The organism is Chondromyces crocatus, assembly GCF_001189295.1.
Lineage (GTDB): Bacteria > Myxococcota_A > Polyangia > Polyangiales > Polyangiaceae > Chondromyces > Chondromyces crocatus.
Map to the genome: position 1 here is coordinate 1,038,088 of NZ_CP012159.1, position 57,671 is coordinate 1,095,758.

The 57,671-nt window shown below is 68.3% G+C and carries 44 protein-coding genes (2 of these 44 only partly in view); 10 read left to right on the forward strand and 34 right to left on the reverse strand.

What is annotated here, in order from left to right; all coding sequences use genetic code 11:
* A protein-coding gene (locus tag CMC5_RS03950) for a protein kinase domain-containing protein (RefSeq protein WP_050429168.1) crosses the window boundary here: on the reverse strand, positions 1 to 415 show its beginning. The gene continues 3,839 nt to the left of window position 1, outside the view; the window shows 415 of its 4,254 coding nt (coding positions 1-415); the start codon lies at positions 413 to 415; its stop codon lies beyond the left edge, outside the window.
* Positions 416 to 800: 385 nt separating this feature from the next.
* Here CMC5_RS03950 and CMC5_RS03955 point away from each other — a divergent pair, with 385 nt between their 5' ends.
* The 5 genes from CMC5_RS03955 (at position 801) to CMC5_RS03975 (ending at position 6,875) form a co-directional block, all read left to right on the forward strand.
* On the forward strand, positions 801 to 2,249 hold the full coding sequence (locus tag CMC5_RS03955; RefSeq protein WP_082362228.1) for a serine/threonine-protein kinase: 1,449 nt from the start codon (positions 801 to 803) through the stop codon (positions 2,247 to 2,249).
* A 54-nt stretch (positions 2,250 to 2,303) separates the two neighbouring features.
* Positions 2,304 to 2,912: a DedA family protein gene (locus CMC5_RS03960; protein WP_050429169.1), complete on the forward strand. Its 609-nt coding sequence runs from the start codon at positions 2,304 to 2,306 to the stop codon at positions 2,910 to 2,912.
* Positions 2,913 to 3,070: 158 nt separating this feature from the next.
* Positions 3,071 to 4,216, forward strand: a complete 1,146-nt coding sequence (locus tag CMC5_RS03965; protein ID WP_245678278.1) for an ABC transporter permease — start codon at positions 3,071 to 3,073, stop codon at positions 4,214 to 4,216.
* A 9-nt stretch (positions 4,217 to 4,225) separates the two neighbouring features.
* On the forward strand, positions 4,226 to 5,293 hold the full coding sequence (locus tag CMC5_RS03970; RefSeq protein ID WP_050429170.1) for an ABC transporter permease: 1,068 nt from the start codon (positions 4,226 to 4,228) through the stop codon (positions 5,291 to 5,293).
* Positions 5,283 to 6,875 (forward strand): ABC transporter ATP-binding protein, encoded by a 1,593-nt coding sequence (locus CMC5_RS03975; RefSeq protein WP_082362229.1) that lies wholly within the window; start codon positions 5,283 to 5,285, stop codon positions 6,873 to 6,875. Before CMC5_RS03970 ends, CMC5_RS03975 begins: the two co-directional genes overlap by 11 nt.
* Here the strand turns inward: CMC5_RS03975 and CMC5_RS03980 are convergent.
* The 4 genes from CMC5_RS03980 to CMC5_RS03995 all read right to left on the reverse strand — a co-directional run bounded on the left by CMC5_RS03980 (position 6,847) and on the right by CMC5_RS03995 (position 10,719).
* Positions 6,847 to 7,251 carry a hypothetical protein gene (locus tag CMC5_RS03980; RefSeq protein ID WP_050429171.1) on the reverse strand — a complete coding sequence of 135 codons (405 nt, stop codon included), beginning with the start codon at positions 7,249 to 7,251 and terminating at the stop codon, positions 6,847 to 6,849. The two genes, CMC5_RS03975 and CMC5_RS03980, sit on opposite strands and share 29 nt — an antisense overlap.
* Complete coding sequence (locus CMC5_RS03985) at positions 7,248 to 8,138, reverse strand: MbnB/TglH/ChrH family RiPP precursor modification enzyme (protein ID WP_050429172.1); 891 nt, start codon at positions 8,136 to 8,138, stop codon at positions 7,248 to 7,250. Before CMC5_RS03985 ends, CMC5_RS03980 begins: the two co-directional genes overlap by 4 nt.
* A 5-nt stretch (positions 8,139 to 8,143) precedes the next feature.
* The gene (locus CMC5_RS03990) at positions 8,144 to 8,896 is read right to left on the reverse strand and encodes a hypothetical protein (RefSeq protein ID WP_050429173.1); all 753 of its coding nucleotides are present in this window, start codon (positions 8,894 to 8,896) and stop codon (positions 8,144 to 8,146) included.
* A gap of 101 nt (positions 8,897 to 8,997) precedes the next feature.
* Positions 8,998 to 10,719, reverse strand: a complete 1,722-nt coding sequence (locus CMC5_RS03995) for a serine/threonine protein kinase (protein ID WP_082362230.1) — start codon at positions 10,717 to 10,719, stop codon at positions 8,998 to 9,000.
* 376 nt (positions 10,720 to 11,095) lie between these two features.
* Between CMC5_RS03995 and CMC5_RS04000 the strand changes: the two genes are divergently transcribed.
* A complete protein-coding gene (locus CMC5_RS04000) occupies positions 11,096 to 12,064 on the forward strand; it encodes a tetratricopeptide repeat protein (protein WP_245678279.1) in 969 nt (322 codons plus the stop codon).
* A gap of 22 nt (positions 12,065 to 12,086) precedes the next feature.
* Here the strand turns inward: CMC5_RS04000 and CMC5_RS04005 are convergent, their stop codons facing one another.
* The 3 genes from CMC5_RS04005 to CMC5_RS04015 form a co-directional block, all read right to left on the reverse strand.
* Positions 12,087 to 12,602: a hypothetical protein gene (locus CMC5_RS04005; RefSeq protein WP_050429174.1), complete on the reverse strand. Its 516-nt coding sequence runs from the start codon at positions 12,600 to 12,602 to the stop codon at positions 12,087 to 12,089.
* 106 nt (positions 12,603 to 12,708) lie between these two features.
* A complete protein-coding gene (locus tag CMC5_RS04010; protein ID WP_156338168.1) occupies positions 12,709 to 13,254 on the reverse strand; it encodes a hypothetical protein in 546 nt (181 codons plus the stop codon).
* 157 nt (positions 13,255 to 13,411) lie between these two features.
* A complete protein-coding gene (locus CMC5_RS04015) occupies positions 13,412 to 14,047 on the reverse strand; it encodes a 5-formyltetrahydrofolate cyclo-ligase (RefSeq protein WP_245678280.1) in 636 nt (211 codons plus the stop codon).
* A 160-nt stretch (positions 14,048 to 14,207) separates the two neighbouring features.
* Here CMC5_RS04015 and CMC5_RS04020 point away from each other — a divergent pair, with 160 nt between their 5' ends.
* The 3 genes from CMC5_RS04020 (at position 14,208) to CMC5_RS04030 (ending at position 16,860) form a co-directional block, all read left to right on the forward strand.
* The gene (locus CMC5_RS04020) at positions 14,208 to 15,584 is read left to right on the forward strand and encodes a cytochrome P450 (RefSeq protein ID WP_050429175.1); all 1,377 of its coding nucleotides are present in this window, start codon (positions 14,208 to 14,210) and stop codon (positions 15,582 to 15,584) included.
* Complete coding sequence (locus tag CMC5_RS04025) at positions 15,581 to 16,198, forward strand: TetR/AcrR family transcriptional regulator (protein ID WP_050429176.1); 618 nt, start codon at positions 15,581 to 15,583, stop codon at positions 16,196 to 16,198. Before CMC5_RS04020 ends, CMC5_RS04025 begins: the two co-directional genes overlap by 4 nt.
* A gap of 212 nt (positions 16,199 to 16,410) precedes the next feature.
* Positions 16,411 to 16,860 carry a hypothetical protein gene (locus CMC5_RS04030; RefSeq protein WP_050429177.1) on the forward strand — a complete coding sequence of 150 codons (450 nt, stop codon included), beginning with the start codon at positions 16,411 to 16,413 and terminating at the stop codon, positions 16,858 to 16,860.
* 165 nt (positions 16,861 to 17,025) lie between these two features.
* On the opposite strand, the gene CMC5_RS04035 is transcribed toward CMC5_RS04030, so the two are convergent.
* Together CMC5_RS04035 and CMC5_RS04040 are read right to left on the reverse strand one after the other, a co-directional pair.
* A complete protein-coding gene (locus tag CMC5_RS04035; protein WP_082362231.1) occupies positions 17,026 to 28,656 on the reverse strand; it encodes a hybrid non-ribosomal peptide synthetase/type I polyketide synthase in 11,631 nt (3,876 codons plus the stop codon).
* Positions 28,657 to 29,829: 1,173 nt separating this feature from the next.
* Positions 29,830 to 30,861, reverse strand: coding sequence for a 3-oxoacyl-ACP synthase III family protein (locus tag CMC5_RS04040; protein ID WP_050429179.1), 1,032 nt, complete (start codon positions 30,859 to 30,861; stop codon positions 29,830 to 29,832).
* Positions 30,862 to 31,054: 193 nt separating this feature from the next.
* Here CMC5_RS04040 and CMC5_RS04045 point away from each other — a divergent pair, with 193 nt between their 5' ends.
* Positions 31,055 to 31,915 (forward strand): radical SAM protein, encoded by an 861-nt coding sequence (locus CMC5_RS04045; RefSeq protein ID WP_218920227.1) that lies wholly within the window; start codon positions 31,055 to 31,057, stop codon positions 31,913 to 31,915.
* Positions 31,916 to 32,119: 204 nt separating this feature from the next.
* On the opposite strand, the gene gspN is transcribed toward CMC5_RS04045, so the two are convergent.
* The 24 genes from gspN to CMC5_RS04165 form a co-directional block, all read right to left on the reverse strand.
* On the reverse strand, positions 32,120 to 33,451 hold the full coding sequence (gene gspN / locus CMC5_RS04050) for a type II secretion system protein GspN (RefSeq protein WP_050429181.1): 1,332 nt from the start codon (positions 33,449 to 33,451) through the stop codon (positions 32,120 to 32,122).
* Positions 33,448 to 34,062 (reverse strand): hypothetical protein, encoded by a 615-nt coding sequence (locus tag CMC5_RS04055; RefSeq protein ID WP_050429182.1) that lies wholly within the window; start codon positions 34,060 to 34,062, stop codon positions 33,448 to 33,450. Before CMC5_RS04055 ends, gspN begins: the two co-directional genes overlap by 4 nt.
* Positions 34,062 to 35,570: a type IV pilus biogenesis protein PilM gene (gene pilM / locus CMC5_RS04060; protein ID WP_050429183.1), complete on the reverse strand. Its 1,509-nt coding sequence runs from the start codon at positions 35,568 to 35,570 to the stop codon at positions 34,062 to 34,064. Before pilM ends, CMC5_RS04055 begins: the two co-directional genes overlap by 1 nt.
* 26 nt (positions 35,571 to 35,596) lie before the next feature.
* Positions 35,597 to 36,973, reverse strand: a complete 1,377-nt coding sequence (locus CMC5_RS04065; protein ID WP_169796451.1) for a type II secretion system minor pseudopilin — start codon at positions 36,971 to 36,973, stop codon at positions 35,597 to 35,599.
* Between the two features lie 59 nt (positions 36,974 to 37,032).
* Positions 37,033 to 37,956: a type II secretion system protein GspJ gene (locus CMC5_RS04070; RefSeq protein WP_063796204.1), complete on the reverse strand. Its 924-nt coding sequence runs from the start codon at positions 37,954 to 37,956 to the stop codon at positions 37,033 to 37,035.
* Entirely contained in the window at positions 37,953 to 38,678 is a 726-nt protein-coding gene (locus CMC5_RS04075) for a type IV pilus modification PilV family protein (protein WP_063796205.1), read from the reverse strand. The genes CMC5_RS04070 and CMC5_RS04075 overlap by 4 nt, the downstream gene beginning before the upstream one ends.
* 68 nt (positions 38,679 to 38,746) lie before the next feature.
* Positions 38,747 to 39,457, reverse strand: coding sequence for a pilus assembly FimT family protein (locus CMC5_RS04080; protein ID WP_050429185.1), 711 nt, complete (start codon positions 39,455 to 39,457; stop codon positions 38,747 to 38,749).
* Positions 39,458 to 39,492: 35 nt separating this feature from the next.
* Complete coding sequence (locus CMC5_RS04085; protein ID WP_050435703.1) at positions 39,493 to 39,933, reverse strand: type II secretion system protein; 441 nt, start codon at positions 39,931 to 39,933, stop codon at positions 39,493 to 39,495.
* Between the two features lie 5 nt (positions 39,934 to 39,938).
* On the reverse strand, positions 39,939 to 40,352 hold the full coding sequence (locus CMC5_RS04090) for a type II secretion system protein GspG (protein WP_050429186.1): 414 nt from the start codon (positions 40,350 to 40,352) through the stop codon (positions 39,939 to 39,941).
* Between the two features lie 9 nt (positions 40,353 to 40,361).
* Positions 40,362 to 41,588 (reverse strand): type II secretion system inner membrane protein GspF, encoded by a 1,227-nt coding sequence (gspF, locus tag CMC5_RS04095; RefSeq protein ID WP_050429187.1) that lies wholly within the window; start codon positions 41,586 to 41,588, stop codon positions 40,362 to 40,364.
* 10 nt (positions 41,589 to 41,598) lie between these two features.
* The gene (gspE, locus tag CMC5_RS04100) at positions 41,599 to 43,374 is read right to left on the reverse strand and encodes a type II secretion system ATPase GspE (RefSeq protein WP_050429188.1); all 1,776 of its coding nucleotides are present in this window, start codon (positions 43,372 to 43,374) and stop codon (positions 41,599 to 41,601) included.
* A 70-nt stretch (positions 43,375 to 43,444) separates the two neighbouring features.
* Positions 43,445 to 46,018, reverse strand: a complete 2,574-nt coding sequence (gspD, locus tag CMC5_RS04105) for a type II secretion system secretin GspD (RefSeq protein WP_050429189.1) — start codon at positions 46,016 to 46,018, stop codon at positions 43,445 to 43,447.
* A 75-nt stretch (positions 46,019 to 46,093) separates the two neighbouring features.
* Positions 46,094 to 46,393, reverse strand: a complete 300-nt coding sequence (locus CMC5_RS04110) for a hypothetical protein (RefSeq protein ID WP_050429190.1) — start codon at positions 46,391 to 46,393, stop codon at positions 46,094 to 46,096.
* A gap of 91 nt (positions 46,394 to 46,484) precedes the next feature.
* Positions 46,485 to 47,447, reverse strand: coding sequence for a type II secretion system protein GspC (gene gspC / locus CMC5_RS04115; protein ID WP_050429191.1), 963 nt, complete (start codon positions 47,445 to 47,447; stop codon positions 46,485 to 46,487).
* A 228-nt stretch (positions 47,448 to 47,675) separates the two neighbouring features.
* Positions 47,676 to 49,106, reverse strand: a complete 1,431-nt coding sequence (locus tag CMC5_RS04120) for a sigma-54-dependent transcriptional regulator (RefSeq protein WP_050429192.1) — start codon at positions 49,104 to 49,106, stop codon at positions 47,676 to 47,678.
* A gap of 211 nt (positions 49,107 to 49,317) precedes the next feature.
* Positions 49,318 to 49,875 (reverse strand): isochorismatase family protein, encoded by a 558-nt coding sequence (locus CMC5_RS04125; protein WP_050429193.1) that lies wholly within the window; start codon positions 49,873 to 49,875, stop codon positions 49,318 to 49,320.
* A 2-nt stretch (positions 49,876 to 49,877) separates the two neighbouring features.
* Positions 49,878 to 50,330 carry a hypothetical protein gene (locus tag CMC5_RS04130; RefSeq protein WP_050429194.1) on the reverse strand — a complete coding sequence of 151 codons (453 nt, stop codon included), beginning with the start codon at positions 50,328 to 50,330 and terminating at the stop codon, positions 49,878 to 49,880.
* Positions 50,327 to 50,758 carry a (2Fe-2S) ferredoxin domain-containing protein gene (locus CMC5_RS04135; protein ID WP_245678281.1) on the reverse strand — a complete coding sequence of 144 codons (432 nt, stop codon included), beginning with the start codon at positions 50,756 to 50,758 and terminating at the stop codon, positions 50,327 to 50,329. The genes CMC5_RS04130 and CMC5_RS04135 overlap by 4 nt, the downstream gene beginning before the upstream one ends.
* Before the next feature lie 254 nt (positions 50,759 to 51,012).
* Entirely contained in the window at positions 51,013 to 51,933 is a 921-nt protein-coding gene (locus CMC5_RS04140) for a polyadenylate binding domain-containing protein (RefSeq protein ID WP_050429195.1), read from the reverse strand.
* 323 nt (positions 51,934 to 52,256) lie between these two features.
* The gene (locus CMC5_RS04145; RefSeq protein WP_050429196.1) at positions 52,257 to 53,567 is read right to left on the reverse strand and encodes a hypothetical protein; all 1,311 of its coding nucleotides are present in this window, start codon (positions 53,565 to 53,567) and stop codon (positions 52,257 to 52,259) included.
* A 276-nt stretch (positions 53,568 to 53,843) separates the two neighbouring features.
* On the reverse strand, positions 53,844 to 54,683 hold the full coding sequence (locus CMC5_RS04150; protein ID WP_050429197.1) for a class I SAM-dependent methyltransferase: 840 nt from the start codon (positions 54,681 to 54,683) through the stop codon (positions 53,844 to 53,846).
* Positions 54,683 to 55,414, reverse strand: coding sequence for a siderophore-interacting protein (locus tag CMC5_RS04155; RefSeq protein WP_050429198.1), 732 nt, complete (start codon positions 55,412 to 55,414; stop codon positions 54,683 to 54,685). The genes CMC5_RS04150 and CMC5_RS04155 overlap by 1 nt, the downstream gene beginning before the upstream one ends.
* Complete coding sequence (locus tag CMC5_RS04160; RefSeq protein WP_050435704.1) at positions 55,407 to 57,197, reverse strand: ABC transporter ATP-binding protein; 1,791 nt, start codon at positions 57,195 to 57,197, stop codon at positions 55,407 to 55,409. Before CMC5_RS04160 ends, CMC5_RS04155 begins: the two co-directional genes overlap by 8 nt.
* Positions 57,194 to 57,671: the final stretch of an ABC transporter ATP-binding protein gene (locus CMC5_RS04165; protein WP_245678282.1), read on the reverse strand. The gene runs 1,367 nt beyond the window's last position; only the last 478 of its 1,845 coding nucleotides appear in the window; its start codon lies beyond the right edge, outside the window — the gene reads right to left on this strand; it ends in the stop codon at positions 57,194 to 57,196. The genes CMC5_RS04160 and CMC5_RS04165 overlap by 4 nt, the downstream gene beginning before the upstream one ends.

The window sequence follows — 57,671 nt, forward strand, 5'->3', positions numbered from 1 at the left end:
AGGGCATTCCCTCGGGGAGTCTTCCCCGTGCGTGAACCTGGGGGGCATACGGAGGACCGATGTCTGCGAGGATGGCAGCCTCTTTGACGAGCCGTCGACTTGCCTCGGGCCGATCTTTCCGAGCGATCTTGATGGCGACTTCAGCACCGCCGTCCACGGGGGTCGCTGCGAACACGACACCAAAGCCGCCACCCCCCAAGCGTTGCTGAAGGCGATAGCCACCGAAAGACGGCAGCTCTCCCTCGCACCTCGACGCGGCCGAATACAAGGGGTCGGGGGCTGCCGCAACGAGCTCTTTCTCACGGTGCCCGTGTTCAACGCATCCTCGCTTGGCCATTGTGCGACGACCACAAGCGCGACAGCGGACGCTCTCGATGCCGTTGTCGCCAGATGGGCTGCGAGCCTTCTCTTGCATCTGGGGCACCTCGTTTTCCTGATGCAGATTGACACACCGGGGTCGTACGAGCCCGCTTTGCGGGTACAGACGCAGCCATCGACGAGCGCCCGAGCTGAATTCATCGATCCTGTCACGAGCCGATACGGAGCTTTCGAGCAACGCGCCGATTTCCGGATGGCCTCGACATAACGAGCAGGTTTGTCGTCGAGCGCCGCCGAAAGGAGGAAGCACCAGATGAAGCCATCAGGAGCTTCCTGCAATCGCTCGCGAGGACAGGTACCCTCGCACGTCTTGCTGTCAAAGAGACTACGCTGGATGTCATGCTCCGGCAGAAACCGAAGGTTTTGCGCTGAAGAACTGACTTTGATGTCCGCACCATAGCGATGGGCAGGAGGGGTGGGGGATGGGCTGCGATTTGACGAAGGAGCTGACGGAAGTTCTCGGGTTTCCGCTTGTAGAAGACCTGCCTCCGGGGGGCCGAGCAGGGGACTACGTCATTGACTCACGCATTGCCAGAGGCGGCTGTGGCGCTGTTTATGCCGCGCACCATCATGACGGAAGCGTGGTGCGTGAGCGAGAGGGGGTCGCCCTCAAGGTGTTGCACGCTCGTCTCGCGCTCATCCCGAAGATGGTCGAGCGCTTCGTTCGTGAGATCCACGTCATCCGCCGGCTGAACCACCCGAACGTCGTCGATGTCCTCGATGTCGGTGCACTGGAGGACGGGCGCCCTTTTTATGTCATGGAGCGGCTCGAGGGCATGACCCTCGAGGCGTTGCTTCGATCGGGCGGCAGGATGTCCCCAGATCAGGCGCTGGAGATGCTCGAGCCCGTCTGTGAAGCGCTCCAGGCTGCCCACGAGGCAGGGATCGTTCATCGCGATGTGAAGGCCAACAACATCTTCGTCTGCAACGGTCCCTCTCGCTCGATAAAGCTGCTCGATTTCGGAATCGCCAAGCTCATGGACCCTGGGGAGGGAACAGGTCTCACGACGGCAGGGCGGGCACCGGGGACCCTGAGCATCATGGCGCCCGAGCAGATTCTGGGGGGCGCGATCGACGAGCGCGTCGACGTCTATGCGCTCGGCGTGCTGTTGCACCGCCTGCTCACGGGACGACTTCCCTTCGATGCGACCAGCGCCATGGAGCTGGCCCGGCAGCACCTCGAGGAGCCTCCACCGCGTCCCAGCCAGCGAGCCCCGCTGGCACCAGCGCTCGACGCGCTCGTGCTGCGGTGCCTGGAGAAGCTGCCCGAACGGCGCTTCCCTTCCGTGCGCGCCATGCTTTGCGAGTTGCGGGAGGCGGTGTGTCGTCCCGGAATGACGAGCAAAAGCGTTCCCGAGCTCTCCGTCGATGCGATGGGCGTGCACGTGGTGGTGCGCCTCAACGCGCCCATCGAAGAGATCGACGACGCCCTCGCTGACGACCTGGGGCGGGCCATGGATCTTGCGGAAAGCACGCTCCGGCAAGCGGGGCTCTCCGTGCTCGCCACGGCCGGTGACGAGGTCCTCGGCGTCCGGCTCCTGCCGGGAGGCCGTGGTGAAGAGCGGCGGGCGCGCGCCGAGGCGCTCGCGCTCGCCTCCGAGCTGCACGATCAGCTCGCGGGCCGATCGGGGGCCGATGAGCGGGTTCACGTCAACGTCTGCCTTCATGCAGACCGCGTCGTCGTCCGGAGCCCGCTGGCTCCCGAGATCGTGGGCGGGCCTCTCGCCTGCCCAGGTGCATGGACGCCACAGGAAGATGTCGTCGGGCTCTGCGCGACGCCAGAGGCACTCAATGGTCTGAGTGGCCTCATGCTCGAAGACGGCCCAGGTCGGTTGCTCATCGTTCGTGGACCTGCGGCTCCTCGCGCCTGAGCTTCATCAACGGCTGCGTTCCTGGACTTCACGACGTCACGCCATCAGGCGCTCATGAACCTCGAACACCTGCTTGGGCTCTACGGCTACTGGGCGATCCTCCTCGGCACCCTGCTCGAAGGAGAGACGGTCCTGGTGCTCGCCGGGCTCGCTGCCCATCGTGGATACCTCTCGCTCCCCCTGGTGATGCTCGTCGCGTTCGCAGGGAGCGTGACCGGCGACCAGATCTACTACTGGCTCGGACGACGGCGTGGCATCACATGGCTCCGTCGTCGGCCGACGTGGCAGGTCCACGCCGACCGCGTGCGAGAGACGCTGGAGCGACATCCTGTCGCCATGATCGTGGGCTTTCGCTTCGTGTACGGGATTCGCACGGTGAGCCCCTTCGTGATCGGTGCGAGCGGTGTTCCCGTGGTTCGGTTCATGTCACTGAACGCGCTCGGCGGGGCGCTCTGGGCGACGCTGCTGGGAGGGATGGGCTATCTGTTCGGTGAAGTGGCAGAGCAGGCTCTCGGAACGCTGCGCCATGATGAGGGCTGGCTGTTCGCTGGCGTGTTCTTCGCGGGCGTCGTCGTATGGCTCGTCCGACGTCGGAGGGCCAAAGGCAGGGCCAGCCATCGACTGGACCGGCCCGAGGAAGACCCGCGTCCCACGGATCCATGAGTCCCTCCTTCGACGCCGACGCGTGCTCCCGGAAAGCCTGCGATGCTCCCGGGATGTCGCTTCGGTTGCTGAGCACCCCGGCAGACGCTGAGGAGTGGCTAGATGCCAGCGCGCTCAAGTAGGCTGCGGACCTCGGAGGTGAGGATGTCCGTGGTGGTGTGCTCGATCCAGCTTGTCTCTTCGGCGGCCGGGGCATCGTGAACGAGAGCCGTCGCTGGATGCATCACCTGGGCAGGCCGCTCCTCGTCCCCCTGCTGTCCGTGTTCACCGCGCTCGTCGCGGGTGCGGGCGTGATCGCCATCGCTGGAGGAGATCCGGTGGCCGCGTACGCGGGCCTTGCAGAAGGCGCTTTCGGCTCGACCCGGGCGCTGAGCGAAACGGCGGTGTGGACCACCCCCTATCTGCTCGCCGGGCTGGGAATCGCCTTCGCGTTCCAGGGCGGGCTGTTCAACATCGGCGCCGAGGGGCAGCTCGCGCTCGGCGCAGTCGCGGCAGCATGGGCTGGTTACGGCCTCCCTCTCCTGCTCGGCGCGGCGCTGCCGGCCGTCGTTCACGTGCCGCTCACGCTGGTCGCGGGGGCGAGCGCGGGAGCCCTCTGGGCGGCGATCCCAGGATGGTTGAAGGCGCGTACGGGAGGGCACGAGGTGATCAACACCATCATGCTCAACTACATCGCGCTCAACGCTGTGAGCTATCTCCTCAATGGCCCGCTCAAGGATCCGGCTCCCGGAAACGTCATTGCCCGCACGCCGATGATTGCCGAGGGAGCCCGGATGGGGGTGCTCCTCGAGGGGTTCCGTGTGCACTGGGGCTTTCCGCTCGCTCTCGCCCTCTCGGTCTTGCTGGTCTGGGTGCTGCGGAGCACCACGCTCGGTTTCACCATCCGCACCGCCGGCGCGAGCCCGGACGCGGCCCGGTGTGCCGGCATGAACGTTCCGCGCGCCGTGGTGCTCAGCATGGCCATCTCCGGCGGCCTGGTCGGGCTCGGCGGCGCGATCGAGGTGAGCGCCTTGAACCACCGGCACGAGCTCGGTTTCTCGCAAGGGTACGGCTTCGATGCCATCGCGGTTGCCCTGCTCGGCAGGGCGCATCCGATGGGTGTCGCGCTGAGTGCGCTCCTCTTCGGTGCCATGCGCAATGGCGCGACCCGCATGCAGTACCTCACCCAGATCCCCGCGGACGTGATCTCGGTCATCCAGGCGCTCATCCTGCTCTTCGTGGCGGCCGAGGTCCTCATCCGTCGGCTGTACCGGCTGAGAGACACCACCGCGCCCGTCGCCCTGTCGCAAGGCTGGGGGAGCTGAGGGATCTGGATGGAAACCCGACGTCACGCCTTCGTCGCCCTCATCGTGGCGGTCCTCATCGGCGCCGCGGTGCTCGCGGGTGTTCCGCGCGTGTCGGCTGCGAGCATCGTTGCGAGCATGATCGCCACCACCATCGCCGTGGCGACCCCACTCATCCTCGGGGCCCTCTCCGGCGTGCTGTGCGAGCGTGCCGGCGTCGTCAACCTCGGCATCGAGGGGATGATGCTGACCGCTGCGTTCTTCGGCTGGGCCAGCGCATCGTATGCGAGCACCGTGTGGGGCCTTCCGCCCTCCATCAGCCTTCTCCTGGGCGTTGCGGGGGCGATCATCTCGGGCGGCTTGCTCGGCCTCGTCCACGCCGCGCTGTCGGTGACCTTCCGAGTCGATCAGATCATCGGGGGCACGGTGATCAACCTGCTCGCCGTGGGATTGACGGGCTTCCTCAACCGACAGCTCTTCTTCGGCTCCGGCTCATCCAGCGGCGTCAGCTATGCCTCCCCGGGCGTGCTCCCTCGGGTGCACCTCCCAGGACTTGCCGATTTGCCGGTCGTCGGACGCGTCTTCGAGCAACAGCCCATCACCCTCGCCGCGATCGCGCTGGTCGTCGTGACCCACATCGCGCTCTTTCGCACGCGCTGGGGCCTGCGCGTTCGGGCCGTGGGAGAGCACCCTCAGGCCGCCGCCACCGTGGGCATCGACGTGCGCCGCATGCGCTACCAGAGCGTGATCCTGGGAGGCTGCGTGGCTGGCCTCGGCGGCGCCTACTTCACGCTCGAGTCGGTGCCCTCCTTCGAGCCGCTGATGACCAACGGCCGCGGCTTCATCGCCCTCGCGGCGATGATCTTCGGCAACTGGACCCCCACGGGCGCGCTCGCTGCCGCCTTGCTCTTCGGGTCGGCGCAGGCACTCCAGATCAACCTGCAGATGTTCCGAGAGCAGCTCTCCGGCGCATGGTCGTTCCTTCAGCACTCCTCGATCGTAGGGCTCTTGCCCTACCTACTCACCTTGCTGATCCTGACCGGTGTCATCGGCAGGACGACTCCACCTGCCGCGGATGGAAAACCCTATGACGGCTGATGCCGCCGCGACGATCGCCGCAGGGGGACCCCCATCCGAGCGTGACCGAAAGTCGTCGGAGCAGGGACGGGTTCCAGCGCTAGAAGCGCGAGGCATCACCAAGCGCTGCCCTGGTGCGCTCGCCAACGACGCCGTCGACCTGACCCTCTGGAAGGGCGAGGTGCATGCGCTGCTCGGTGAGAACGGCGCTGGCAAGACGACCTTGATGAGCATCCTCTACGGCATGCGACAGCCCGACGCCGGAGAGATCTGGCGAGAGGGCCGACCCGTCACCCTCCGCTCTCCGAGCGACGCCATCGCGCTGGGCATCGGGATGGTCCACCAGCACTTCATGCTGATCCCGCACTTCTCGGTGACGGAGAACATCCTCCTCGGAGCCGAGATCACTGGCCGCTTCGGCCTGCTCGACACCCGGCGCGCTCGCGCCGAGGTACTCGCGCTGTCACGACACCACGGCCTCGACGTGGATCCCGACGCGCGGGTCGCCGACCTGCCAGTCGGAGTGCAGCAACGGGTGGAGATCCTGAAGGCGCTCTACCGCAAGGCAGAAGTGCTCATCCTCGACGAGCCCACGGCGGTCCTCACCCCTCAGGAAGTCGCAGACCTGTTCGTCGTCCTCCGGGCGCTCAAGGCCCAAGGTGTGGCCATCGCGCTCATCAGCCACAAATTGAAGGAAGTGCGCGCCGTTGCAGATCGCATCACCGTCATGCGGGCGGGGCGCGTCGTGGAGAGGACGTCCCCCGACGAGGTCGACGAGCGACGCCTGGCCGCGATGATGGTGGGGCGCGATGTACTGCTCACCGTCGAGAAGGCTCCCGCCGATCCGGGGGAAGAGATCCTGCGCGTCGAGCAGCTCTGCGTGTCCGGAGGGCTGGACCTTCCGGCGGTGAACGTGACCCTGACCGTGCGCGCAGGCGAGATCCTGGGCATCGCCGGCGTGCAGGGAAACGGGCAGACCGAGCTCGTCGAGGCCCTGACGGGGCTGCGACGACCCGCGAGTGGACGGGTGTCGCTTCGCGGGCGGGACGTGACCCATGCCTCACCTCGAACGCTGATCGACACCGGCCTCTCCCACATCCCCGAGGACCGGCAGCGGCACGGGCTCGTGGCCTCGTATTCCGTGGCCGACAACATGGTCCTGAGCACCTGGGCTCGACCTCCGTTCGCGCACCACGGCGTCAGGGACGAGCGCGCCGTGCACGAGCGCGCCGCGTCGCTGGTGAAGGCGTACGACGTGCGGCCTCCGTCCACGGACGCGGCGGTGGCCTCCCTCTCGGGTGGAAACCAGCAGAAGGTCGTCCTCGCGCGAGAACTCGACCGACAAGTGACCTTGCTCGTCGCCAGCCAGCCCACGCGCGGGCTCGATGTCGGGTCGATCGAAACGGTTCACCGCGCCATCGTCGACGCGCGCGATCGCGGCGCGGCGGTCCTGCTCGTCTCGGCAGAGCTGGATGAAATTCTGGCGCTCTCCGATCGCGTGGCCGTGATGTTTCGAGGAGCGATCGTGGCGACGCTCGACGCACGAGAGGCGACCCGCGAGCGTCTCGGGCTGCTCATGGCAGGTGGGCAAGCCACTCCCTGAAGAGCCGTGCCTCGCCTGAGGGGAAGAACGCGGTGGGAGGCACGGCCTGGTGATACTGCTGGAACGCAGCGGTGAACTCACCCGGATCGCGCTCGAACCACGCTTCCGCGTCCGTACTGCCGCGCATCAGCCGCTCGAACCGGAGCCGCGCGACGAGCAACGCCGCCATCCTCAGGCCATCTTCATCCACCTGTCGGAGGGCACGACGCAGGCGTGGAGGCAGATCGGCCTTCTGCGTGGCGGCTCGCAAGGCGTCCAGCGGGTCGGCGGCGGTGATGACCTTCGCGAGCAGCTCCTCGTAACGAGCGTGCGCTTGCGCCTCCAGGAGGTGTCCAGACCTCCTTCCCGTCCGTGACGCGGCATGTCTCCGGGTCATCGTCGCAGCTCCAGCGTGCGGCGTACGCGACGCAGCTCCTCGCGTACTTGCAGCGCATCGCCCTCGTCGAGCACCGTCCCTTCCATGCGCTCCAGCGTGACGCCGCGCAGCTCGGGACAGCGTGGCGCCACCGCCTCGAAGAGCTGCCATACCGGCTCGGGGACCGCATCGTCGTGCCCGTCGAGCCTCAGCGTGCGCCCCGAGGGCAGCCAACCTGGCTCGCTCGTGCGACCTCCAGCCAGATGGATCTCGATCACCCGGTTCAGATCGAGCCGCGCCAGATAGTCCCGCGGCTCGAAGCCCAGGTTCTGCGCCATCGTGTACACGTTGTGGAGATCGAGCAGCAGGTGGGCGCGCGGCATGGCGAGCACCCAGCCGAGGAAACGTGGCTCGTCGAGCGGATCGCCGAGCAGAAAGTAACCCACGCTGTTCTCCACGCCCACGTCATCGACCACCTGCTGCAGCGTGCGCAGCGCGCCGCGCACGACCCGCGCCGCGTGCCGTGTCATGGGCAGGGGCAGCGGCAGCGTGGCAGCGACGCCCGCGGGGGCGCTGATGCCGAGGTGATCCGTGTACCAGCGGAACCGGAGCGCGGCGTGCGTCCTCTGGATTGCCTCGAGCCAGCAGGCGCGACGCGCCTCGTCCTTCCGGGACGCCGTGCCGACCGACAGCCCGACGCCGTGCGCCACGAACGGCTTTTGCGAACGCCTGGCGAGCGCCTCGAAGGTCGCGTGGAAGCCGTTCGGCTCGAGCTGCTCCTCGCGCTCATCGCGGGCAAACCAGAGCGTCTCGGGGGCCACCTCGTAGTAGTCGGCGTCCTCGAGCGCCGGCCCGAGCAGCTCCAGGAACGCCTCGTCGGGTTGGAGGGTGAAGCCGACCGCGGTCACGCGACTCAAGCGCGCTCGCGCTGGAGGCTGAAGAAGTACAGGAACCGACGGCTCTTCTCGGGCACGTGCCCCATCCCGCACGCCATCATGGGCCGGTTCTGCTCCCCCTCGATCGTGACCCCACACCCGCTCGCGCTCGCCCACCGCGCGCCTGCCGGGGGCTGCTTGACCAGCCGCGCGCGCACACCGGCGGCCCGCGCCTCGACCTTGCGCTCGTCTGCACCCAGCCCTTTGCGGAGGAGCGCGCCGAGGGCGGCGATGCGGCGCACGATCAGCGCATCCTCCTGCTTCCGGCGCTCCTCCCAGCTCGTGGTTGCGTCGGGGGGGTCGACCGGCAACGGCGTGTCGAGGGGCGTCGCTGTGGGCGTCGACTGCGTGTGCACCAGCACCATCAGCGGCTCGCCATCGCCCGCGTCGGGCACGACCTTCTTCAGGTCGGCCAGGGTTGCGCACACCACCTCCACGTCCGAGAGGGGGGCGAGGTCCGCATCCCCGCCGTGGTTGAGCAGCTCCCCGAACGCATGACCGCGTTCGTTCTTCAGCTCGTTGCTGAGCGGGATGATGAAGACCAGGAGCCGCCGCTTGAGCTGCTTCGCCCTCTGAAGTGCCTCCTTCACAGGCGCCGCGGGCCCACCTGCGCCTTGGTGGCCCGGCACATCACAGCCCTCGCCTTCACCGAAGGCCGTGCGGATGAACTCGGGCCATGCGCTCACAGCCAGCCCCGCCACGGTGGCGCCCAGGAGATGTCGGCGTTTCATCGGTCACCTCTCGTCTGCTGCTCAGACGGGTATCGACCCCGGAAGTTCCTGGAGCTTGGAGGTGAATGACGAGAACGGGGAGCGATGGCCCCCCCTTGGGATCAGCGGCCGAGGGAGATGTCCGGCGGATCCGGCGTCGCGGGCTTCACGGTCGTGGGCGTCGGGGGCGTCGGCCGCGTCACGTTGCCTCGAGGCCTGCTCCCGCCGCGCGGCTCGCTCGTGGCCTCCGGCTTCGGCTCCTCTTTCGCGAGGGCCACCAGGGTCGCCACGATCCGCACCGACTCGTCCGAGGGCCCCTGCACCACCGAGTAGGGCTGGTAGCCATCTTTCTGCACGGTGATCCGGCGCGGGTTCTCGCGCGCCTGGTCGTTCTGCACCGAGAGCTGGAGGGGCGTGGTACCGAGAGCTTGCCCGTCCTCGGTGACCGAGGCGCCTGCGGGCAACGACTCCACCATCAAGGTGAATGCCGTGACCTTCTTCTCGGTCGCCGTCGGGGTCGCGGCGGGTGGCGGCGTGGCGCCTTGCGTCGCGTTGCTCGGGTTGTCCCCTCGACCGAAGAGGTAGAACGCGGCCACGGCGGCGGCTGCCACGAGGCCTGCTGCGACGAGCATCGGCCCCTTCTTGTTCGATGTGTCGGCCACCGTCCCCGCTGGCGTCTTGTCCTCGCCCTTCTCTCCCGAAATGCTCGGGAGTGAGGCGCGGCCAGGCGTGGCCCCCACGATGGAGATGTCTTCCGCCGACGCCGGCAGCGTCTCCGCGTCCTTCAGTGCCTTCAGCGTGCCGCTGCGGAACGAGGTGATCCCGCTCAGCGACTCCACCGCTTGCGTGAAGCCGCCCGACACCCCGATGGACCGCGCGCATTCGCCGAGCTGCTGGACGAAGGCGTCCATCGTCACGGGGCGCCCCTCGGGATCCTTCGACAGACAGCGCATCACCAGCGCCTCGAGCGGCTCGGGGATCTCGACCTCCGGGTTGCGCTCCTTCATCCGCGGCACCGGCTGCTGCAGGTGCGCCATCAGGATCTGGATGGACTTGTCGGACTCGAACGGCACCTTGCCGCAGAGCATCTGGTAGAGGATGACGCCCAGCGAGTAGACGTCCGTGCGCAGGTCCACCTTCCCGTGCGAGATCTGCTCGGGCGACATGAAGCGCGGAGAGCCGAGGAACGCGCCCTGCTGGGTCAGCTCCTCCGAGTCGTCCGAGAGCACCTTCACCAGGCCGAAGTCGAGGATCTTCACCGCCTCTTCCCCGTCCTCGCTCGCGCACAGCATCACGTTGGAGGGCTTGAGATCGCGGTGCACGACGCCCTGCTTGTGCGCCTCGCGCAGCCCACGGGCGATCTGCTTCGCGATCCGCATCGCCTCGGGCGGCGGGAGCCGGCCCATGCGCCGAACCCGGCGGAAGAGCGTCTCCCCCTCCAGGAACTCCATCGCCATGAAGTAGCGCTCACCCTCGGCGTCCTCGATGCGACCGTAGTCGAACACGGTGACGATGTTCGGGTGCTGCAGCTTGGCGAGGATGCTCGCTTCGAGGAAGAACCGCTTGTGGAAGTTCGGATCGAGCTGCCGGGAGGTGACGTTCGGGATGAGCACCTTCACGGCCACGGGGCGACCGAGCGGCATCTGCTCGCCGCGGTAGATCGTCCCCATGCCGCCGGTGGCGAGCATCGAGATGATCTTGAACTTCCCGTTGAGCTCCTTACCGATGAGGGGATCGACCACCTCGGCACGTCCCTCGGCGCGTGGTTCGGCGCGTGGTTCGGCGCGCGTCTCGGTACGCGGTGGCTCGCTGGGCTTCGGTGCGACCTTCTCTTCGGGGCTCATGGGAACTCCGTCACTTCCCCAGACTGACGATGCCAAGCCGCAGGCCCGAGGCCACGAGAATAGACCCTCGCGGGATCTCTTTGAGGCGGCTCATGGTCTGTAGATATGCACGTCTAGATTGTCGGCGCAGTCTAAACGGAAGGTGGCGCGTTGGCGACCTTTCCCTCATCGGAGTCACCGAGAGGCCTTCTTCCAGGCCCCGGTGCGCCCACCTACCTCCTCGGAAATCGCGCTGGCGCTGGCGTCCGGGGCACCCCGCGCCGCGCCTGCTCGGTCCACGAGCCGCGCGCGGGGCTTGTTTCCAGGGGCCGACGGGGTATCGAGTGGGGCTCACCTGGCCCGACACGCGCCAGGGCGGAACAGGAGACCTGAGCAAGTGATCCGGCGCTGGTGGAAAACGAAGACGTACCGCCGGCTGTACGACGCGGTCGCGGACGCCTTCGCCGCGGGGCGAGACGCGGAGGCGGAGGCCGCGTGCGAGCGGGCGCTGTCGCTGGCCGAGGATCTCTATGGCCCCGAGGACCCGGAAGTTCTTCCCCTCCTGTACGCCCGGAGTTCGGCGCAGCTCGCGCAAGGGCGTCTCGAGCAGGCCGAAGCGAGCTGCCGTCGGGCCATCACCCTCGCCGAGCGCGCCGAGCGCACGGAAAGCATCGAGCCGCCCCTCTCCAGGCTGCTGATGCAGCTCGCCTCGATCCTCGAGCGCCGCGGGGACCTCGACGGCCTCGAGGCCCTGCTCCAGCGCATGCTCGCCGGATACGAACGCATGCGCGACCCGGAGCCTTGCGAGCACGCCGTCGTGCTCACCCGACTCGGGCTGCTGCTCGGCCGGAAGGGCCGTCGTGACGAGGCGGCGCCGCTCCTCACCCAGGCCATCACCTTGCGGGAGACCGTGTTCGGAGCCGACCACCCGGTCGTCGCCGAGGCCCTGTTCAACGCGGCCACGCTGCGACCCAAGGGAGCCTCCCCCGAGCCGGCGGAGGAGATGCTGCGCCGCGCCCTCGCCATCGCCGAGCGCCCCTCCGGCGCCACGATCGACCCCCTGGTCCGCGCCTCGATCTTGCACAACCTCGCGGTGGTGCGCGAGGAGCAAGGGGCGGTGGACGACGCGGCGTCGCTCTACGAACAGGCGCTCGACGTGCGAGAAGGGCTCGTCGGCGCCGAGCATGTCTCCCTCCGGCCCACCCTCGTGCGGCTCGCTCAGCTGCGTCATGCCCAGGGACAGCTGACCGCGGCGCTGCCCTTGTACGAGCGCGCGCTCCCCCTCGCCGAGATCGAGCACGGCGCAGGCCACCCCATCCCCGAGGCGATCAAGGCGTGGATCGCGGGCGCGCGCAGCACGAACTGAGCGCCCTGCGGTGCGAGGCGGCTCACGCCTCGGGGACATCGGGCGAGATGGGGGGCGCCTTCCCGGCGAGCGCGCGGACCAGGTAGACGAGGATGGCCACCGTGCCCCACGTCAGCGCGAGGGCCACGCCCACGTCCACGATCCCTCGGTACACGGGCGGCAAGAACCGGATCATCACCACCAGCGCGACGATCCCCACGAGCAGCCCCCAGCTCACGATGAGCAGCCGCCTCGTCGCGTGCAGGAACCCCATGCACACCAGCGGCGCCAGCAAGACGAGGTGGGGCCGGGGGTTCGACGCGATGTGCAGCGCGCGGGCCACCACCCGTGGAGAGAAGCGCTGCTGGAAGCCGCGGTAGCCCTCCGCGTAGCAGATGAGGACCGTCCAGACCGCGAGCAAGGCGTACTGCCCTGTCGAGAGCGTGTGCGTACGCAGCATCTCCACGCCCAGCGAGCCGAGGCGGAGGATGGCCTCTCCGAGCAGCAGCACCACGCCGCCCACTCCCCACAGGATCACGGCCAGGGCGCTCAGGCGCATCGCCCCTCCTTAGCATCCCGAGCCGGCGCCGCGAAAGCATCCGGAGCCCGTGAGGTGAACGGCGCACGAGGAGGCCGGACGCGCGTACCCCAGGCGCCCGCTGCGATCAGCGCGCAGGCCGCAAGCGGAACGCGCCGCAGAGCGGGTGCTCCATGCGGCCAGCGAAGAGCGACCCGTCCTCGGACAGCTCACCGCTCATGCCGACGGAGACGTAGTGACGGGGCTGCGAGATCCAGGCACCTGGGGTGAGCATCACCCTGCCGGTTTCCGGGTGCACGCGTCCCGCCATCAGGTAGCGACCCGCCGCGCCCGAGTCGAGGTGATGGAAGTCGAACAGAGCGCTCACGTGCTGACCTCGGACGCTCAGGATGTGCAGCGTCAGTTCCGTGGTGCCCTGCGGGCAGTCGTAGTCGCCCTGCCATGCCTTGACCTGACCGAGCGGGTTGCCCTCCCGGGGCGCATCGGGGATCCATCCCTCGACCGCCGGCTCGGGGGCGGGCTCTTGCAACACGACCACCACCGCCTGGCGCTCGGCGGGCCGGGCCGTCACCTGCGGTGGTGGCTCTGCCTCCAGGTAGGGCGCCGGACCGCAACCCAGCGCTCCGGGCATCGTGACCAGGAACGCGAACCCCAGCGCTCTCACCTGGCTCATGGTCGCAGGAGCGTACCACGCCCTGACGACTTCGCTCTCCCGCCCGGCCTCGTCCTGCGCGCCCTCCGGGTCGAGGTGGCCTGCGCGGCCGCTCCACCCGACCGAACCTGAACGTCCTCATTGGAGCGCGCTGCCGACGGCCTTCTCCACGCTGCGCTCAAGGGGCGGGTGGCGTCTCGGCGGCGGGCGCGTCGATGCGGAGCACCCGCGTGTCGGTGACCACCACATGGACTGGCACGTCGGACGCCGTGTCGGGAATCTCGGACACGAGCTGGAAATCGAACGCCACCGCGATGGCCCGCGCTGGGGGACAGAAGCGGGGCAGCGTGCGATCGTAGTACCCCGCGCCGTAGCCGATCCGGTAGCCCCGCGGATCGATCTGCAAACAAGGCACCACGATCACGTCGAGCGCGAGGGCCTCCTCGTTCGACGGCCCGGGCTCGCAGAAGCCGGAGCCTTGCTCCTCCATCGCGTGCGGATCGTCGACGAAGCGGAAGGTCATGGTGCGCGTGTCGCGATCGACGGTGGGGTAAGCGATGCGTGCGCCTCGTTCCCGCAGCCGGGCGTCGAGGGCGACGAGGTCCACCTCGTTGCGACCCTCGATGGGAAAGAAGAGGGCAATCCGGGACGCCGCGGCGATCTCGGGCAGCGACGACAAGGTGTCCTGGATCTGAGCCGACCGCTTCAGGATCGCGTCCCGCGGCACGGCACCCCTGACCCCACGAGCCCGCTTGCGCATGGCGGCTTTGGCGCGGAAGCGCAGCTCGACCTCGAGATTTTCGTCGATGTCCATGGTGATGAGCGGACCGAGGGTAGCATCTGGGAGCGCCTTTCGACGCCGCGTCGCGCGCCGGCTCGGATGACCTAGCCCGCACCGTCGGGAGCGCAGCTTGTAGGAAACCGGGGACGCGATTACGGTTTCCTCTGCCCTCCCTCGCCTTCAGGAGATCCGCATGGTCGCTCTGCCCCCTGGCCCGCCGCTCGCCCCCCTGCACACCCTGTTCGCCGGGCTCGACACGCCACGTTTCTTCAAGTCCTGCGTGTCCCGGTACGGCGACCCGTTCACCGTGACGCTCCCGGCGGGCAAGGTGGTGGTCACGGGCCATCCCGACGGCATCCGGGAGATCTTCACCGCCGAGCCCTCGACCTTCGGCGCGCTCACGCAGATCCCCCTGCTGCCGGTCCTGGGGAAGAGTTCGATGCTCCTCCTCGAAGGTCAGGCGCACAAGCGGGAGCGCCGTCTGCTGATGCCTCCCTTCCACGGCGATCGCATGCGCGCGTACGGCACGTTGATGCGGGACATCACGCTGCGCCTCGCGGCCACGCTCCCGTCGCACGGCGCGTTCACGGCGATGCAGCTCACCCAGGCCATCTCCCTGGAGGTGATCATCCAGGCCGTCTTCGGTGTGAAGCAGCCCGAGCGCGTGAAGGCCTTCCAGGACACCATCGCCAGCTACTTCTCCTCGTACACCGTCCCGCTCATGTTCGTCCCGCCGCTGCGGCGCTCCTTCCACGGCGTCTCTCCGTGGGATCGCTTTCAGCAGACGGCACACCGCTTCGACATCCTGCTCGACGAGGAGATCGCCGCGAGGCGGCGGAGTTCGGTCGAGCACGAGGACATCCTCAGCCTGCTGCTCTCCGCCCGTGACGAGGAGGGGACGCCCATGACCGACGAGGAGATCAAGGACGAGCTGCGGACCATGCTCATCGCTGGCCACGAGACCACGGCGATCACCATGGCGTGGGCGCTCTACCACGTGCATCGGCTCCCGGCAGTGAAGGCGCGGCTGCTCGACGAGCTCGACGCGCTCGGCCCGGACCCTTCGCCCGATGCGCTGGCGCGCGCCTCCTACCTGGGGGCGGTGTGCGACGAGGCGCTGCGGCTCGACCCGGTGGTGATCCTGGTCCCGCGTCGGCTCAAGGCTCCGATGACCTTGCGAGGGGTCGCGCTGCCCGCCGGGATCGGGGTGATGGGCGCCATCGTGCTCGCGCACCACGATCCGACGATCTTCTCCGAGCCGGACCAGTTCAAGCCGGAGCGCTTCCTCGACCGAAAGTACTCGCCGTTCGAATACCTACCGTTCGGCGGTGGCGCGCGGCGCTGTCTCGGCGCGGCGTTCGCGCTGTACGAGATGAAGATCGCGCTCGGCTCGCTGCTGCTCGCGCACCGCTTCTCGCTCGACGAGCAGGGGCCGGTGAAGGCCGTGCGGCGGAACGTGACCTTCGGACCGAAGACCGGCGTCCGGCTCCGGCACGACGGTGTGCGTCCCCGGCCTGCGTCTCCGGCCAACCCGGGGCTGAAGGGTGCGGGGGAAGGGGCTGCTGCGTGAGCGGGGTCGGAGACGCACGCGAGCGGATTCTGCGCGTCGCAGAGGCGCAGTTCCTCGCGCACGGACTCGGTGGCGTGACGATGGACGACATCGCCGCCGAGCTGCGGATGAGCAAGAAGACCCTCTACCAGCACTTCCCGAGCAAGGACGCGCTGTGCGTCGCAGCGATCGAGCGCGCCATGGCCAACCTCGACGCGGAGCTGGAGCAAGCGATCGCGAGGGAGGCGGCGAGCTTCGACGAGCTGCTCGCGCGCGTCGCGCAGATCGTTGCGACGCGGCTGAAGGGGACGGGCCCGCTGCTCCAGGAGCTCTCTCAGGATGCGCCGGCGCTCTACGAGCGGCTGCAGACCCTGCGGCAGGAGGTGATCTACCGTCGACCTGGCGCGTGGATCGCTCAGGGCATGTCGTCGGGCGCCTTGCGGGACGACGTGCGTCCAGAGCTGATCGTTCGCATCCTGCTGACGCTCGCGCACCACATCATCGAGCCGAAGGCGCTCTCGGAGCTGGGCCTCGATCCGTCCGAAGCCCATCGACAGATGATGTCGGTGATCCTCGATGGCATCCGGGTGCGTGCTCCTGCTCCTCTTTCTTCATCGAGGGCCGAGGAGTCGTGAGCGAGGGCTGCGGGACTGGGGCTGCTGGCTGACGAAGCAGGGGGCCGAGGCTCCTGTGCGCTTCCGGCTCTCGTCGTTGCCTACCTTGTGCGGGGAGCGTCGGGAACGGCGTGGTGGATGTAGGGTGCGTCACGTAGACCTCGTGCCCCTGTCCAGGGAAATCAGGGAAGCGGGCCGCCTGGGGTGAAGGTGTCTCGGGTTTGCGAGCTGGCTTGGCGGAGGAGCCTCGGCATCTGGCAAGCGCGACAGCCATCAAGGCCGTGATGAGGTCGCGGTCATGTAGCGGCGAGGGCATCGACGCCGCGATGAGGTCGCGGTCACGTGGCGGCGAGGGCATCGAGGCCGCGATGAGGTGGCGGTCATGTGGCGGCGAGGGCATCGAGGCCGCGATGAGGTGGCGGTCATGTGGCGGCGAGGGCATCGAGGCCGCGATGAGGTGGCGGTCACGCGACGGCGAGGGCATCGAGGCCGCGATGAGGTGGCGGTCACGCGACGGCGAGGGCATCGACGCCGCGATGAGGTGGCGGTCACGCTGCCGCGAGGGGGGTGACGAAATGCTGCGGTGCCGTGCGCGAGGACGTCTTCCTCGTCGAAGGGGGCTGCAGGGGAACCCCGCCTTCCTCATGGAAGGCGAGGTGGGGTGGGATGAGACGTCAGCGTGATGCGCTCGCCGCCATCCCTGGCTGAGCAGAACGGAACGTGCGAGGTGACGTCGGGGGTTGCAGGAACAGGAGGGGCGGTGTCATCGCGACCAGCGCGTCGGGATGGAAGTGCGCGATGCGCGTGCTCATGGCCCGGAAGTCATGGCACGCGCGCCGCCCGCGATGTCAGGACACCCAGTGGAAACGGTCTGCGGTGAGGACGGACTCGCTGGCGTTCCCGTGGCGACGGGTCGGGGTGTCCTCCTCTTTCAGGTGACGCTCGAGCCAGCGCGCCACGTCGTGGACGTGCTTTGCCTTCAGCATGCTGAAGTGGTTGCCTCGGACGCCGTACTGGGTGAACGGGTTGCCCGACAAGCTCGCCCAGAACCGTTCGGGATGCGGATCACCCGGATCGACATCGTCTTTGGCGCGGATGTAGACGAGCCCTGTGTCGATGGGGGTCGGCTCGTAGCGGGTGATTGCGCTCCAGGTCGCCATCATGACCTTGGCGAGGCCTTGCTCGTCGTCGAGCGCGGTGACGAAGCTTTCGTAATCGTCCGGCATGCGCTCTCGGAAGGTCTCGGCGTAGCGACGCAGGTCGGCGGTCGTCTCGACCCGGAGGCGCCGCAGGCCGTCGAGGGAAGGCGTGTCGATCAGCGTGAGGAAGGCGACGTTCTGGCCGGCTTCGAGGAGCTGTCGCACGACCTCGTACGCGATCACGCCCCCTGCGGAGTGACCTCCGATCCGGTAGGGGCCGTAGGGTTGGTGCGCGCGGAGCTCCTTGACGTACCGGGCGGCGATCTCGGTGATGTCGTCGAGGATCGCCTCCCCGGGTGCGGTGCCCGAGGCGCGGATCCCGAAGACGGGCAGGCTCGCCCCCAGGAAGCCCGCGAGGGGCCGGTAGGTCATCACCGTCCCCCCGATGGGATGGATGAGGAACAGTGGCTGGGCCGCCGTGTGCAGCGAGAGCGCCGCGTCGCGCTGGCTGGCCAGGCTGCCGCCGTCGTGCAGCGGGACGAGCAGCTTCGAGCGACGCGAGGGCGGCGCGCTGCCTCCGGAGATGGACGAGGGGGGAGCCTCGGTTGCGTCGCCGGGGGGCGCGAGCTTGCTGCGGATGCGCGCCAGAAACCCGGCGAACGTGGGATCGTGGGCGAGGGCGTGCGACTCGAGCTGGATGCCGAGTCGCTCCTGCACCAGCCGGAGGACCTTCACCGAACCGAGGGAGCTGCCCCCGAGGTCGAAGAAGTTGTCGTCGGGCCGGAACTGGTGGATGCCGAGCGCCTCTCCCCAGATGGTGGCGACCATCTGGCTGATCGAATCGCGCACCGCCACGTAGATGTTGGAGGAGCGCGCCGATGGCGGAGGAATGCTTCCGGGCGCGGGCGAAGGCAGGGTCGGCCTCGGCACCGAGGGGATCGGCGTGGAAGGCTGGATGCTCTCGAACGAGCGCCCAGAGCCCGTGGCCGGGTGCGACGAGGCCGCTCCCGAGCGCGCGACGTGGATGGTCCGCTGGAAGGGGTAGGTGGGGAGCGGGACGCGCTGGCGCCGCTCGTGTCGCCACATCGCGCGGAAGTCCACGGGGACGCCGGCGCACCAGAGCTGACCCAGGGTGAGCAGCAAGGACTCGAGGTCGTCGCGGCTGGAGCTGGCGCCGGCCAGCGTGGTGACCACCAGGCGAGAGGCGGCAGCGGGGTGCCGACGGGCCAGGGTGGTGAGCGTACGGCCCGGGCCCACCTCGACGAGCACGTGCGCGGGATCGTCGAGGAGTGTGGTGAGCCCCTCGGAGAAGCGGACCGTGCTCGCCAGGTGGCGCGACCAGTAGTGCGGGTCGCGGGCTTCCTGCTCGGTGAGCCAGCCGCCGGTGACGTTGGAGACGATGGGGAGGCGGGGTGAGCCTCGCTTCATGGTCTCCGCGCGCTGCCCGAGGCGGCTGGAGAGCGGAGCGATGAGGCGGGAGTGGGCTGCCACCGCGAGCGGGAGCCGCCGGGGCTCGATGCCGCGGTCGCGAAGCTCCGCCTCCAGGGCCGCGATGGGGGCGCGCGCGCCGGAGACCACCGAGAGATCCGACGCATTGATGGCGGCGAGAGAGAGCGCTTCGCTCATCAGGGGCCGGAGTTCGGCCTCGGAGAGCGGGACGCTCATGGTGGCCGAGTCGCGGGGCAGCTCCTCGTAGAGCCGACCGCGAAGGGCGACGAGGGCCACCGCGTCTTCGAGGGAGAGCACGCCAGCGAGGCGCGCTGCCGCATACTCGCCGAGGCTGTGCCCGGTGACGGCTTCGGGGATGACGCCCCAGGCGCAGAGCAGCTCCGAGAGGGCGTGCTCGGTCGCGAAGATCGTCGCGAGGTTCACGGCGGGGGCGTGGAGCCGCGCGTCGGCCTGGGCGCGATCGCTCCCGTCGGCGAAGAGGAGCGTGCGCATGTCGATCCCGAGGGCGTCGGCGAACAGGGAGGCGACCTGATCGAGCGCCTGCCGGTAGACGGGCTCGGTCTGGTAGAGCACGCGGCCCATCGCCCCGTCCTGGCTGCCACCGCCGGGGAACATGAACACCACCTTGGGGCGCGCGCCGTCGCTCCTGGCGGTGCAACCCCAGGCGGGGTCGCGCGTCCTCAACCGGCTGGCCGCGGTGGCGGCGTCGCTGGCGACGACGGCGCGGCGTTCCTGGAACTCCGCGCGACCGACCTGCAGGGTGAAGGCGATGTCGGCGGGCTCGGGTCGAGGCGCCCCGTCGGAGGGGGCGCCCGCGGTGAGGTGCGCAGCGAGGCGCTCGGTGGCGGTGTCGAGGGCCCGCTCGGTGCGGGCGGAGAGAACGAAGAGCTGGGCGCCGCGAGAGGACGAGGCCGCGGCGGGGGCCGGTGGCTCTTCGAGGATGACGTGCGCGTTCGTGCCCCCGACACCGAAGGCACTCACGCCGGCGCGCCGTGGTGTCGTCCCGCTCGGCCAGGGTCGGGCTTCGCTGTTGACGTAGAAGGGCGAGGTGTCGAGGTCGAGGTTGGGGTTGGGCCGATCGAAGTGCAGCGTCGGGGGGATGACGCCGTGCTGGAGCGAGAGCGCCGCCTTGATGAGCCCGGCGACGCCGGCGGTCGCGCCGGTGTGGCCGATGTTGCCCTTGAGGGAGCCGAGGGCGCAGTAGTTGCGCCGGTCGGTGTGACGCCGGAACGCGCGCGTCAGGGCGGAGACCTCGATGAGATCGCCGAGGGCCGTGGCCGTCCCGTGGGCCTCGACGAAGCCCACGCTGTCGGCGTCGACGCCGGCGGCCTTCTGGGCGCGGCTGATCACGTCGATCTGTCCGTCGGCGCTGGGGGCGGGGAAGTTGTTCTTGCTCGCCCCGTCATTGCCGATGGCCGAGCCACGGATGACGGCGTGGATCGTGTCTCCATCGGCCAGCGCGTCTTCCAGCCGCTTGAGGGCGACCAGGGCCACGCCGCTCGCGCCGACGATGCCCTGGGCCGCTGCATCGAAGGGGCGGCAGTGACCGTCCGGCGAGACGAGCGCCCCCTCCTCGGCCACGTGGCCGAGCCGATCGGGGGGGAGGATCACCGAGGCGCCGGCGAGGGCGAGGTTGCACTCGCCGAGGCGGAGGCTCTGGCAGGCGACGTGCACCGCGACCAGCGAGGTGGAGCAAGCGGTCACGAGGTTCAGCGCGGGGCCCCGCAGGTTGAGCTTGTACGCGGCGCGGGTGGTGAGCATGTCGGGCGTGTTGCCGATCAGCACCTGGTACTCGTCGACGCTGAGGGGCTCAGCGGTCCGGCCGAGCTGCTCGAGCCAGTACCGAGGCGCGTCGCAGCCGCCGAAGATGCCGATGCGCGCGTCGAGCTCGTCGTGCTCGTCGTGCTGGGGGCCGCCGCCGTTCATCGAGCGCGGTCCATAGCCGGCGCTCTCCAGCGCCTCGTGAGCGCACTCGAGGAACGCTCGGTGCTGTGGGTCCATGAGCGCCGCGTCCCTGGGGCTGTAGCCGAAGAAGGACGCATCGAACCCCTGGGCGTCGGCGACGACCCCCACGGCGGGGACGAAGCGAGGGTGCTTCAGGAGTGCGCTGTCGACACCGGCCGTTGCGAGCTGTTCCGGTGTGGAGAGGGTGATGCTCTCCACCCCACCGCAGAGGTTCTGCCAGAGTTCCTCCACGTTGCGTGCGCCCGGGAAGCGGCCCGCCATGCCGATGATGGCGATCGCGCCCGGAGGGCCTCGGTCCTGCGTGGTGGAGGGAGTGACGGGGAGAGGAGGAGCGAGGGCGACGTCCTGGCGCGCTGGCTTCAGCGGAAGCGCAGAGGGCTCCGCGGTGGCCTCGAGGTGGCCGGCGAGGCTGCGGACCGTGGCGTGCTCGAACAGCTCCACCATGCGCAGGGAGCGGCCGAGGCGCGCCTCGATGAGCGCGCCCATGCGCGGCAAGAGCAAGGAGTATCCCCCCAGGTCGAAGAAGGGGTTGTCGATGCCCACCTGCTCGAGGTCGAGCAGATCGCGCCAGATCGCGCAGAGCGACTCCTCCAGCGGCGTGCGCGGCAGGGTGAAGTCGCGCGTCAGCTCGGACTTCTTGCGGTCGGGCGGAGGCAAGGCGCGTCGATCGACCTTGCCGTTGGGGGTGAGCGGGATCCGCTCCAGGGCGACGAAGGCGCGCGGCACCATGTAGTCCGGCAGCCGGTGCTGCAGGGCGGCACGGAGGGACGGCAAGAGCCTCTGTGCCCGTTTGCCGCTCACCGGATCGTTGGCCAGCGGGGTGGCGATGCTCTCGGCGGCGTAGGCGCGTGACCACCAGCGCCGTGGCTGCTCGATGGAGGTCTTCTCGAAGAGCACATCCACCGTGTAGGGATCGTCTCGGCCCGGCGAGACGCGCACCTCGTAACCGAGCTGCTCGCCGAGCTGCCAGAGTTCCTCGGGCTCGATGATCGCCGTGGGGGCCACCGCCGCCCGCGCGGCGTGACCTTCCGGCGTGTGGGAGCTGATGCCGAGCTGCTCGAGGCACTGCGCATCCTGGTAGACGCGTGCGCAGGGAATGCCCGTCACCTCGGCGGCCCGCGGTCGCTCGTCGCGGAGCCACCGCTCGATGGAGGTGAGGCTGCCGGTGAGCTGGCAGAAGCGCAGGACGCGCTCGACGACGACCGAAGGGGGCGGCTGGCCGACGTGAAGCACGACGTCGTACCGGAAGCGGGTCATCTCGTCGTCGTGGCGGCCTCGCTTCGTCCACACCTCGGCGCCACCCAGACCGAGGAGATCATGGGCGAAGCGATGGAACAGCTCCGGCGCGAGCACGAGCTCCGACTCGGTGGCGATGGCATGGCGGACGCGCTCGCCCAGCATCTCCGACGGGAGACGCGGGGGCGCACGGTGACGTTCCACCGAGGCATGGAACGCAGGCAAGAGTGGCAGGCTGCGGACGTCGCCGATGAAGATGACGCCGCCGGGACGAACGGCGCGCACCGCCCCCTCGATGACCCGCTCCAGGTAGCGCGCGTCGGGGAAGTACTGAATGATCGAGTTCAGCACCACCACGTCGAAGCGCCCCTCGTCCGCGGGGCGGACGTCGGTGGCTTCGCGTCGCTCGAGGCGCACGTGGTCGAGCCCTTGCTCCGCGGTGCCATGGCGCAGGAGCGCGATCGCCGACTCGGAGAAGTCCGTGCCCAGGTACTCCGCGCAGCGCGGCGCGACCTGGTACAGGAGCAGCCCCGTCCCGCAGCCGATCTCCCAGACGCGCTCGGGCTGGAGCGCGAGGATGCGTGCCACGGTGCTGTTGCGCCAGGAGCGCATGACGTCGGCCGGGATGGGGCCGTGCGTGTAGCTGCTGGCCCAGCCCGAGATGTTGAAGGTGATGTCCCCTCCGGAGGACACGGCGCGGCCGTAGGTGTCCTCGTAGAGGTTGCGCCAGTCCTCGATCTGCTCCGCCTCGATGGTGCCTTTCTCGATGGCGATGCCCGGGCAGCCCGGACGAGGCACGACATACGCCACCAGGCGACGCTCGCCCGGGGTGTCTTCCCGCAAGAGGACCGCGGCCTCCTGGACCGCGGGGTGCTCACCGAGGGCGGCCTCGATTTCCTGCAGCTCGATGCGAACCCCGCTGACCTTCACCTGGTCGTCGATGCGGCCCAGGAACTCGAGCTGCCCGTCGGGCCGGAAGCGCACCCAGTCTCCCGTCCGGTAGAGCCTGGCGCCCGGGGTGTCGTCGAAGGGGTTCTCGATGAAACGCTCCATGGTCAGCTCGGGGCGACGCAGGTAGCCGCGTGCCACGCCCGGCCCTCCGATGTGGAGCTCGCCTGGAACGCCGACGGGGACGAGCTCTCCGTGAGGGCCCAGCGGGAGCGCGCGGACGTTGGCGAGGGGCCTCCCGATGGGAGGCGCGCCGCGGCCTGGATGACACTCGGTCATCGTGGAGGCGACGGTGCATTCGGTGGGGCCGTAGGCGTTGATGAGCCTCCGGCTCTTCGCCCAGCGGTCGACCAGGTCTGCCGGGCAGGCCTCGCCGCCAACGATGATGGTCTCGAGATCGGGGAATGCCTCCACGGGCTGCTGCGCCAGGACGGACGGGGGCAGGAACACCGACGTGATCCGATGGCGCCGCAGCGATCGGGACAGGTCGGGGCCGGGCATGACGGCGTACGACGGCTCGATGTAGAGCGTGGCGCCCGCGCAGAGGGTCATGAGCAGCTCCCAGATGGAAGCATCGAACCCGAGGGCTGCCGTCTGCAGGACGCGCGCGCCGGGACGGAGGCCGAGCAGTCCCCGGCCCGCCTCGACGAGGTGAACGGCGTTCCGATGCTCGACGACGACCCCCTTGGGGCGGCCGGTGGAGCCGGAGGTGTAGATCACGTACGCCGGGTCGGCGGGACGCACCTGGCTGGGCAGCCGCGCGGTGGTGCCTGGCTCGCGCCCCGCTTCGATCGTGCTGAGCTGCAGGGTGATCTTGCAGCGGTCCGGCAGGCGCCCCGCCGTGTCGGCGTGGCAGAGGAGCACGGGGGCGCCGCTGTCTTCGATCAGGAAAGCCAGTCGATCGGTCGGATGGGCCGGGTCCAGCGGCAGGTAGGTGGCGCCGGCCTTGAGGACGCCGAAGAAGGCGACGACCACATCGATGGAGTGTTTGAGGCAGCTCGCGACCAGCGTGCCGCCCGCACCCGCCTCACGCAGACGTCGGGCGAGGCGGTTCGACGCTTCGTCGAGCTCGCGGTAGGTGAGCATGTGGCCGCTGGCGATCACCGCCGGCGTGTGCGGGTTGCGATCGGCCTGCTCTTCGAAGAGCTCGTGGAGGCAGCGGGTCGTCGGCAGTTCGAGGCGCGGCCCCCGGCCCATGGAGCCGAGGAGCTCGGCTTGCTCTTCCGGCGCGAGCAGTGGGAGCGCCGACAGCTTCGTGCCAGGGGTGGTGGCCGCTCCCTGCACGAGGCGCAGGAAGTGACGGATCATGGCCGCGATGCGCCAGTCGTCGAAGAGATCGGTGCTGTGCTCGAAGGCACCGATCACGCTGCCGTCGCTCTCTTCCCAGCAGAACAGGCTCAGGTCGAAGATCGTGGAGCGCGCCTTGGCGGTGATGGGGTGTGAAATCACCCCCTCCAGGTCGAGGTGCCGCTCACCAGGAGGCTGCGGAGCGAACGCGACCTGGACCAGCGGGTTGTAGCTCGGACTGCGCGCGATCCGGAGCTCTTGAACGAGCCGCTCGAAGGGGACGGAGGCGTGCTCGTACGCCGCCACGCTGGCTTGTCCGACCCGCTGGAGCAGCTCTTCGAACGTCGGATCTCCCGAGAGATCGAGCCGGACGGGGACGGTGTTGACGAAGAAGCCGAGCGAGCCTTCCAGCTCGACGCGATCACGGCCAGCGACAGGGATGCCGATGAGCAGGTCGTCGCGGTGCGTGTAGCGATGGAGCAGCGCGGCGTAGGCCGTGAGCAAGGCCATCGTCGGCGTCAGGCTGCGCGCGCTGGCGAGCGCCCTGAGTGCCTGGGCTTCGGCGGCCCCGATCCGGAAGGAGGCCGTCGCGCCACGGAAGCTCAGCGCCGGAGGGCGCGCGCGGTCGGCCGGGAGTTCGAGGAGCGGCGCGACGTTGGCGAGCGTCTCGCGCCAGTAGTCGAGGTGCGGCTGGAAGGGATCCTCGTCGAGCGCCCGCTGCCACGCAGCGTAATCGCCGTACTGCACGGGCAGGGGAGACAAGGGCGAAGGTGCGCCGTTGCGGTTGGCCTCGTAGAGAACGGCGATCTCGCGCAGCGCCACGCCCATGGACCAGCCATCAGTGACGATGTGATGGAAATCGAGGAGCAGCACATGCTCCTCCGGCCCCAGTCGGAGCAACGCGGCGCGGAACAGCGGGCCGTTCTCCAGATCGAAGGGCCTGGCCAGCTCCGTGTCGATGCGCCGTCGCACCTCGGCTTCGCGCTCGATTGGCGGCAGGTCGGAGAGGTCGGCCTGCTCGACGAGCCGCGCCCGGCCGTCGTGGATGCACTGGATCGGGAGACCCTCCTGCTCGACGAAGGTCGTCCGTAGGATCTCGTGCCGCTGGGTGAGATCATGCAAGCTCCGGCTGAGGGCCTCGGCGTCGAGAGGGCCTTCCAGGCGGAAGAAGGCGGGGCAGATGTACGCCGTGCTCTCCGGCGCGAGCCGGTGCAGGAACCAGAGGCGCTCCTGTGCGAAGGAGAGCGGCAGGGGGCCACCCCGGGGGGCACTCGGGATCGTGCAGATGGACTCCTGCGCGATGGGGGTGCGCGTGCGGATGAGGGCGGCCAGCGCCGCGACCGTGGGGGCGGCGAAGAGCTCGGTGAACGAGACGTCGAGCCTGTGCTTCTGCCGGATGCGGGAGAACACCTGCACGGCTTGCAGGGAGTGTCCGCCGAGCGCGAAGAAGTCGTCGTTCACGCCGATCTGTCGGATACCGAGCAGCTCTTGCCACAGCGTGACGAGGTGCTTCTCCAGCGCGTCGGTCGGCGCTTCGTAGGGGCTCGCGAGGTCCTGACGGGACTCGGCCGGCGCAGGCAGCGCGCGCCGGTCGATCTTTCCGTTGGGCGACAGGGGAAATGACGCCAGCACCACGAACGTGGACGGGACCATGGCGTCGGGGAGATGCGTGCGGAGGAACTCTCGGAGCGCCTTCGTCGAGAGCCCTTCCTCGGACGGGTCGACGGTGCAGGGAGGGTGGCTCGGCGATGCGCTGCGCGAGGATGGCGAGGCGGCGACCACGTAGGCGACGAGGCTGAGGTTCCCCTGGGTGGTCTCCCGTGTCGTCACGAGCGCCTCCCCGACGGTGGGGTGCTCGCGGAGGCGCGCCTCGACTTCGCCCAGCTCGACGCGCACGCCGCGGATCTTCACCTGATGATCCAGGCGGCCCAGGAATTCCAGCTCGCCGTCCTCGCGCCAGCGAACCCGGTCGCCCGTGCGGTACATCCGGGCGCCGGCCTCGAGGTGGAAGGGATCGGGGAGGAACCGCTCGGCGGTGAGCGCCGCGCGCTTCAGATACCCGCGGGTGACACCGCAGCCGCCGAGGTAGAGTTCTCCGGCAACCCCCACGGGCACTGGCTGGCCGTGCGCGTCGAGCACGTACGTCCGCGCGTTGGCCATCGGTCGACCGATCGGGGGAGTCCCCGCGCCTGGTTGGCAGTCGGTCGTCGTGGCGTAGACCGTCGCCTCGGTGGGGCCGTAGGCGTTCACGAAGCGACGGCCGGGAGCCCAGCGGTCGACGAGGGATGCCGGGCACGCCTCCCCGATCACCACCAGGGTCTCGAGTTCGGGGAGCTCCTCCAGGGGGTGCTGCGCGAGGACGGACGGAACGAAGGTGGCCAGCGTGGGTCGGTAGCGACGCAGGTGCGCGGCGAGCGAGGGGCCGGGCAAGGCGTCGCCCGGCGGGACGAGGCAGAGCGTGGCGCCGGCGCAGAGGGCCAGGATGAAGTCCCCAACGGAAACATCGAACCCGAGGGACACGAGCTGGAGCACCCGGTCTCCTCGGCCCACGGAGAATGCGTTTCGCTGCGCCTCCACGAGCTGGACACCCTGGCGGTGCTCCACGAGCACGCCCTTGGGCCGGCCCGTCGAGCCGGAGGTGTAGATGCCGTAGGCAACATTGGCGGGGTGGACGTGGGCTCGTGACCGCGAGGTACTCCGCAGCGAGATGTCGGGCCAGTCGGTATCGAGGCAGAGGCGCGTCGTCTGGCAGGGCGGAAGCCGGTCGATGTGGCGTTCGAGCGTGAGGGTGACGTGGGCCCCGCTGTCTTCGAGGATGAAGGCCAGTCGTTCCGCCGGATAGCTCGGGTCCAGCGGCAGGTACGCTCCGCCCGCCTTGAGGATGCCGAGGAACGCAACGATGGACTCCACCGAGCGTTCCATGCAGCAAGCGACGAGCGTCTCGGGACCGACGCCGAGTTCACGCAGCCGGTAGGCGAGCTGATTGGCGCGTCGCTCGAGCTCGATGTAGGTGAGGGAGCGGCTCTCCAGGACGAGCGCCTGAGCATAGGGCTGAAGATCCACCTGCTGCTCGAAGAGCTGATGAATGCAGGCATCCCGCTGGAAATCCGCGGATGTTGAATTCCAGATATCGATGAGCGCGCAGCGTTCGTCCTCTGGCAGCAAGGAGAGAGACGAGACGGGCACATCGGGCGCGTCGACGCTGCTGCGCAAGATCTGCTCCCAGTGATTCAGCAGGCGTCTCCCTGCGGCCTGGGTGAGCAGGTCCAGCCGGTGCTCGATGCGCAGCGTGGTGTTCTTGCTGTGCGTCAGAAAAGATGCGGTGATGTCGAATGCCGACCACGGAAGCCGGAGGTCGGCGCAGGTCACCTTCAGTCCTGGCCCCCCATCGAGTTCCGGCAGCGGCTCGCGCTGATGAAAGAACACCTGGGCGAGGGGAGGACGGCCTGGCGTGCGCGGGGGCGCGAGTGTCTCGACCATGCGCTGGTAAGGGGTCTGGCCTCTCGCCCGGGCCTCTCGGATGGAGCTGCGCAAGCGCGCCACGAGCCGCTCCCAGGTCGTCTCCTCGTCGAACCAGACCGCCACGGGCACCAGATTGCCCACATGGCCGATCAGTCGCTCCGACCCTGGCTGACTGCGGCCTGCGGTGCGCACGGCGACGACCACGCCGGGCTGACCCGAGCAGCGGTGCAACACGATGGCGAGTGCGGCAAGAATGGCCGCCTCCAGGCTGCCGGCGTCTCCACCGGCCATGCGCCGGAGCCGCTCGGTGAGGACGGGATCGACATGACAGTCCGCGGTGCCTGTTTCGAGCGAGCCCCCTTGCCTTTCGATGCCATCACCCCAGAACTCCAAGGCGGGAGGGGCGCCGGCGAGCTGCCTGCGGAAAAATGCAGACTCTTCGTCTTCAATCACTGTTTCCACGCTCGTGGCCTGAGCACGCGCGTATTCCAGGTAATGCAGCGCCACCCCTGCCAGCGGGTGCCCTCGGTATGCCGCGAAGAGTTCTGCGAGCAAGAGACCGATGCTGGTGTCATCGGCCACCAGATCGTGGAGTGAAAGCACGAGGAAATGGCGCCTCGGGTGGACGCGAACGAGACGCACCCTCCAGAGAGGCGCCGTGAGCGAGGAAAAGGGGAGTGACGCGGCGTCCTGCGCTGCCCGCATCGCCGCCTCGTCGGAGCCGCCGTCCAGCAGGATCAGCTCGAAATCGATGCGCGGATCCGCCGAGATGACCTGACGTGGCTTGCCGGCGCGGTCGACGAACCGCGCACGCAGCATGCAGTGGCGTCCCGCTATGGAGCGCAGCGCCGCGGACAGCCGCGCCACATCGCATTCTCCATCGATCCAGACGCCTCCCAGCTCGTGCAGCGCCGGCGAAGGACCGTGGATCCGGTTCAATAACCAGATTCGCTCCTGCTCGAACGAGACCGGATGCTCTTCAATCCTTTTCATGATGCACCTCTGTCGCTCCGCGCGCTGGAGCGAATGACGCTGGATACTGCGTGGACGCAGTGGTGCCGCCGCGTCGCTGGCCCCCACCGCCGCCCACGGGTGAGTGATCACATTGCACTGAGCCAAGCCAGATATGGCCCCTCGACCTCGAACACGAGGACCGGGATGCAAGCGGATTACAGGACTGGGATGGGGGGAAACCCCTCCACTGCAAGGCTGATTGCCACTGATCCTATTATGCGGACGATATGATGGATCATGCAGTCGCTGCAAGTTAAATGTCTATTTGCCGTAGCACCTGCGACCTGCGCGCGCTGCACGGGTGTCGAAATTTCGACGTGGGCCGCGCCTGCCCAGCATGTCACTCGAATCGACGTGCTGTTGAACTCGTGAGCCCTGATACGACTCGCAATGGTCGTATCGCCACATAAATTTATGCCGCCGTGATGGCCCATCCTCGTGCGCGTGACGACGGAACACGGTGGGGGCGGCACGATAGCGAGGATGTACGCGTCTGCCGCCCAGGGCACCGCTGTGCGGCGGCACGACGCCGTCGTCGTCCGAGCGCCTTCGTGATCAGGACGTATCTCACGCAGGAGCCGTCGAGCGATTCCGACAACGCGACTCGCAACGAATCCTGATGGCGTGCAGCGATCCGGCGCCCCTGCGTCGGTGAACCCTACGCGTGTGGCTGCTGGTGGGCCGCTTCCAGGCAGAAGGAGCGAGCGCTCACGCGTGAGGATCGGAAGGCGGGACGAGCTGGACCGCGGATTCGGTGAATGCGTGATTCCATCGATCCCGCACTGCATCGCGCGTGACGCTTCCCTCTCTCGGGCGGGATGGGGGCCAGCATCTCTTTCGATCGCACGGCGGGAGCGCTTGGGACCTCAATGATTGCACGCGCAAGAATGCGCTCTTCCGAGGAGGCGTCGGCTTCTCTCCGCGATGCCCCTGAGGCGCGCTGATCTCGCTGGATCCACTGGCGTTCCACGCGCATTCGCGCACCATGAGATCGCGGCTCTTCCCAACGCGCCATGGCGTCCCCCCCTGGAAAGCTAAGGTAGTCGTTCGTACGAAGCAGTGTCAACCGTGGGACGGGGCTTCTTCGCCTGTGATCGTTTCATGCACATCGTTTCACGCGCAATGAGGGCGGGTGGAACGCGATGTGCTCGCTCACCAGTCGACGATCGCGGAACCCCAGGTAAATCCCGACCCGAAGGCGACGAGCGCGACCTTCATGCCCTTCCGAAGGGTTCCTTCACGCTCTGCCTCCGCGAGGAGCAGAGGGATGGTCGCTGCCGTGGTGTTCCCGTAGCGCTCGATATTGCTGAGCACCTTGTGGGGGGGGATGTTCAGCGTGCTCGCAACGTACTCATTGATTCGTTTGTTTGCCTGGTGAAAGAAGAAGAGGTCGATATCGTTGGCATCGACATTGAGCGCCCAGCAAGCCTGCATGAGCGCGCCACACATCCTCTCGACAGCATGGCGGAAAACAACCTTCCCCTCCATGTATGGCCAGAGCATGGCAGGGTCGACCCGTCCCATTCCATCTTCCCCTACCGGGATATAAGGTCTTTTACGGATATCCCAGACCTTGAGGCACAGCGTATCTGCGAAGCGGCCGTCGGCGCCCAGGTGCCAGGTGCGGACGCCCCTGTCTTCTTCGGTGGCGCTCACAATGACCGCGCCGGCGCCGTCGCCGAACAGCGAGGCGACCTGTCGGCCGCGTGTGCTGAGGTCGAGGGCTGCCGAGTGCGTCTCCGCGCCGACCACGAGGACATGACGGGCCGCGCCGGAACGGACCATCGCAGTGGCCGTCCCGAGGCCATAGAGGAAACCGGAGCACTGGTTGCGAATGTCCATCGCGGGGACGAATTTCGGCGAGTCCCCCTCCAGCAGCCCGAGCTTGCGCTGCAGATAGACGCCAGAGCCGGGGAAATGGTGCTCGGGGGACAGGGTGGAGAACAGGATGAGGTCGAGGTCGTGTTTCTGGATCCCTGCCCTGGCGATTGCCTCCTCGGCCGCATGGACCGCCAGATCGGAGCTCCCCACGCCTTCTTCGGCGAACCGTCGTGCCTCGATGCCGGTGCGCTGAACGACCCACTCGTGCGTCGTGTCGATGCCGAAATCACGAGCGAGATCGTCGTTGGTGACGACACGAGGCGGCACGTAAGAGCCGGTCCCTGAGATGTAGGCGTTGAGCATCGGGGCCGTTTGGCGTGGCGGTGCGGTGATGTCAACGGCCGCGCCGGTTTGGGCGGGACCACGCGGTGCGTCGCAGAAGGCACGCGTGTTCGGGCGGACGGGCCGCGCGCCAGCCGCCCGGCGCCGGAGGGGCCAGAGGGCCCCTGCCTGTTCGGGTCCTGGTCTCGCTGCGCCAGGTGCTTAAACTGTCCGGGTGGTTAGTGTGTCGCGCCGCCTCACCGTCACGGATCACGACCGTCGCGCTGCCGGGATGACGTACGTCTACCCGGTGGTGTCGCGGCGGGCCGGGGGCGTCTCGGTGGGGGTCAACTTGAACCCCAACAATGCCTGCAACTGGCGCTGCGTGTACTGCCAGGTCCCTGATCTCACGTTCGGGAAGGGGCCGGCGGTGGATCTGGTGCAGCTCGAGCAGGAGCTCCGCGGTCTGCTGGAGGAGGTCACCCACGGGGACTTCATGGAGCGGTGCGTTCCCGAGGGGGTGCGCCGGCTCAACGATGTCGCGTTTTCCGGTAATGGTGAACCCACCACGTCACCTCAGTTCGGGGAGGCCGTGGACATCGCTGGCCAGGTGCTCGAAGCGTTCGGGCTGCTGGGCTCGGTGAAGCTGGTGCTCATCACGAACGGGTCGATGTTGAACAAGCGCCCGGTGGCCGATGCGATAGCGCGCATGGCGACGCTGAACGGGGAGGTGTGGTTCAAGCTCGACAGCTTCACGGCCGAAGGGGCACGCCGGATCAACCACAGCGCCGCGCCCCTCGAAGAGCACCTCGCCCGGCTGAGCATCGCGGCGAGCGCCTGCCCCACCTGGCTTCAGACCTGTCTGTTCTCGTGGGACGGGCAGGAGCCCGTGGAGGAAGAGCTGGTGGCCTACCTGGAAGGCATCCGCGCCCTGGTCGAGCGCGGGGTGCCCGTGCGCGGGGTGCTGCTCTACACGGTCGCGCGCCCTTCGATGCAGCCAGAGGCTTCCCGGCTGGAACCCCTCCCAGAAACCTGGCTCCGGGCGTTCGCAGCCCGCATCGAAGCGGCAGGGTTGCCCGCGCGTGTGAGCGCTTGACCCATGCGACCGGGAGCTTCGCACGCTCCGCGAGGCGACGAGGTGAGGTCGGCTCTCTGCCTGTACGCACGCTGCGCCGATGGTCCGAAGCGTCGAGATGCGTCAGACGTCGCGCTTGGAGGGCGGGGGCTGGTAGGGGGTGGGGACGCGCGCCCCTGCCGTGTGAACGAGTGCCGGCCCGCCCTCGCCGAGGCGGGGCGGTGGTCACTGTTCCTGGGGAACGTTCTCGTCGACCTGTTCCTCCCCGCGAGGCACCGGGGGGCGGACATCCAGAGGCGGATCCAAGCGGTCCTCCTGGGCAGGCGGCGGGATGGGGGCCGGTTCGGGCACGGGCTCCGGTCGTTCCTGTTCCCGGGGCGGCGCCTCGTTGACGGGGGGTGAGGTCGCGGGCTTCCTGGCCTCCGAGGTGCCCAGCGGAAGCCCGAGGCCTCCTGGCTTCTTGGCTGCCCCGTTGAATGGCGTCTCGGTGCCCCGCCCGCGCTGGCGAGACGCCGCCGGGGTATCGCTCGCATGGGGGTCGAACTTCAGCCGCTTCAAAGCGCCATGCGCGTGCCAACCGTAGAACCCATCGGAGCGCTTGGCGCGCTTCATCCGCGGCTCCAGCGTCTCGATGAGGCCTGGCGGTCCGGACCCGCTGGGATCACCGAGGACCGACTTGGTCGTGTCGTTCTTGCCGCGGTAAGCATCCGAGAACTTGAAGCGTACGTAGAGGTCCGCCAGCGAGTTGTTCCATGGCTCGCGCACGTTGACCTTGCCGTCCCCCTCGAGCTCGACATCCGGTCCGCCGGCTGAAAGCTTGGTGAACTTGAGGATCCCGTCCTTGGCTTCGGCGGAGACGGTGAGTTCGCCGAGGCGCGCTGTCGGAAGCTCGATCAGCCCTTTGATTTTCGTCTTCCCGTCGCCGGCCATGACTTCCGTCCCGGTGATCTCGAGGAGACCGTTGGCCTTGTTGAATTTGCCCTCGGGAGCCTCGAGCTCGAGCTTGCCGCTCAGCGTCCCGCGCAACGGGATGCCACCGATGGCCTCTTCGAGGGGCTCGATCTTGCTCAGATCGAGGTCCGTCATCTCGACCTCGATGGCGCCGCTCGTCTTGCCCACGGGGGCGACGCCTTGCACCACCCCTCCGAACACATTGGCCCAGAAGTCGACGCGGATGCGACCCATGAAGAGGGGGAGAATGCGTACCCGCGCGTGAGCTTCGTCGATCTCGATCACCGAGGGACGGGGGCCGCTGGACGCGCTGTCGGCGCTCCCAGCGGACGGGAGCCCGCGGGCCGTCGTCGCTCCTTCAGGGGGCAGGATGAGGCGCGCCCCTTTCACTTCGAGGCCGGTGAACCAGTAGGAGTCGAGCTCATCGATCTCCAGCTTCTGTGTCGCCGTGCCGCCGCGCTTCGTCTGCGCCCGATCGAACTCCTCGATCAGCCGATCCTTCAGGCGATCATAGGGAAAGGTGAGGTAGCCGAACAGGCTCAGACAGAAGAGGTAGAATGCGGGGTAGGCCGTCCACCGCGCGACCTTGAGCGCCCATTGCTTCATTTCTCGCTCTCCGCGTCCTCGGAAGGCTCACCGCTCGGCTGCGCCGTGTTCGCGCCTGCGGCGCTGCTCGCAGGGTCGGGCTTGCGCTCGAATGCGGAGACGCCGAGCTCCACCTGATACGAGTCCGGCTCCCCGGAGCGCGGCTTGAGGTTGAGCTTGGAGATCGACACGGGGTAGCCCGAGGTCTCGATCTGCTCGAGCATCTTCGCGAACGGCAGCATGCCGATCTTGTTCATCTTCACCACGGTCACCTTCTCGGTGTACCGCTTGCCGTGAGGCACGTCGGGGCGCTCTTGTGACTCGGAGGCCGTGAGGCCCTGCTTCTTCGCCGTCTCTTCGAGGTATCCCGGAAGCGCAGGGGCCGGCTTGGCGTAGCGCGCGAGGAGCGCACCTCGCTGCGATTTGCGCTCGGCGAGTCGACCTTCGGCCTCGTAGATCGAGCTGACCAGATCGCGGATCTCCTGGTTCTCGCTGCGCTGCGTGGAGACCATGCGCATCAGGCCGAAAGGCATCACGAGGAGGAGAATGGCGCCGACGAAGGCACCGAAGATCAGCAGCAGCCGACGCTCTCGCGGCTCCAGTTTGTCGAGGCGCTCGCGCATGGTGGCCATCAGATTCCCTCCGGCTTTTCGGCGGGAGAACTCGTCCCCTCACCCTCGGCGCTGCTCTTGGGCTTCTTCTTGTTCTTGTCCTCGCAGGCGAGCGTCATCTCCAGCACGTACTTCTGTTTCCCCTCGGTGAACTGGGAGAAGCGCCCGACCTTCACGTCACGGAAGCACTTGTACTCCTTGAGCTTCTCGGTGATGGCCTGCGCGTCGGCGACGGAGGGGACCACGCCCTGGATGGTGGCGTGTCCGCGGTTCACGTCGAGCTCGAGCACGTCGTGGGTGACCTCCTTCGGGACGGCCTTGGAGAGCTGCACCATGACGTCGAAGGCATCGACGCGCGGCATGGGATCCTCGTCGGCGGCCGGGCCGCTCTCGAGCAGCTCGCGGGCACGAATCGGATCGCTCGTCTCTTCGCCGAGGACATCACGGGAGGCGGAGGAGAGCACGCCGGTGAGGGCCTCGTGCTCGGCATTGAGGCCGCGCATCTCGGCGATGATCGAGAAGCCGAAGCTCAGGGCGATGACCGTCCCGAGGCCCGCGAGCATGGGCACCTTCTCGCGGAGGAAGGGGTAGCTGCGTTCGGCTTCCAGGGCGCCGCGGCGCAGGTTGAGGCCTCTGGGGCGCCCCGCGAGGCCGAGCGCGAGCGCGAGCGCCTTCGCGAAGCGGGGGAGGACCGCGGTCTGCTCTGGCGTGATGCCTTCGAGTCGCGCTTGGGGTAGCGGCAAGAGGGGGAGGCCGAGCTCGCCCGAGAACCACTGCTCAGCGCTATGTAGACTCGTTCCACCACCGATCAGGTAGATCCCGGCCGGTGGATTGCCGCCCAGATTCCGCCACGCGGCCAGCGTTTGACGCAGCTCGCGGGCGAAAAGGGGGGCTGATTCGAAGGTGAGTCCAGCCATCCCACGGGACAGCGTGCGGGCAAAGACCGGCTCACCGTCGGAAACGACCAGCATGTCGGAGGTATGGGACTCGAGGTTGAGGAGGACGACCGGTCCCGTCGCGACGCCCGGCGGCTTCGACAGCGTGGGCATCACCGTCTCCAGGTTTGCGAGCGAGAGGGGCCCGGTGGAGACGCGCTCCGGCTCGAGGTCGATCGCCTCCCGTACGGCGGTGATTCGCTCCCGTACGTCGGCCGTGCGCGCGACGGCAGCGAAGACCGGGATGGTCGTGGAACCGGGCTCTCGCTTGAGCACGCGGTAGTCGAAGATGGCGTCATCCATCTCGAAGGGGATGGTCGCCTCCAGCTCGAAGGCGAGGACGCTCTCCAGCTCCTTCTGCGCCGCCGCCGGCATGTCGAGACGCCGGTAGAACGACTGCTCGCCGGAGAGGGCGACGGACGCCGCGTCGGGGCGGACCATGCCTGCGGCGGCCTTCATGGCGGCGATCTGGGAGCCCGCGTCAGCGACGGAGACCTCCCCGAAGCCCTCGAGGATCACCTTGCGGTAGGCAGTCCGGATGAGGACCGCCCGCACCACGTTCTTCTCTGCATCGATACCGAGCAACCTTGCCATCGGACGCTTTCCCTTGTGCCCTGATCCTACTCGATGCGCCAGTAGACGATGTTCCCGGCGGGGTCGGTCCGGACGTTCGATTCATGAGTCTGCGGGTTCATCGAAGAGCCGAGGGAGCTGGAGGTCCCCATCGGGATCACCCCCGCCTCCTGAGCCGCCGCCGAGAGGGCCGTCGCGCCGGTGATGTCGACCACCGCGTGAATGCGCACCCGCGTCTCGCGCTTGTTCCCCGGGATCACGCCTTCCGCGTAGATGCTGAAGAACTTGCTCTCGGTGCTCACCGCCTTCTTGAACTCCGTTTCCATCGCCGGCATGAACGTGACGGGCTGGACCCCGAGTGCGCCGAGCACCATCGCCCCGATGCCGCCGCCTTGCCCCTTGCCGCTGATGGCATTCACGAAGTCGGCGCCCTTGCCGAAGACGGGCGCGCCCTGGAGCATTCCCTGCACCAGGGAGAGTCCCATGAGAAACTGCCCCGCCTGCGCCGGGTCGATGCAGAGTGGCGTGGTCGGATCGGCGTATGCGCACACGAGGGCCAGCAGGGTGGCGGGGTTGGCGGTGTTCACGTTCACGGCCGCCTGCGGCTTGCCCCACACGGTCATGATGCGCTTGCTGGGGTTACTCGGATCGGGATCGATGAACGTCGCCCAGAAATCGTCGCCGACCCCCCGCACCATTCTCAGCTCTTCGATCGAGTCATAGGCGGCGTTCTTCCGGAGATAACCTTTGCCAATGAGCTGATAGAAATTGTCCTCGACACCCGTCGCGGCAGCGGCAGCGGTGGTGGCCATCGGGTTGCAGCCGTTGTTCTGCTCGTCATCGTCCGCCCAGTCGATGATGGCGCTGCAGATGGTCGAGGGATCGGAGTACTGACCATCCGCGTCACGTTCCTCGAAGAGGGGGCGGTACTGATTCTGATTGAACAGGGCGAGGAGCTGCTGGGCCAGCCGTGCCTGGTCGGTGAACGAGATGTGCCCCTTCGCGGCGAGGTTGACGTTGATCTTCGAGTCCTCGTCGACGATCTTGAGTTCGAAGCGACCGCCTCCGGCGAGCCCCAGGTTCTTCCCACCCGCGGTATCGATGCCGGCGATGCCCGTGAAGGCAGCCGCTCCCGAGGCGTCATTGAAGGGCCCCACGAGCATGTCGGCATAGTTCCAGACGGGGATCTGTGGAGAACTCTGCATCCCCATCATGAGAAACATGGGGAGCAGCGAATTGCGGATGGTGGGCTCTGTCGCAATCACCAGGCGCCCCAGGTTGACCGCACTCCGTGCGTGGTACTCCGCCCTGAGCGCGTCGCGATCGGCCAGCGCTGCGGAGAGTTCCGAGGTGGTCTCGTCCTGGAGATCGGTCAGGAACACGGTGAGCACCGCGATGGCGCCCATGACCATGACCAGCGCCACCCCGCGACGATCCTGAACTCGCCGTGCGCGTTCGCGCCTGGAGCCTGACCGAGGCGCCGTCATCGCCGCATCCCGGGGATCTGCCCGCCTCCGAAGGGGGAGCCTCCTCCGAGGGGAGAGCCACCGCCCGGTGTTCCCCCGCGCTGGTTGTTCCCGGTCGTCGGCGTGTTTCCCGGGGTCCCGGTGCTGCGTTGCATGGCGGCGTTGGCAGAAGACATCCTGTCATTGCCCGCCTGCATGCCTCCGGACTGACTCAAGCTGCTGGTGTTGGGGTTCTGGTCTGCCCAGCCCAGGGGCACCAGGATGGGGATGGACACCTTCGTCTCGAACTTCAGGAGCTGTCCGCCAGGGCCGCCTCGAAGCACGAGCTTCACCCAGACCTGCCGCGGGAGCCTATCGAGCTGGCCCGTGGCCTGCGTCGTGTCCCAGGTGTCGACCCAGTCGTCGGAGATCGGATCGAGATACCTCAGCGTGAAGCTGTCGATGTCCTCCGCCAGCACGTTGACGACCCCACCGTGCTGAGGGTCCAGATCGATGATCTTCGCCTCACGTCGCACGAGATCGATCTTGCCCCGCTGGTCCGGGTCACGCACCGCGAAGTAGCTGATCTCGCACTGATCGGATTCGTGGGCGTCGGCCATCAGCCGGCGGTGTGCGAAGGAGGTGAAATCGAGCCGGTCCGTCGGGGTCGACTTTTCACCTGCGAAGATCGTCTTTCGCACGAGGTAGATCTGCTGCACGGGCATGTGCCGTGAGATGAACGCCGACTGCAGCTCCCTCGAGATGCGCGACAGCGCCTGACGACCCTGGTGATAGCGGTCGCTCATCTCGCCGATCCCCTTGCGGGTCCGACTCATGCCATCGAATGCGCCGTAGATCAGCGTGCCGATCAGGGCGAGGATCGCGATCGAGATCAGCACCTCGACGAGGGTGAGGCCCGCCGCGCGGCGTCGCTTCCCAGCGTGAGAACGTCGGGCACTCATCGGCCCGTCCCTGCTCCCGAGCCCGTGGAGGGCGACGTCGGGTTTCCAGCGCCAGCAGCGCCGCCCAGCATGTTGCCCAGGTCGATGGCCGTGCCTCGCTGAGGGATCGTGTACCACTGGGCGATCTCGATCTCTCGCTCGCGGATGCCCTCCATCCAGGTGACCTTCACCGTCAGGCGCCGCGTGCTCGCTTCGAAGATCATCTTGATGTCGGGGTAGACCATCTGCATGACGGTCCCCAGCATCCCGGAGAGCGCTCCCGCCGCCCCGTCCGCCCCGCCGAGCTGCTGCGCGACGTCACCCACCGAGGCGTTCTGCCCGAGGGGATTGCTGCCTCCGGTCATCCCTTGAGCCAGTGGGCCGAGGGAAGATAGGCCGGACGAGCCGAGATCCGAGTCGAGATCCAGATCCCCGTACTTCGGATCGGGGAACTCCGGCTTCTCGATCTTCCAGGTACATCGCATCCGTGACTCGTCTCCCTCGCAGCACGGACCGCTGTCGGCCTCATCGAGTGCGGGGAAGCCGCGAGCGATTTTGATCTGCTCTTCGAGCTCGCTCATCTTGCAGCGGAGCAGCCCTGCGGCCTGGCTGATGTTGCGCGCTTGCGCCGCGTTCGACAGGGCGCCCGCTTGCGCTGCAAGGATCATCGTGAGCGAGAGCCCGAGGATGGCGATGGCGACCATCACCTCCAGCAGCGTGAAACCGCGCTTTCTGGATTGCATTGCCATCTCCTTTCCCCGGTGCGATCCCGCTCGATACGAAACCGGCAGACCGTGTCCGGCCTTCCCGATCACCACGAAGAATCCTGGCGCTCGGACTCCTCTCTGTCGTCACGCGGCTGGGGCATGCTCACCGCTCCCTTCAGGATCGAGGCCTTGCCCGTCAGCGGTGACACGAGGACGGTCATCACGGTCCCCTCCTCGGGCCTCTCCGCATCGCTGCGTATGAGCTGGATGGCTGCGCGCTCCGTCTGTCCACCCGGCCAGAAGTAGAGATAGGCACGCCCGGCATGGATGGGCTCGTCCTGGTGTGCCGTCTCGACCTGGAGGAACCGGACTCCCTTCTCGAGCTCCTTGCCTGGTCGATCTTGCTCGAGGTTCCAGCCGAACGCCTTGGTGGCCTGGAACGAGGGCCGCGCGACGCGAGGCCCCTTCAGGATCGACTCGGCCTCCTCGATGGCCGCCCGCTCCGCTTCGGTGGCCGCCGCCGCACCACCCGTTGCGTCCTTCTTCTTGAGCGCCATCGTCGGCGCCGAGGATTCTTCCAGGATCACCAGCCGCTGCTCGAGGTCGAAGACCAGCCGGACTGGCTTCGACTTGGCGTTTGCGTGCGCGTAGGCAACCCGGATGGCCCCGGCGAGCATGGAGGCGCTTCGCTTGAGACGCGCGCTCGCGACCAGGCCCATGCTCGTCACGGCGCCTCCCGTCACCACCGCGACCAGCGCGATCGCAATGAGAACTTCGACGAGGGTGACGGCGCGGCTGGCGCGGTGACGGCGCATGGACCTGGCTCCTCTCGATGGCGGCTCCCGGAACGCTAGAGCTTCGAGACCTTCTCGATGTCGGACTGCTTGAAGTTGTCACGCACGTCGTCCGGTGTCCCTTCCTTGCGGTCGTTGCCCGACGAGTACACGCGGATGTCGCTCTCTTCGCACTTGATCCTGTACGGCTGTCCCCAGGGATCATCCGTCTTCGAGGCGTCGATCTTCCTGGCGCCCACCAGATCCTGGATCGTCGGGCATGCGTCGGTCAGCGCTTCCAGCTCGCGGAACACCTCCGCGGCTTGCTTGATGGTGGTCGCTCCGACGACCGCCGTCTTGATGCGGGCCTTCTTGTACTCGGGGAACACCAGGTAGGTCGCTCCACCGGCGATGACGGCCATGATCGCGACGACGATCAGCACCTCCACCAGGGTCACGCCCCGCTGAACTGCCTTGCGGAGCTTCCGGATTCTCTTCTTCGTTGCGATCGTCTGCATGGTCTTCACTCCACCCTGTCCAGCCCGCCGATGTCGCCGTCGGGACCGTCACTCGTCAGATCATACCCTTCGGGATCTCGCCTGCCGGGGCAAGTCAGCCGGAGCTGTCGTCCCCACGCGTCGATGGGCTCGATGGTCAGATAGCCCTTCGTCTTGACCTCCAAAAGCGATGCCGGGCATTTCCGGCCATTGTCGGCCCGGTACATCTCGACGGCGCGATGAACCACCGCCATGGTCGCTCGCGTCGCTCGCTCGCCGACCCGGTCCCGCTCTCGCGCGCCGAGCAGAAGGAGCAGCATCGCCATCGCGAGGCCGGCTGCGAACGGCCTCGCCCGCGAGAGCCCCGGGCGTCGCCAGAAGCCGCCGCCCCGCTCCCAGGGAAAGAAGATCGTCTGCTCTCGCTGTCGTCGTCGCGCCATGGGTCCCCTTTACCCTGCGAAGCTCGACATCTGGGTGAGCGGCAGGAGGATCGAGACCGCGATGAACCCGACTGCGCCTCCCATGACGACGATGATCAGGGGTTCGAGGATGCTGGTCAGCGCCTGAATCTGCGACTCGACCTCCGTGTCGTACGCGTCGGCCACGCTCTTCAGCATCTCCTCCAGCTGACCCGTGCGCTCGCCGATGGCGATCATGTGCGTCACGAGCGGAGGGAATCGGCCGCTCCGCTTGAGGGGGTCGGCGATGCTCTGCCCTTCACGGATCGAGCTGATGGCGTCCCCCACCACCTTCTCCAGATCGGCATTCCCGAGCACGCTGCGCACGATGTTCATGGCGGTGAGCAGCTCCACGCCCGAGGAAAGCAGGGTCGCCAGCGTGCGCGAAAACCGCGCGATCGACACCTTCTGGAGCACCCGGCCGAACAGCGGCAGCTTGAGGACGATGGCGTCCCACTTGAGTCGCCCCTCCGGGGTCCTCACCCACTTCCGGAACAGGGTCACACCGACCACCGTGATCAGGACGAACACCCACCAGTAGCCGGCGAGGAGATCCGACACGAAGATCAGCAGCGCCGTGTACCAGGGCAGCGCTTGATCCATCGACGCGAAGATGGAGGTGATGTTCGGCACCACGCCGACCATGAGACCGGTGATCAAGCCAGCGCCGATGAGTGTCAGGAAGATGGGGTAGACCAGCGCGCCGGTGACCTTGCCCTTGAGCTTCGCCTGCGACTCCATGAACTGGGTCAGGCGCTCCAGCACGGCCTCCAGCGTGCCGGAGGCCTCTCCAGCGCGGACCATGTTCGTGTACAGGCCGGGGAAGATCTTCGGATGCGCCTCCAGTGATTTCGCGAAGCTTTGCCCCTCACGCACCTGTTCGCGCACCTGCGTGAGCACGCGCTTGAGTGTCTCCTTCTCGACCTGATCGATCAGCGCGTTCAGCGACTCGAGCAGCGGCACGCCAGCCTTGAGCAGCGTGGCGAGCTGCCGCGTCATCAGGGCGACGTCGCCGGTGCTCGGCCGGCCGAAAAAGGCCTTCAGGTTGATGCTGCCGCCGCTCTTGGACGCCTTGTCGTGCGCCTCGCTGGCGCTCGTCAGCATGATGCCGTCCTTGCGCAGGACGACCCTCAGCGTCTTGGCGTTCTCCGCGTCGCGGACGCCTTTGACCGGCTTTCCGGTGCTGGCGAGGATGCCTCGATATTCGAAGACGGCCACGAGGAACCCCCTACTCGTCGATGACCACGTCCTCCTGCGTTGCCGCGAGGACCTCTTCCACCGTCGTCATGCCCATCAGGACCTTGCGCGCACCGTCGTCGCGCATCGTGTCCATCCCGTTCAACGTGGCCACCCGCTTGATCGTCTGCGCATCGGCGCTCTTCAGGATCAGAGGTCCGATCGCGTCATCGACCACCATCAGCTCGTAGATGCCGCGCCGTCCGATGAAGCCCTTGTTCATGCAGGCCTCACACCCACCTGGCTTGTAGAACACAGGATCTCCCATGTTCTTCCCGATGAAATCGTAGACCTGTCCATGAACCTGGTAGCGGGGCGAAAGCTTCCTGCGCGCTTTCCAGGCGAGGCGCTCCTTGTCGAGGCCGAGCTGCTGCAGTTCGTAGTCGGTGGGCCGATAGGGCACCTTGCACTGCTGGCACAGCATGCGCACCAGGCGCTGGCCCAGGATCCCGATGACGCTGCTCCGGACCAGGAACGGCTCGATCTCCATCTCCACGAGGCGGGTCACGGCGCCCGGGGCATCGTTGGTATGGATCGTCGAGAGAACGAGGTGACCCGTGAGGGACGCGTGGATAGCGATCTCTGCCGTCTCCTTGTCGCGGATCTCGCCGACCATGATGACGTCCGGGTCCTGACGGAGGAAGGCGCGGAGCGCGCTGGCGAACGTCAGCCCGATCCCGGGGTGGACGTGCACCTGGTGGATGCCACCGATCTCGTACTCCACCGGATCCTCGGCGGTGAGGATGTTGCGGCTGGGATCGTTGATGCGGTTCAAGCACGCATAGAGCGTGGTCGTCTTGCCGCTACCCGTCGGACCCGTCACCAGGATGATGCCGTCGGGGCGCTGGATGAGCCCGTCCATCACGCCGTACTCGCGCTGCGCGAACCCGAGATCGGTGAGATGCAGGAGCACCGAGGTCTTGTGGAGGATACGCATGACGATGCGCTCGAACCCTCGGCTCGTCGGGACGGTCGAGACGCGGATGTCCACGCTCTTGCCGGCGATCTTGAGCGTGATGCGGCCGTCCTGGGGAAGCCGCTTCTCGGCGATGTTCAGGCTGGCCATGATCTTCACGCGGGCGATGATCGGGGCCATGAACTGCTTCGAGGCGCGCCGCGCCACATAGAGTTCGCCGTCGATCCGGTAGCGCACGACGACGTCGCGCTCCTCCGGTTCGATGTGGATGTCGCTGGCGCGCTCTCGCACTGCCTGGGCGAAGAGGCTGTTGACCCACGCGATGATCGGCGCGTCATCGTCGGAGTCGATGATGTCGACGAGGTTGTCGTCCTCGTGCGCCTGATCTCCCTGGAGGTTGCCGCCGTCGTTCTCCTTGCGCTCCCACACCCGGTTGATGGCGTCGACCACCGCCGTGTTGGTGGCGACGGCGATGTTCACGGGCATCCCGAAGAGCGAACGGACGTCGTCGATCGCGGTCGTGTCGAGGGGATCGGCGAGGATGCAGAAGACCACGCCGTCGTAGATCCCGAGCGGCAGGATCTTGCGCTGCCTCACGTAGGAGAGCGGGAGCCGCTCGGCGACCTCCAGCGGGACCGCATCGGTGTCGATGCGGGGCATGAACTCGTAACCGCACTCCTCGGCGAGCGCCTTGGCGATGCTCTGCTCGTCCGTGACGTTGCCCTGGATCAGAAGATCCATCAGCGACTGGCCGCGCTCGCGCATCGTCTCGAAGAGCGGGAGGAGCCGCTCCTCGGGGACGACGCCCCTCCGGACCAGGATCTCGCCGAAGTAGTGCTGCTGCGCGCTCATGCTCCCTCTTATCACCTCACCAGGTTGCGCTCGACGCTCCCGTCCTGGCGGGCAGGCGCGCCGTGGCGCGCTACTCCACCGACTCCCCTTGCGGTCGTGCGCGCTGGGGACGAACGCGAGGCGCGCGCGGCGTTCGCGGCACGGGCCCACCACCCTCGTCCACCGCCGGAGCGCCGCCCATGGAGGTATCGTCCGCGCTCTTCGCACCGAAGGACGGCATTCCGATGGGCTCGACCGGCGAGTGCACCATGCGATCGCGGGGACGAGACTCCTCCTCCAGGCGGATTCGCTCTTCCTCCTTGATCATCGACTGTCGGATGTCTTCGACCAAACCGTTCTGACGACCCCAGTCGCGCGGTGGCTCCCAGGTCTTGCCGTCCGCGAACACGAAGTAGCGATCGATGAACTCCTGCCGCTCCTCCATCTTCCGCTCGAAGATGGCCCGGAGATCGTCCTGATTCCGGATCACGTAGGGCGTGAGGATGAGCAGCAGGTTGGTCTTCGTGGTCGTCTTCTTCGACTGCTTGAAGAGGAAGCCGAGGACGGGCAGATCCCCGAGGATGGGGATCTTGGTGTCGGCGTTGATCACCGCGTCGCGGACGAGGCCGCCGATGACGACCGTCTGCTGATCCTTGACGGTGAGGATGGTCTCCGCCGTGCGCTTGTTGATGGGGATCGCCCCGAGGGCGCCGACGGCGGGACCCGCGTCGGAGATCTCCTCGGAGATCTCCATCCGCACGAGGTCGGAGTCGTTGATGTGAGGCGTGACGGTGATCGTCGTACCGACGTCCTGGCGGGGCGCAGCGAAGCCACCGAACCCGCCGAGGAGACCGCCGAGGCCCATTCCACCCGCCGCGCCGGCGGCGCCGGCGAGCCCGGCCATGCCGCCTGCGGCCCCGCCGATGTTGGTCTGCAGCGGGATGTTCTGGCCGATGGAGATCTTCGCCTCCTCGTTGTCGGTCGCGATGATGTGAGGCGTGGCGAGCACGTTCGAATCACCGTTCTTTGCGAGCCAGTGCAGCACCACGCCGAGGCCGGGGATGGAGACGCCCGTTCCGAGCAGGTTGTTCGACCCCTGGATCTCGGGGCCACGGATGCCGAGCGCGAGGGCTTCGAGGTTGGCCGGTACGCCGAGGATGGACTGCCCCGGGTTGTTACCGCCGTAGATGAAGGCGTCGTCGGTCGCGACGGTGCTGAACGGAGAGCCTGCGTGGTAGCCGACGCCCCAGTCCTTCACGCGATCGACGCTCACGTCCATGATCACGGCTTCGATGAAGACCTGACGCCGTGGCATGTCGAGTTCGTCGATGACGCCGCGGAGCTGCGCGTAGTCGCGCATCGAGGAGGTGACGACCAGCTTGTTACTGGCCTCGTCGCACGTCACCTTGATCTGGCCTTCGAAGAGGGTCTCCGCGGAGCCCGGGATGGGGGGACCTGCGTTGGCTGCGCCGCGCTGAGCGCCCGCGCCACGACCGCCCATCGCCCCGCTGCTCGACGATCCGGCCGAGCCGCCGAGGATCTGGTTCAGGGTCGTCGAGATGTCCTTGCAGAGCGCGTGCTGTAGCGGCAGGACGTGGATCTGGCCCTCGCCCGTCTGGGGCACGTCGAGGCGCTTCAGGATCGCGAGCACCCGCATGTAGTCCGGCTCGGTGGCCGTGAGGATCAGCGAGTTGGTGCGGTCGTCGGCGATGATCCGCGACTTGCCACCCCCACCGCTGCCTGCGGCACCCGGGCCCGCCTTGCCGCCGCTGGCCGCCTTGGAAGGATCGAGGATGTCGCCGAGCTTGGTGGCCATGTCGGCAGCCGACGCGTAATGCACAGGCTGCACCCAGAGCTGCTCGCCGGCGCCTCCGACGTCGATGGCCTCGATGATCTGCAGCATGCGCTGGATGTTGCTGCCGGTGTCGGTGATGATCAGCAGGTTCCCCGGCGTGTAGACGGCGATGTCACCGTCCTTCGACTTGAACTTCATGAGCACCTGGCTCGCCTCGTTGGCGTCCACGTTGCTCAGCCGGTAGAGCCGGGTGACGTAGCGGTCCTCGTTGGGTACGGGAGCCGCCATGCCGAACACGGGGGTCGTGTCGTTCACGACGCCCTGGGTCTCAACGATCTTCAGGAAGCGCCCGTGCGGGATGACCGTCATCCCGTTGGTCTGCAGGATCGACAGGAAGGCGCTGTAGGCCTCCGCGGCGGTGACCTTCTCGGGCGCGTAGACGCTCGCCTTGATCTGGCGGAGCTTGCCGCCATAGATGAAGCGGCGGCCGGTGATGTTGCTGATCGCCTTGACCAGCTCCGGCAGCTCGGCCTCTTCCAGGTTGAACGAGACGCGGTAGCCGCCCGGCTTGGGCTTGAACTCGATCTCCTGGACACCTTGCTTGACGCTCGCCATCGGGTCGTCGTCGCCGGGTGCGTTGCCAGGGGCCACGGGAGCCGCCGCAGCGGGCCCGGGGGTGGCGGCGCGCGGGGTCACACCAGCAGCGGGTGGGCGCTCGATCTGACGCTGCGCCGGGGTGCGAAGCACGGGGTTCCCGCGTGCCGGTTGCGCCTGGGCTGCTGGCGCGGCCGCCGCGAGGGCGAGCGCCAGAGCGGACGTGGAGACCAGTCGCGCGCGGCGGAGGGATCGCTCGGGGGAAATCATTGCCATCGGAGTCGGTCCGGCTTCTGTACTGCGTCCTCGGAGGTAGGGAAGCGTGGAGGAGGGGATCGGTCTGAAAAAACGCTACTGAGACTCAATCGCCGGCGTGGTGGGGACCGCATTGCGCAAGCGGCGCGGGGTGCGAAGCGGCTTTCCCGCGGCGGTGGGCTTGTCGGTCGCTGCGCCCTCCTCGGGGAGGGCCTCCTCCTCGTCGACCGTCGCGGCGCTCTCGCCCTCGGTCGGGAGCACCGCGCGGGTGATGGTCACGAGCATGACGCTCACGACCGTCACGAACGCCACCGAGCCGAGCGCGAACGCGCACACGTGGATCAGCGTCCGTCGGAGCAAGCTCCCTTCGTTCATCATGCCGATCAACCGCGCCATCGATTTCCCGCCTCCGGTGTTTTGAGCACCAACCTCGTGCGTCCTCGATCATTCCCGTGCGGCGCGCTCCGCCGCGGCAGTCTCCACGCCATCACTTGATGTTGAAGTCGATGTTCAAGGGGTTGCCCTTGCGCTGCACGCTCACCGACAGCCGATCTGCGCTGCGGAGCCGCGCATAGGCTTCCAGTGCCTTCTGCGGATCGCTCATCTCGAAGCCGTTGATGCTCTGCAGGCGATCGCCGTTCTCCAGCCCCAGCGTGCCGAGGAGCGAGTCGGGGCGGACGCCGAAGAGGCGGATGCCCACCACCTTGTCGCCCTCTTTCTCCGGCACGATGCGCGCGCTGCGCATCAGCTCCGCCTGGTTCTCGAGGATCTGATCCACGACGCTGCGCTCGATGTTGAACTCGGTCTCGCTCACCTTGTGGATCTTCGAGGCGATGTCGGCCGGGACCTTGCGGCCGCGGCCGCGCTTGCTGGTGTCGGGAGCGGCCGTGGCGGCAGGCTTCGGCGCGGCGACGATCTTGTCGCGCATCGACGCCTGGCAGCGCGCGCCGCCCGTGCCAGCGGTGAGCCACACCCGATCCCAGCCGACGTAGTAGACCGTCTTGCCGTTGAACTCGTCGCCCTGACGCCGCATCTGCGTCTTGCCGTCGGATCCAGCGAATGCCGCGAACGACCACTCTGGATCGTCGGACTGCGAGATGAGCACCACCTTGGTGTTGTCGCAGGGCGGATCGTCGTACGGGTCCTCGGGGTTGTGGACTTCCTCCTCGTGGCTCACCGACAGATCCAGCGGCTTGCCGTCGAGCGGTCCGGTGACCGAGTCGAACGGGTTCCGTGACAGGATGGCCGCGGCGCTCGTGGCGTGGTCCTGGTTGCCCGGCACGGTGGTGGATGCGCGCGGCGTCGCTGGTGGCGGTGTGGGGACCGCCCCTTCGGAGATGTTCGACGCGACCATCTGTCCCATCCCCGATGCCTGGAAATAGGCCGCGATGGCGATCAGTACGCAGACGATCGCTGGAAAATACCGCTTGAGGATCGCGTCAAAACCCATGCGCCCGACTCCGTGTAAGCGAGTCCCGTGCCAGAGGTCAATGCCCCCGCCGTCCGGCCCGTCGACCGTTCAGAAAGGGCGTGTAGAACCGCATATCGTCTCACGCGCCATATTCTCACAACCCTGGATCGACGGGATCCAGCGCGCCAAGGTGGCGCACGAGGGGGGCTCTCGGGAAAGGGCTTTGCCAATCTGACAATCCGACCCTGAGGTCCGTGGATGCGACCATCAGCTTCCCGTCGAGCCCGCTGGTGGGCTCGCGCCACCCTCGAGCTCGCCCAGCTTCCGGTAAATCGTCCGCGTCGAGATCCCGAGGAGCTGTGCTGCCAGCGACTTGTCGCCGTGCGCGTACCGCAGCGTCTCACGGATGAGCCGTCGCTCCACCTCGTCGAGCGGCGTTCCCACGGAGAAGGTGAGGGTGCTGGGCGTCGCCTCGGCCACATCACGAACTGCGTCGGGCAGGTCGTCCACCGACAGACGATCTCCGCGGCACAGCACCACGGCGCGCTCGACGACGTTTTCCAGCTCGCGAACATTGCCGGGCCAGGGGTAATCCAGCAGCCGCGCCAGCACCTCTCGGGGCGCTTCCAGGCGGCTGCGGTTGTTCTTGGCGCAGTACACCCCGAGGAAGTGATCGACCAGGAGCGGGATGTCTTCCCGTCGCGCGCGCAGCGGCGGCGCCGTGATGGCGATGACGTTGAGCCGGTAGAACAGGTCTTCGCGGAAGCGGCCTGCCGAGACCTCGGCGCGCAGATCCTTGTTCGTCGCCGCAACCACGCGCACATCCGCGCGCTGCGTGTCGCCGCCCACCGGCTCGTACTCGCCTTCCTGGAGTACGCGCAGCAACTTGACCTGCACTGCGGGCGACAGCTCCCCGATCTCGTCGAGGAACAGCGAGCCGCCTCCTGCCCGCGCGAAGCGCCCTTCTCGGCGCGTCAACGCCCCGGTGAACGCCCCGCGCTCGTGTCCGAACAGCTCGGCTTCGAGGATGGACTCGGGGATGGCCGCGCAGTTCACTGCCACGAAGGGGCCCCGCGCGCGCGTGCTCCGCTCGTGGATGTAGCGGGCCAAGAGCTCTTTTCCGGTGCCGCTCTCCCCGAGGACGAGCACCGTCGCGCTGGAGGGGGCCGCTTGCGTGGCCACGTCCAGGACCCGCCGCAGCGCTGGGCTGGAGCCCACGATCTCGCGCCTCGTGAGCAGCTTGATCTCTTGCTTCAGCGAGCGGTTCTCCGCGACCAGCGACTGCCGCTCCGCCGCCTTGCGCACGCTCTTGATGATCGTCATGCGCTTGAGTGGCTTCTCGACGAAGTCGTACGCGCCCTCGCGCATGGCCTGTACGGCGGTCTCGACGGTGCCGTAGGCGGTCATCATCACCACCTCGGTGTCGGGCGACACCTGCTTCAAGGCGCGCATCAGCTCGATGCCGCTCGTGCCTGGCATCATCAGGTCGGTCAAGACGACCTGGACCCGGTGGCTGCGTGCGAGATCGAGGGCCGTACGCGCGCTGTCCGCCGTGAGCACGCGCATGCCGTCGCGCTGAAAGATCTTCTGGATCGACGCCAGGTTCGAGGCGTCGTCGTCGACCACCAGGACCGTGGGGTTGCCTGCCAGCTCCGATCCTGCGGGTTCTGGCTGTCCCCCCGCCTGCTCGTCAGCCATCGGGGCACTATGTCACGCGAGCGGATGGAGTGTCCAGGCGCGCTCCCGATGTCAAAATGGCAACGGGCTACTCCGTGGATGCGCGTGATCGCCAAAGGCGCGACGTCTGCGGCGCGACGTCTGCGGCGCGACGTCTGCGGCGCGACGTCTGAACCTCATCGCAGCCGGCGCGCTCGCCAGAGCACGGCGCCGACAGGGTGCGGGCCGAAGCTCAGCGAAGGAGCTTCGAGAGATGCCGGAACGGCTCGGTCCCTGCGACGCGCAACCAGTCGAACACCACCGTCTCCATCGTGGTGATGGTCGCGCCCGCGCCCTGGCACAGATCGAGGCCAACCTGTTTGTGATCATCACGACGCGACGAGACCCCGTCGAAGGGGACGAGCACGGGGACCCCACGAGCGCACAGCTCGCGCACCGTCTGGTACACGCACACGTGCGTCTCCATCCCCACGACGATCGCCACGCGCGCGCCGAGCTTCGACCACCGCGCCTCGAAGCCATCGGCCTCGCAGGCCGAGAAGGCCATCTTCGGCAGGACGTCGACCCCTGCCGCCGTCAGCTTCTCCTGGATGACCGGGATCGTCGGGCCGAGCCCCTTCGGGTACTGCTCGGTCGCGATCACCCCCGCCCCGAGCAGCTTCGCGGCCTCCAGCAGCACCGTCGTGGCCCGCGTCAGCGCCGCCAGCTGCGGCTCCGGCATCGCCGGCGCCAGGCGCTCCTGCACATCGACCACCAGGACCACACTCTCGGCAGGCTGTATCCGTCGCATGCTCACCTCACCACCCGGAAGCTCCGGAGGAACCGGATCAAGTCCCCCCGCAAATCGAACCTCAGCAACGCCTGGCCGATCTCTTCGCCGCCGTCTCCCTGGAGCACGAGCTTGCCGGGGAGCACGGTCATCGTCTCGACCAGATCGTCGAGCCGCACCGTCTTCTCGCCCGCGAAGCGGCACGGGCGCCCCGCGTCGTCCTCGAACTGGAAGTCGTAGACGAGCTTGCCGGTGCGCAGCACGTCGAGCGCAAGCCGCCCCTTCAAGTAGCGATGCTCCGCCAGCCCCTCGGCGTCGATCTCCCCTTCGATCTCCGCCTCGGGGCGCCCCAGCAGGCCGCGCAGCCCCCCGTGGGTACGCGCCCGGACGGTGAACGACATCGGGCGCTCGGCGTGCGGTGACGTGACGAGGTGGTAGCTCCCCGTCATCGTCTCGTGAAACTCGATCCCCCTCACCCCGCCTCCGGACCTGCCGGCCCTCGGCGCAGCACCACGCCAGGCGCCGTCTGTGCTGCCTCGTCACGGACCGTGAGCGGCAGCGGCGGTCCCGCCGAGGCCATGTCGAAGTCTTCGGACGGCAACACCAGCCGCTCGACGCGCTCCCCCGCGACGAGCGCGTCCACGATCGCCGGCACGTCGTCGACCGTGACCCGGCCGTAGAAATACCCGTCGGGTTCCACGGCGATGACCGGGCCTGCCCAGCACACGTCGATGCATCCCGCCGTGCAGGGACGCATCTCCGTGCGGGCGAGACCCCGCTTGCCGATCTCGAGCTTGAGTGCTGCGTGGACCTCGGCCGCGCCCCGCTCTGCGCACGAGCCCTTCGGCGTGCCCTCGGGGCGGCGGTTCACACAGACGAACAGGTAACGCTTCCGCTGCGGCACGGGCCTATCCTCGTGCGTCACCTCCACCTGGTCAAGCCGGCCGCCTCGCCGCGACCCTGGACACATTCCGCGTCATCGCGCGGTGCACCTCGATGCGGCGGTGCACGTCCTCGGCGTTTCGAGTGGGTCATGCACGCTTGCGGCGACGCGATCGGCCACTGCTTCTTGTGGCGTCTCGGGTCGAGCGCGATGGGCCTGATACAGGCCTGGGACCGCCGACCCGCCGCTTTGTCGGGCAGCGTCGGGTCAGCAGGTCAGGGACGCGAGGGCGCGACGGAGGCGCCACCCTGAACTGCCGGGGCACCCTGGACCCCTGGGACGGCCTGGACGCCCGGGCGGCCCTGGAACCCTGTGCCCTGCACCTGACCCGGGCGCGCTCCTGCTGCTTGCTGAGGCGCAGTGTAGGGCGAGCCGAGCTGCTGGTTCGGGCTGGGCTGCGCGCTGGTGCCGCCACTCTGCCCTGGCGCATACGGCGAGCCCATCGGCTGCCCCTGCGCCGGCTGCGCGCTGTTTCCCCCCGTCTGCCCGGGCGCATAGGGCGAGCCCATCGGCTGGTTCGGGTTCTGGACTGGCGCGCCTCGAGTCCCTTGCGCGTCGACGCCGTAGCCATAGGGCGGCACGACGAACCCGCCATTCTGCTGCTCGTTCACGCCCTGCACGCGCTCCTCGGCCCGCCGTGCTTGCTCCTGCGCGGCCTGCTCCTCGGTCATCTGGCGCTCGTACTCGTCCTGGTAGGGACCGACCAGGGGCGCCATGATCGCTCCACCCCTCGGCTCCTGCTCTGCCCGCGCGTCGTAACCCTCGTCGAAGGCCGCCTGTTCACGTCGCAAGGCCTCTTCCTGGGCCGCCAGCTGGCGCTCGCGGACGACGAGCTCCCGCTCGTACTGGGTCAGCTCGCGGTCGTAGTCGGAGAGCTCGCGCTCGTAGCTCTGGATCTCCGACATGTCGACTGCGGCCGACTGCGGCACCTGCTCGCGGACCACGGGTCGCTCGACCCGCTCTTGGGCCTGGTAGTTCTCGATCTGACCACGATCGACCCGGCTCTCTGGTGTCTGCTGGGCTGGCTGCCCACCATGCTGCAGCCCATCGCGCTCGCTACCCAGCGCCTTGTCGGAGCTGCCCTCCCGACAAGCCGTCAGTGCCAGCGCTGAGGCCGCTACGATGTACCACCTCATGGAATCACCTCGTCCAGGTACGCTGTGCGAACGGCGTGCCGCGCGCCTGAGGCGCCTCGCGTCCTCGGGGCGTGCTGAGGATTCCCGCTCTCGGCCTCGATCGGTGCCGTGCAGGGGTGTGATCTGGCTCCAGCGGAGACGCTGACGGGCGCGCACTTCGCGCTGTCCGTCAGCGGGGGGTGAGCGCCCCTCGTGCGGGCGCTGCGCGTCGAGGTGGGGTGAGTCCTGAAGCGCGAAGGGTGATCAAGGGGAGAGCGCGAACCCTGGTCGCCGGGGCCACCGTGAGGGGGCGCTCTCGGTCGACGGGGCTGCCGCGCGGGCGGTCACGCCGCCAGCGCCGGGAGCGCTTGCATGAAGGTCTGCGCGAGCCGCTGACCCGCGTCGACCGTCGGCATGCCGGCGATGGTGACCAGCTCCGGATCGTAGCCCTGCCGGGCCTCTGCGGAGATCTCGGCGAGGGCGTGCTGTCGTGCAGCCTCCACGCGCGCTCGCGCCTCCTCGGAGAGCTGCGGCAAGAGCCATGCATCCACCGCCCACGCCAGCGACGCGTGCGCCGCCTCGTCGCGCGCGACCCGGCGCATCACCCGCCGCACCACCCGATCCCGGGCGAACTGCGCTTGCCACATCCCGACCAGCGCCCCGTAGGTCTCGCGCACGCAGCCCTCGGCCGCGTTCTCGATGGCGATCTCCTCCAGCGAACGCGGCGCGCGGTGCTCCACCGCGGGCTCCTTCCACATCCCCCCGAACCGCTCGGCGACCCGGCGCATCACCCGCGCGTGGCGCACCTCGTCCTCGCGCGCGGCGTCCGCCCTGTCCAGCAGCTCCTGAGGCGCCCCGTGGAACGCAAGCTCCTCCCGCAGCCGCTCGAAGGCGTCGACCGAGGCCGCCTCCAGGTGAGCCACGTTGGCGAAGTACGCGCCCGCTTGCGTCGTCCCCTGGCCGCTCTGGTGCGTGAGGCCCTCGGGACGTCGCCCGATGCAGCCTCCGGAGTCCGACTCGATCACCTCGCTCTCGAGTTCCCTCACCGCCCCCTGCGCATTGACCTTCAGGCGGAACTTCGCCCGCTCGACGGGGCACTGCGACATGTACTTGTTTCCGAGCACCTCGTAGTCGCTGCCGACGGCTTTGACGCCGCCCTCCTCGGGGTCGTTGCAAGGGACGTCGTAGCCCGCGAGCTGCGCCATCAGCACCGCGTCGGCGGGCGAATCCACGGGGCCCAGCCAGTCTTTCACGGCCTCGGCGCTGGCGAGGACCGTCACCTGATCGCCGGAGTTGACGATCAGGATGTGCTGAGGGCAGAGGTCCGCGCAGTCACCCACCCGGAAGCCGGTCGTCACCTGGTCCGCCGCCGTCGCGATCTGCTCCTGGCACGCGGCCACGTCACTCGCCGTGGCGCATGGCGTACCCTGCGTCTGGGCGGGCGAGGTGACGTCCTCGATCTGGCGCAGCTCGAGGTAGTCGTCGGCGCCGCCCGGGGTGTCGAGCGGGAAGACGGCGGTCCGACCCCCGGACGCGCAGGTGACGGGCTCGAAGCCCTCGGTGTCGATCGAGGCAGAGCAGGCACCCACGATGGGGGCGAGGGAGAGGGCGAGAACCCGCCGGAGAACGTTGGTCACATGATCGGAAGAAGTCATGGCAAGCACCTCGTTTTTCCAAGAATGGCACAGAACGGCCCCACTTGGCAGTGCGGAGCACATCCGAGGCGTTGATGCGTGAGACCGCGGAATTTCGCCAGTTTTCCGATGCAACGAGCGTCAGACCCGTCGCGGCGAGACATGCCAGGTTTTCCGAGTGGAGCGCGGGGCGGTGCTGCGAAGCGACGGTGCGGCGGGCACGGCGAAGCAGCAGTGTGCGCACCCCTCCCGTGTGCGGTGCGGCGGTGCGCGTGTCCTACCGTGGGGACGAGGGGCTCAGGCGCGTTTCTGGATCTCGAAGAGGTTGAGCCGGTAGGCGTTGATGAACTTCTTGAAAAGGACCGGGCCGACGCGGCTCAGCACCTTGAAATGGAGCGGCAGCTTCGGCCAGATCGCTTTCTGCGCCTCGGCGTAGGTGCGCGTCTCCAGCAGGTGCAGGCCGATGTGCCATTGCTCGATCTCGAGCGGATCGTCGCAGGCCCACGTGAACCGCGCCGCCATGTTCTTCATGACGTCGTGCTCGTGCTGTCTGTGCACCATCAGTCCGGCGGCGGTGTCGAAGGCGATGAGCGCGCCCGGGAACTTCTGCGCGATGCGCTCCAGCGCCGTTCTCACATCACGCTCGGGCAGGTACAGGAACACGGCCTCCACCACGAAGAAGAACGGGCCGTCGCTCTCCTTGACCGTGTCGAGCCAGCCCTCGTCGAGCACCGAGGCCGCGAGGGTCTTGCGCCGGTCGGTGTCCGAGAAGAACTTCTGCCGCAGCGCCACCGAGTCGGGCAGATCCAGGTCGAACCAGCGGAGCTGCCCGTTGTCGAGCCGCTCGAAGCGCGTGTTCAGGCCGGCGCCGATCTCGACCACCGTGCCGGCGGGGTGCTTGGCGAGGAAGTCCTTGATCCACACATCGAGCATGACCGTCCGGAGCACCGACCCGAACAGGCTCTTCGTACGGCCGAACTTGCCGAAGTCGTAGTCGATGGCGTCGACCATCTCCACGGCCTTGGGGTCGGCGAGCAAGGGCCGCTTCTTCTTCGTCTCGACCGCGCGCCCATAGAGCGGGATCAAGAGCGTCTCCTGGATGTCGCCCAGCGCGATCTTCGTCTTCTGTCCGGTCATCAGAGTCCTCGCTTCCCGTCAGCCCAGTACGCCTTGGTGCGGATGGCCCCCTTCGGGATGCCGCGCTCCTCCACCAGCCAGCGGCGCAGCTCCACGATCGAGCCCGCGTGCCCCGACAGGTAGAAGGTGGTGTCGCCCTTCTGCGCCCGCCGCGGCTCCAGCCACGCGGGGTGCTCTTCCAGCCACGTGCGGAGCGGCGCTCCACGTGGCCCTTTTCCCCGCGCGACGCCATCGAGCGCGCTGCCGGCGAGCCCCGGCCACCGCTCGCAGCCCGCGTCCAGCTCCACGGCACCCACCGCCCGGCTCCCTGGCGGCAGCGAGCGCCCCATCGCTGCGAACAGCCCGATGCTCGTCTCGTCGCCGAGGAGCACGTGTGTCGCGGCGAACGGATCGAGCCCCAGCTTGCCGCCCGGCCCCAGCACGTTCGCGGTCGAGCCCTCCCGCAGCCCGCTCGCCCAGTGGCTCCCCGGCCCGTGGCCGTGCAGGAAGAAGACCACCTCCAGGGCGCCTGCCACCCCGTCGAAGAACGATGGCGTGTAGTGCCGGAAGGCCGTCTCGCTCACCCGGAACTCGACCTCCTGACCCGCCCGGAAGCGCAGGCCGCGCAGCGAGCCGCCCTCGAAGCGCACCCGCTTGAGCCGCGGGGCCAGGTCTTCCACCCCCGTCACGCGCGTCGCGCGCGCGAACCAGGGCTCCATCACGTTCGCCAGCATTGCAGGGACCTCAGGCATGCACCACCTCCCGGACTGCTCCGTCGGCCCCTTCGCGTGGGCCCAGTTTCCACCCGCGCGCGCGCTCCTGCTCTCGCCAGAGCCGCGCATAGAACCCGCCTTCCGCGAGCAGCGCGTCGTGCTTGCCGCGCTCCACGATGCGCCCGCCGTCGAGGACCAGGATCTGGTCGGCGCGCTGGATCGAGCGCAGCCGGTGAGCGATGACGACCACGGTCTTGCTCCGCACCAGCTCGTCGATCGCCTGCTGCAGCTCCGCCTCGATCGAGGCGTCCACGGACGCGGTGGCCTCGTCGAGCAGCACGATGGGGGCGTCCTTCAGCACGGCGCGGGCGATGGACAGCCGCTGCTTCTCGCCGCCGGAGAGCGCGTTACCACCCTCGCCGAGCAATGTGTCATAGCCTCGTGGCAGCCGCTCGATGAACGCATGCGCCTGCGCCGCCTTCGCCGCCGCGATCACCTCGTCCCGCGTCGCGCCGGGTTTGCCCACCCGGAGGTTCTCCAGCACCGTCCCGGAGAACAGCACCACGTCCTGGAAGACCATCGCGATGTGCCGGTGCAGCGCCTCGAACGAGAGATCGCGGATGTCGACCCCGCCGATCCAGATCGCGCCCTTGTCCCGCGGCACGTCCCACAGGCGTGCGATCAGATGGACCAGCGTCGACTTGCCGGACCCGGAGGGCCCCACCAGCGCGGTCAGCCGTCGCTCGGGCAAGGTGGCGCTGACCCCGTGGAGGACCCGCTCCTTCTCGTACGCGAACGACACCCCGTCGAGCTGGATGTCGAAGTGCTCGAGCGGCGGCGGTGGGCCCGAGGGCTCGGCGAGCGTCTTCTCGTCGAACAGCGCCTCGATGCGCGTGAGGGCCGTGTTCGCGCCCCGCAGCCCGAGCAGCGCCACGCCGAAGTCGGCGAGCCTTCGGGACACGCCCGCGGAGACCATGAGGAAGAGCAGCAGCGTCCTCGGCTCGAGCGAACCGCCGAGCATCAGGTAGCTGCCGGCCAGCGCGACGAGCACGAAGCTCATCTCCACGGTGAAGCCGTAGATCGAGAGGAGCGGGGCGGGCGCCACCTCGGTCCGGATCATGGCGTCCCGGAGAGCCTCCATCGAGCGGCGGAGCCGACCGAAGCCCTCCCCGTGGCGCCCGAACAGCCGCAGCACGGCGATCCCTTGCACGTACTCGACGATGCGGGCGTTCGTGTCGGCCATGGCCTCGGCGACCCGCGTCATGTGGCGCGTGAAGATCGGCATCGTCGCGCCCAGGGTGACGAAGGCGAGTGGGAGGGTGATCAGCACGGCGGCGCCGAGGCGCCAGTCGAGGACGCAAAGGCCCACCCCCACGAACACCGGCAGCACCAGGTTGGCGGCGAACACGCCGAAGAGGTGCGACCACAGGTCCTCGACGAGCGCGATGTCGGTGGTGAGCACGCCCGCGAGCTCGCCCGAGCGGCGCCCGGTGAAGAACCCCATGGGCAGCCGCCGCAGGTGATCGGCCATCCGGATGCGCGCGTCGCCCATCAGCGCATGCGCCGCGTTGAAGATGTGCTCCGTGGCCGGCTGGGCCAGCGCAATCTGGGCGACCATCGTCAGCACCAGGCCGAGCGACAGGTGCACGAGGGCCCGGTGCGTGAGACGCCCTGACAGGGCCTCGTCGAGGAAGAGGTAGAGCAAGGCATAGCTCGCGGACATCGCGGCCGCCTCGCCCACGGCGTACAGGAGGCCCTTGTAGAACCGGGGCTCGCGCCGCCCCGCGAGCCGCTCGCCGACCGAGAGCAGACCGCGGATCACGACAGCACCCCCTCGGCGGCGCGCAGCCCGCGCACGTGCAAGGACCAGTCGCGCGCCTCCGCATGGCGCGCCCACAGCTCCTGGTACAGCCCGCATCGACCGAGCAGCGCCTCGTGCGGGCCTTGATCCACCACCTCGCCGGCGTCGAGGACCACGATGTGATCCGCGGACGCCACCGTCGACAGGCGGTGGGCGATCACCAGCACGGTGCGCGCCTGGCACAGCGTCGCCAGCCCCTCCTGGATCAGCGCCTCGTTCTCGGGGTCGGCGAAGGCCGTGGCCTCGTCGAGGATCAGGATGGGCGCGTCCTTGAGGAGCGCACGCGCGATCGACAGCCGCTGCTTCTCTCCGCCCGAGAGGCGCGCCCCTCGCTCCCCGATCCAGGTGTCGTAGCCGTCCGGGAGGGCCTCGACGAACCCGTGCGCCCGGGCGGCCTTGCAGGCGGCGACGAGTTCCTCATCCGTCGCGTCCGGC

Bases quoted from the DNA above. Each gene is read 5' to 3' on its own strand.
- CMC5_RS03975 (WP_082362229.1), top strand. From the start codon at position 5,283: ATGACGGCTGATGCCGCCGCGACGATCGCCGCAGGGGGACCCCCATCC.
- CMC5_RS03960 (WP_050429169.1), top strand. From the start codon at position 2,304: ATGAACCTCGAACACCTGCTTGGGCTCTACGGCTACTGGGCGATCCTC.
- CMC5_RS04140 (WP_050429195.1), bottom strand. From the start codon at position 51,933: ATGAGGTGGTACATCGTAGCGGCCTCAGCGCTGGCACTGACGGCTTGT.
- CMC5_RS04010 (WP_156338168.1), bottom strand. From the start codon at position 13,254: ATGAGCCAGGTGAGAGCGCTGGGGTTCGCGTTCCTGGTCACGATGCCC.
- CMC5_RS04110 (WP_050429190.1), bottom strand. From the start codon at position 46,393: ATGGCGCGGTTGATCGGCATGATGAACGAAGGGAGCTTGCTCCGACGG.
- CMC5_RS04085 (WP_050435703.1), bottom strand. From the start codon at position 39,933: ATGCAGACGATCGCAACGAAGAAGAGAATCCGGAAGCTCCGCAAGGCA.
- gspC (WP_050429191.1), bottom strand. From the start codon at position 47,447: ATGGGTTTTGACGCGATCCTCAAGCGGTATTTTCCAGCGATCGTCTGC.
- CMC5_RS03970 (WP_050429170.1), top strand. From the start codon at position 4,226: ATGGAAACCCGACGTCACGCCTTCGTCGCCCTCATCGTGGCGGTCCTC.
- CMC5_RS04090 (WP_050429186.1), bottom strand. From the start codon at position 40,352: ATGGCGCGACGACGACAGCGAGAGCAGACGATCTTCTTTCCCTGGGAG.
- CMC5_RS04040 (WP_050429179.1), bottom strand. From the start codon at position 30,861: ATGCTCAACGCCTACATCTCAGGGACCGGCTCTTACGTGCCGCCTCGT.
- CMC5_RS04015 (WP_245678280.1), bottom strand. From the start codon at position 14,047: ATGGACATCGACGAAAATCTCGAGGTCGAGCTGCGCTTCCGCGCCAAA.
- CMC5_RS04120 (WP_050429192.1), bottom strand. From the start codon at position 49,106: ATGGCTGACGAGCAGGCGGGGGGACAGCCAGAACCCGCAGGATCGGAG.
- CMC5_RS03990 (WP_050429173.1), bottom strand. From the start codon at position 8,896: ATGAAACGCCGACATCTCCTGGGCGCCACCGTGGCGGGGCTGGCTGTG.
- CMC5_RS04005 (WP_050429174.1), bottom strand. From the start codon at position 12,602: ATGCGCCTGAGCGCCCTGGCCGTGATCCTGTGGGGAGTGGGCGGCGTG.
- CMC5_RS03955 (WP_082362228.1), top strand. From the start codon at position 801: ATGGGCTGCGATTTGACGAAGGAGCTGACGGAAGTTCTCGGGTTTCCG.
- CMC5_RS04080 (WP_050429185.1), bottom strand. From the start codon at position 39,457: ATGCGCCGTCACCGCGCCAGCCGCGCCGTCACCCTCGTCGAAGTTCTC.
- CMC5_RS04055 (WP_050429182.1), bottom strand. From the start codon at position 34,062: ATGGCCACCATGCGCGAGCGCCTCGACAAACTGGAGCCGCGAGAGCGT.
- CMC5_RS04070 (WP_063796204.1), bottom strand. From the start codon at position 37,956: ATGAGTGCCCGACGTTCTCACGCTGGGAAGCGACGCCGCGCGGCGGGC.
- CMC5_RS04125 (WP_050429193.1), bottom strand. From the start codon at position 49,875: ATGCGACGGATACAGCCTGCCGAGAGTGTGGTCCTGGTGGTCGATGTG.
- pilM (WP_050429183.1), bottom strand. From the start codon at position 35,570: ATGGCAAGGTTGCTCGGTATCGATGCAGAGAAGAACGTGGTGCGGGCG.
- CMC5_RS04075 (WP_063796205.1), bottom strand. From the start codon at position 38,678: ATGCAATCCAGAAAGCGCGGTTTCACGCTGCTGGAGGTGATGGTCGCC.
- CMC5_RS04150 (WP_050429197.1), bottom strand. From the start codon at position 54,683: ATGACCGGACAGAAGACGAAGATCGCGCTGGGCGACATCCAGGAGACG.
- CMC5_RS03980 (WP_050429171.1), bottom strand. From the start codon at position 7,251: ATGACCCGGAGACATGCCGCGTCACGGACGGGAAGGAGGTCTGGACAC.
- CMC5_RS04035 (WP_082362231.1), bottom strand. From the start codon at position 28,656: ATGAAAAGGATTGAAGAGCATCCGGTCTCGTTCGAGCAGGAGCGAATC.
- gspN (WP_050429181.1), bottom strand. From the start codon at position 33,451: ATGAAGCAATGGGCGCTCAAGGTCGCGCGGTGGACGGCCTACCCCGCA.
- CMC5_RS03995 (WP_082362230.1), bottom strand. From the start codon at position 10,719: ATGAGCCCCGAAGAGAAGGTCGCACCGAAGCCCAGCGAGCCACCGCGT.
- gspD (WP_050429189.1), bottom strand. From the start codon at position 46,018: ATGGCAATGATTTCCCCCGAGCGATCCCTCCGCCGCGCGCGACTGGTC.
- CMC5_RS04145 (WP_050429196.1), bottom strand. From the start codon at position 53,567: ATGACTTCTTCCGATCATGTGACCAACGTTCTCCGGCGGGTTCTCGCC.
- gspE (WP_050429188.1), bottom strand. From the start codon at position 43,374: ATGAGCGCGCAGCAGCACTACTTCGGCGAGATCCTGGTCCGGAGGGGC.
- CMC5_RS04155 (WP_050429198.1), bottom strand. From the start codon at position 55,414: ATGCCTGAGGTCCCTGCAATGCTGGCGAACGTGATGGAGCCCTGGTTC.
- CMC5_RS04020 (WP_050429175.1), top strand. From the start codon at position 14,208: ATGGTCGCTCTGCCCCCTGGCCCGCCGCTCGCCCCCCTGCACACCCTG.